Consider the following 57,671-nt stretch of genomic DNA (forward strand, 5'->3'; position numbering starts at 1 on the left):
GGGGCGAGGAAGCCGGTCGGGGCCCAGAGGGCTCAGGGGTTCGCGCCCTCCCGGATCGTCACCACCCGGCGGCCCACGACGTCCTGGAGCCGGTCGGTCTGACCGCTGGGCCAGCGCACCTCGATCGCGTCCGCCTTTGCGCTCGCGCCCAGGCCAAAATGGAGCCGCAGGTCGTTGTGGGAATAGTAGCTCGATTGACTGAGGACGGCCTGGGCCTGCTTCCGCCCCCCCGCGGTCACGATCACGGTCGCGCCCAGACCCGCGCGGTTGGACCTGGTCCCCACCAGCTTCACCTCCAGCCAGGCGTTGGGGCCCGAGTACTCGTTTCGCAGCAGAGAGGGAGGCTCGTTCATGTTCATGACCAGCACGTCCACGTTCCCGTCGTTGTCGAAGTCTCCGAAGGCGACGCCCCGGCTGGAATGGGGCGCGCTCGCCCCCGGCCCGCTGCGCGCGCTCACGTCCTCGAAGCTCGTCCCCTCCCGGTTGCGGAAGACCACTTTCGGCCCCCGGTGCGGGTACTCCTTGAAGCGGCGCTCGATCTCCGGGTACACGTTGCCGGTGGCGTAGAAGATGTCCGGCCGCCCGTCGTTGTCCAGGTCCGGCATGCCCGCCCCCCACTCCACGTAGCGGTTCTGCACCCCGAGACCGACCGAAGAGGCCACGTCCTCGAACTGGCCGCGACCCAGGTTGTGAAAGAGGGCGGGGATGTCGTCGGCGAAGTGGGTCTTTAGCAGGTCGAGCTGCCCGTCCCCGTCGTAGTCCCCCACCGCCAGGCCCATCCCCGCTTGCGGGTTTCCGTACTCGCTGTAGGCCGCGCCGCTGGCCACCGCGGTGTCGGTGAAGGTGCCGTCGTGGTTGTTGTGGTAGAGGATGGCGGCGGTGGAGTCGCAGGCGACGTAGATGTCAGGCCAACCGTCCCCGTCCAGATCGGCCGCGGCCGCCGTCATCGGGTACCGGCCCGTGACCGAGGCCACCCCCGAGCGCTCGGAGACGTCGGTGAAGGTGCCGTCCCCGTTGTTGTGATAGAGGAGGTTCGTGTCCGTGGGCAGGCCCTTGGGGCCGCAATTGACGGGGATGCCCTTCCACAGGCAGTTGGTTCCCTGGCCCGGCTGCAGGGCCTTCTCTAGGTCGAAGGCCAGGTAGTTGGCCACGAAGAGGTCGAGCTTTCCGTCCCGGTCGTAGTCGATGAACGTGCAGCCGGAGCCCCAGCGGGTGCCGGTGGTGGGGAAGCCGGCCTTGGCCGTCACGTCCTCGAAGGTGCCGTCCCCCCGGTTGTGATAGAGGACGTTCCGGCCAAAATAGGTCACGAACATGTCCAGCCAGCCGTCGTTGTCGTAGTCGCCCACGCAGACGGAGGAAGCCCAGCCGGTCTTGCCGAGCCCGGCCCGGGCGGTCACGTCCGTGAACGTCCCATCCCGGTTGTTGTGGTAAAGGTGGCTGACCGGGGCTTGGCCGGGAGGCCAGACCACGTCCTCCCGCGTGCCCTCGCGGAGTCTCGTTCCGTTCAGAACCAGGACATCCACCCACCCGTCGTTGTCGTAGTCCAGGAAGGCCACCCCCGCGCCGTTGGTCTCGATGATGAAGCGCTTCTCCTCCAGGCCGCCGTAGACCGAAGGATGGCGCAGGCCCGCGCGTTCGGCCACGTCCACGAGGGAGACCGGCCAAGGCGGGTCCGCGGCCTTGGCCGGGATCAGGAGGAGCGCCGCCCCCAGGGCATACAGAGGCAGCAGGAGCCTCACCGGGGCTCCTTATCGCCCTGGAGCCGCTCCGCGAGCTCCAGCTCCTTGCGGGCCTCGTCCGGGTGGCCCCCCTGTTGGAGCAGCTGGCCCAGGAGGTAGTGCGCGGACTTGTTGTTGGGGTCGTAGGCGATGGCCCGCCGCAGCATCCCCTCCGCGGTCGTAGGCTGGCCTTTCTTCATGTATGCGCGGCCCAGGAGTATGTAGGGGCCGCTGAAATAGGGGTTGAGCCAGATCGACTTCTGGAGGGCGGTGGTCGCCTCCTCCCACTTGTTCTGGCGGGTGTAGGCGTCGCCCAGACGGTAGAAGGCCATGGCGTTGCCGGGGTTGACCTCGAGCTCCTTCTCGAGCAGGGCCACCGCCTCGTCGAAGCGGGCCCGGAAAATGGCGGCCTGGGCCAGGAGGTAGCGGGCCTGGGGCAGGCGGGGATCCTTCTCCACCGCCTTGCGCAGCTCCGCGTCCGCCATCTCCTCGAACTCCAGGCGGACCATCATCTGGCCGGTGAGAAGGTGGGCCGCGGCCGAGTCCGGGCTGACGCGGTAGAGGCGGGCCAGGGCCTCGCGGGCCTGATCCGGGTGGCGGGTCTGGATGTAGGCGTTGCCGAGCACGAAGAGCAGCTCGCTGTTGTCGGCGGCCCAGGCCCGGGTCCGCTCCAGGTAGGGAATGGACTCGGGAAGGCGGCCGGCGAGGTAGAGCGACAGGCCGAGGACTTGGGCGGCCTCGCGGCCCGCGGTCGAGTCCGCGGGCAGCTTCTCGACGACGGGCCGCAGGCGCTCGATGGCGTGGAGGGGATCGTCGCCGTGGTAATAGGCGACACCCTGCAGGCAGGCCACGCGCGGGTCCCCCGCGTCCAGCCCCCTCAGCCGCTCCAGGGCGGCCGCGGGCTTGCCCTCGTCGACGAGGGCGCGAGCCTCGGCGAGCGCCACCGTCGTGGGGTCGAACGGCTCCTCCGGGGCGACCCCGCCGCCAACCAGCAGGACGGCCACGAGGAAGGGCCCCGGGCTCACCGGTCGTCTCCTTTGGCGCGGCCGGCGCCCTCCTGGAGGGTGAGGATGCGGTCGACGGGGAGACCCCGCCATAACTCCTCGCGGCCGTTCGGCCAGCGCACCTCCAGCCGGTCCACGGTGGTGGAAAGGGCGAGGCCGAAGTGAACGCGCAGGTCGTTCTGGGATGCGTAGCTGCCCCCTCCGATCACCTCCTGGGTCTGGACGAGGGGCCCCGTCTGGCAGCGCAGACGCGCCCCGATCGCGCTGCGATTCGATTGCCTCCCCACCAGCTTCACGGTGATCCAGTGATTGCGGTTCTGGGGGAGGGTGCGGAACAGGTCGGGCGTGTCGTGGACGTTGTTGATGACCACGTCCACGCTGCCGTCGTTGTCGAAATCGCCAAAGGCGCAGCCGCGGCCGGCCTTGGGGGTGGTGGCGGGGGGGCCGAGCGCCTCCGTTATGTCCTCGAACCGCCCGTTCCCGAGGTTGCGGTAGACGACCTTGCGCTGCTTGTACGGGGCCTCCGTCTTGAGCTGCTCCACCTCCGGGTAGACATGGCCGTTGACCAGGAACAGGTCGAGCCAGCCGCGATTCGCGAGGTCCACGAAGCCCGCCCCCCAGCCCAGCCAGCGGGTGTTGATTCCGAGCCCGGCCGCGAATGTCCGGTCCTCGCAGAGCCCGTCCCCGGTATTGGCGTAGAGGGTGGAGGTGTCGCCCGCGAAGTTGGTCTTGAAGATGTCCCGCGTCCCGTTGTGGTCGTAGTCCCCGATCCCCACCCCCATCCCGGCCTGGGGCTTGCCGTCCTGGCTGTAGGCGCAGCCCGCCGCGACCGCGATGTCGGTGAAGGTGCCGTCGTGGTTGTTGCGATAGAGGGCGGCGGGGTTGGAGTCGTTGGCCACGTAGAGGTCGGTCCAGCCGTCGTCGTCGAAATCCAGGGTGCTGACGCCCAGGCCGTAGGTGCCGCTGGCCTTCGTGATCCCCGCCTTCTCGGAGACATCCTCGAAGGTCCCGTCCCCCCGGTTGTGGTAGAGCACGTTCTTGCCCCCGGGCAGGCCGGGGGGCCCGCAAGCCACCGGCACCCCCTTGTAGCGGCAGAGGCCGGTGTCGGGGGTGGCGGTGGTCTTGAGGTCGATGTCGATGTAGTTGGCCACGAAAAGGTCGAGGCGTCCGTCCCGGTCGTAGTCCAGGAAGGCGCAGCCCGTGCCCCAGCGGAGGCGGGAGTTTCGGAGCCCGGCCTTTTCCGTGACGTCCTCGAAGGTGCCGTCGCCCCGGTTATGGTAGAGGTGGTTCTGGCCCCAGTAGGTCACGAAAATGTCCTCGTAGCCGTCGTTGTCGTAGTCGCCCACGCAGACACCCTGGCCCCATCCGCTCCCCCCCAGCCCCGCCTTGGCCGTCACGTCCTCGAAGGTGCTGTCGCCCCGGTTGTGGTAGAGGTGGCTGGTGGGCTCCTTCCCCTTGGGAAAGCCCTCGAGGGTGGTGCCGTTCACGAGGAAAACGTCGAGCCAGCCGTCGTTGTCATAGTCCAGGAAGGCCACGCCGCACCCCGTGGTCTCCAGAAGGTACTTGTTGGTCTTCTGGCCCCCGAAGACGGTCACGGCGTCGAGCCCCGCCTCCCGAGCCACGTTCTTGAACGCGAAGCCGAGCGGCTCGCCCGCCTGGGGAAAGGCCCGCCCGCGTCCGCCCAACCAGAGAGCCAGGAGACCCAGGCCCAGCCCGAGAGGGCGCGTCAGGCGCGCGCTCACGGACGCGCCGGCTCCGGGGCCTGGAGGTAGGGAGCCAGCCGGTGCGCAGTCTGGAAATGCGCGCGGGCCTCCTCCCGCGCCCCGGTGGCGGCGAGGGCGAGGGCCAGCTGGAAATGGGCCTGGGCGTTCTCAGGGTCGAGGCGCACGGCCTCGCGGAAGCGGTCCATCGCTCCCGCCGGATCGCGGCTCTTCAGTCTCTGCAGGCCCACCCCCACAGCCAGGGCGGCCGCCTGCGCGTCCGCCTTCTTGCGGCGCAGCCGGTCCGCTTCGTTGAAGGCGGCCGCGGCCCCCGTGGCGTCCTTCTTCTGCTGGAGGACCTGGCCGAGGCTCAAATGAGCCTCCGCCGAGCTCGGCTGGTACTTGATTGTCTCGCGGAACTCCTTGAGCGCGGCCTCGGCGTCGCCCTGCTGCTTGAGCACGGTGCCGAGCACGAAGTGGGCTTCCGCGTAGTCGGGTTTGAGATCGATCACCCTTTGCAGGAGGGGGAGGGCCTCCGCCGGGCGCCCGGTTTGCCAGAGCATCACGGCCAGGGTGTAGGGCGCCTCCGGCAGCTTGGGATCGAGGGCCATGGCCGTGCGGAGCTCGGCCTCCGCGGCCTTGAAGTCGTCTTTCTGCTTGAGGGCCAAGCCGAGGTTGTAAAAGGCCTCCGCGTTGTCGGGCGCGCGCTGGGCCAGGTCCCGGTAGACGGCTATGGCGCCGTCTAGGTCCGCTCTTTGCAGGAGGGCGCTGCCCAGATTGTGGCGGCCCACCAGGAAGTCGGGATGCCGAGCCACGAGCGCCTGGAGCGTCGTCACCGCTTCGTCCGCCTCCCCCTTCTGGATGAGGGCGAGGCCCAGGCTGTTGGCGGCCTCCGCCGAGAGGGGGTCGAGCTCTAGGGCCTTCCGGAGCTCGGCCACCGCATCCGGGAGGTCTCCCTGCTCTTGGAGGGCGAGGCCGAGCTGCAGGCGGGCGGGCCCGAGCCGAGGGCTCGTCTTGACCACGCGGCGGAGGTGCTCGACCGCCTTGGCCAGGTCCCCGTCCTGCTTCAGGACCAGGGCCAGGTAGAAGCGGGCTTCGGCGTGGTCCGGCCGCAGGGTCACCGCCCTTTCGAGCGGACCCCGGGCCTCCGGCTTCTTCGTCCACCAGAGGGTGGCCCCCAGGTGGTACTGGGCGTCGAAGAGATCGGGCTTGAGCGCCACCGCGCTCTTGAACTCCGCGATCGCCTCCTCCACGCGGTCGAGCTGCCCCAGCACGAACCCCCGGCGATCGTGGGCCTCGGCCATGCGGGGGTTGCCCCGGAGGGCCGCCTCGTAGGAGGCCCGCGCTGCCTCTAGCTCGCCCTTGCGTTCATGGATGAAGCCAAGCCCGTAGTGGGCCTCGGGCCGTTCCGGGTCCAGGACGAGGGCCTCCTCCAGCTTGGCCTGGGCGGGAACCAACTCGTCCGCCTCGAGCAGCTTCAGCCCCTCCCTCACCAGGGACTGCGCGCGCGTGGGGGCGGCGGCGGGGCGGCTCGGCGGGGGGGCTTCCGACGAGTTGGCGGGACTGGCCAGGGGGCCGAGGAGCAGGATCCACTGCAGGGGAAGCCAAGCATGGGCAGGAAGCATCGGGTACCCGCAGAGAGGCTACGCCGGCGCGCAAAGCCGGGTCAAGCGAGCGACTCTTCGAGCGACTCTCGGCGCGCCCGCGGCCGCGCCGGGATGCGAGGCCGAGGGTCGCTACTCCGGGTCCGCGGGGCCGGGCTCCAGGCCGTGCTTGCGCAGGTAGTAGGCGAGGTTACGGGGATCGACGCCCAGCCGTCGTGCGGCCTCCTTGCGAACGCCGCCCGCGCTTTTCAGCGCCTCGAGAAGCATTTCGCGCTCCAGCCGGCCGAGGGCGGCGCGCAGGTTGAGGTCGCCCTCCCGGCCGGGGGCGGGCGGGGCCAGGGCCCCCGCGGGGACGAGGTCCAGGGCCTCGAGCCCGCCCTCCGGGTCCAGGATGAGGGCGCGTTCGATCACGTTCCTGAGCTCGCGCACGTTGCCCGGCCAGGAGTAGGCCCGGAGGCGCGCGAGGGTCTCTGGCCCCAGCGGAGGGGCGGGGCGGCCCAAGCGGGCCGCGATCTCATCCGCGAACCTCCGGGCCAGCAGATCGATGTCCTCGGAACGCTCCCGGAGGGGCGGGACCGCGATCCGAACCACGTCCAGCCGGTGATAGAGGTCGGCCCGGAACCGCCCCCCGGCCACCTCCCCCTGGAGGTCGCTGTTGGTGGCGGCCACGACCCGGACATCCACCCGGCTGGGCTGCTCGTCACCCAGCCGGTCGAACTCGCCGTCCTGGATCACGCGCAGGAGCTTGGCCTGGCCGGCCGCGGGCATCGCCCCCACCTCGTCGAGGAGGAGGGTGCCACCGTCGGCGAGCTGGAAGCGCCCCTCGCGGTCCGTGGAAGCCCCCGTGAAAGAGCCCTTTCGGTGGCCAAAGAATTCGCTCTCCCACATCTCGAGCGGCACCGCCGCGCAGTTGACGCGCACGAAAGGCCCGGAGGAGCGCGGGCTCCGGCGGTGCAGGAGCCGGGCCAGCAGCTCCTTGCCCGTGCCCGATTCGCCCAGCAGGAGGACGGTGGCGTCGGCGGGGGCCGCCGCCTCCGCCATGGCCACCACCCGCCGCCAGGCCGGGCTCTCGCCCACCGCGGCCGTGGTCTCCCCCACCGCGCTTCGGAGGTAGCGAACCTCCCGGCGGAGGGCCCGGGCGGCCAGCGCCTTCTGCAGGGCCACGTCCAGGGCTTCCGGATCCACCGGCTTCAGGATGTACTCGCTGGCTCCCGCCTTCAGACACTCCACCGCGGAGGCTACGGTTCCATGCCCGGTCAAGACCACCACCGGCAAGTCGGCCGTCGAGGCCTGGACCCGTCGCACCAGCTCCAGGCCGTCGGCGTCCGGCATCCGCAAGTCCGTCAGGACCATGTCCACCGGCGCCCGGGCCAGCCGGGCGAGGGCGTCGGCCACGGACCCCGTCCCCTCCACGTCGTATCCCCGGGCCCGCAGGATCTCCACCAGCGAGTCCCGGACGTAGGCCTCGTCCTCGACGACGAGCACGCGGCCACGCGACGCTTTCCGGGCGGTCATGTCAAACCTCGAGGGCGGGGAGGGCCAAGCGGAAGACTGCCCCGCCCCCCTCCCGGGGCAGCACCGTGAGCTGACCCTGGTGCTGCCGGACGATGGAATGGCAGATCGAGAGCCCGAGGCCGGTCGAGTCCTTGGTGGAATAGAACGGCTCGAAGATGCGCTGGCGGTCGGCGGGAGGCACCCCGGGCCCCCGGTCCGCGATCTCGGCCAGCGCCTGCGCCCCTTCACGGCGGGAGCGCAGGCTCACCTCGCCCCCCCGGGGCTGGGCCTCGCAGGCATTGATCACGAGGTTGACCGCCACCTGGCCCAGCATGACCGGACTGGCGCGAACCAGAAGAGGACCCGGGAGGAGCTCGAGGCCAAAGCGGATCTGCCCGAACTCCGGCCGCGAGCTCACGAACTCCTCGCTCTCCTTGAGCACCTGGTTGAGGTCCACCGGTATCTGGGGAGCGGTGGCGGGATCGGCGTGGGCCAGGACCTGGCGGACGACGGCCGCGATCCGCTCCAGTCCCTCCCGCACCCGGCTCAGGTGCCGCTCCGCGCCCGCCCCGTCCCCCCGCGAGAGTTCCTCCCGGGCGAGGCTCAGGTAGTTGCCCATCCCCTCGAGGGGGTTGTTGATCTCATGGGCGATCCCCGCCGCCAGCCGGCCCACGGTCGTGAGCCGCTCGGCGTGGAAGAGCTGCCGCTCGAGCTCACGCACCCGTGCCTCCTCCCGGGCCGCCCCCTCCAGCCGCTCCCGCCGGCGGGCCTCCTGGACCGCGAAGCCCCCGAGCAGGAAGGCGAGGCCCATCACGACCAGGTTCAGGACCAAGGTGGTGCGGTAGCGCGCGGCCACGGGCTCCACCAGCGAAGCGGCCAGGCCCTGGGGCTGCGCGCAGGCGAGAGTCCAAGGCGAGGGCGCGGACCAGCCCTCCCCGGCCACCACGCCCTCCGCGATGAGGTCTCCGCTCCGGGCGGGGGCCGAGCCCAGTCCGGGGGAGCGGGCGAGGAGCGTGCCCGCCCCGTCGCGCAGGCGGCAGGCGGGGGCATCCGCGGGCCTGTCCTCCCCGCTGGGGAGGAGGGCGGAAGGAGCGATCTCGGCCTCGAGCCCGGAGAGCCGGGTGGTGAGCCGGGGCCGGCGCGGGTCGAGGGCCGCCCCCTCCTCGCCCGTGGGGCTCGCGGAGACCCAGAGCACCGGCACTCCCCCCCGCCGTCCCGTCTGCACGAGCGGCTCCCCGCGCGGGGAGCGAACGACGAGGCGGATGACCTCGGGATGACCGCGCAGGAAGAGGAGGAGGGCGCTTTCTGCCCCCGCCCGGCGCCAGGGTCCGTCGCCCGAGCCGGGCGCGCGGTCGAGGCTGGCGATGGGTTCGGAGCTGGCCAAGAAGCCCAGATCGGCCCGCGTGGCGGAGAGCCGCCCGTCCAGAGCCCGGGCCCGGGCCGCGGTCTCGGCCGAGAAGACCCGGCCCGCCTCCTCCGCCGCCACCCGGCGCGCGGCCGCGATCTGCCAGGCGCCGGCGAGGTTGACGGCGGCCACGGCGGCGAGAGAGAGGACGGTGAGCCATCCCGCCCGGGCCGGCAGGGTCGTCATGGAAAGAGGACGGGACGGGCGGCGCTCATGGTCGCAAGCCTACCCCATGGGAGATCAATAGGGGCAGCGGCCGTTCCGGTCCTCGCAGACTCCCGCGTTGCAGGAAAACCCGGATTGGCAGGGCAGCGCGTTGCCGTCGCAGACCCCCGCTAGGGGAACGCCCGAGGTGGTGGTCCCGCAGGGGTTCCCGGAGAGGACGTTGGCGTTGCAGAGACACTGCTGACCCGGCTCGCCGGGAAGGCAGGTCCGGGGCGAGCAGGTGATGGTCGCGGAGGTGCTGCTGGTCTTCGCCACCTTGTTGACGCCCACCAGCACGCCCAGGGCCACCACGTTCGCGCCCAGGACGATGCCCAGGTTGCGCACGAGGTTCCCGCCCTTCTTGGCCTTGCCCGCGGCCCCGGGGTGCGCCTCCGCGGGGGCGGGCTCGGCCACCCTCTCCAGCTTGACCTCGCCGGAGAGGCGGGTCAGGGGCCGCACCCCGCTCGGCAGCGCGAACCCCTCCGCCAGCGGCTCCCCCCCCGCCCCCTCCTTCCAGACCACGAGGCCCTTCAGGAACTGTTTGCGCAGGCCCAGGTTCCATTCGTGGCCGCCGGAGTCGGTGAAGGTCACCGCGTCCTGCGAGACCTGGGCCTCCGGGATCTGGTACCGCTTGCGCAGCGCGGGGCAGCCGGAACCGGGGGTGCTGGGCACGTCGATGGCGAGCGACCCGCTCACCTTGCCCGCGTCCCGCGAGAGCTCCAGCGTCACCGCGGTGCCCGCGGTCCCATCGTAGGCGCAGGCCGAGGACGGCCACTCGTTGGTGAAGGTGCCGGTGCCCGTCCAGTTGCCGGTCAGATCCGTGGGGGCCGGAGCGGGAGCGGGCTCCTGGGCGGCGGCGGCCGCCGCGGCCAGAAACGCGAACGCGGCCAGGGCGGGCCGCGGCGGCCGGCGCGAGTCAGGCAGGGTCTTTCCAGGGGCGGGATGCATGCCGGGCGTGGACGAGGCACGATGCTACCATGGGCCGGCCTTCTTGGCGGCATCGATCCTCTCGTTGTTTCCCTCGTAGGAGAGCGGTCCAGGCATACCTTCCGGCGGGTAGAGGTGCCGCCGGTAGACGGGATAGGCCTCCGTCCGCAGGTGGGCGAGCATGTGGTGGCCGCGCCGAGTGGCCCGCTCGTGCCGCAGCGCGGAGATGTCGATGGGCGCCACCACGATCCGCTCGCCGGGGCCGGGAGAGGCCTGGGCGAGCAGGCGGCCGTCGAAGTCGACGATCTGGCTCCCCCCCGGCCAGGAGTAAGGCGGGTAGCGCTTGAGGCTCGCCCCCTGGTTAGCGGCCACCACGTAGGCCATGTTCTCGAGGGCCCGGCAGCGGTTAACGATCGTCCACCAGTCCATGGGGTCGGTGGCCCCCCAGGGATCCATGTAGGCGGAGACGCGCAGGAGCACCTCCGCCCCGTTGGCGGCGAGCTGGCGGATCGCCTCCGGGAAGATCCAGTCGTAGCAGATGGCGCAGCCGATGCGGCCCAGCGGCGTCTCCGCCACCGGGAAGAGGGGCTCCGGAAAGTCGGGCACGTCGTGGGGGCTCGCGTGGACCTCGTAGGGGATCCAGGGGTTCACCTTGCGGTACTTGTAGAGGATCCCTTCCGGCCCGATGAGGCAGGTGGTGTTGAAGACCAGGTCCGGCCAGCGCGGGTCGGCTTCGATCATGGAGCCGCTCTGAACGTAGATCCCATACTCGCGCGCCTTCCCGTGGAGCCGCTCCGTGTGCTCGTTCGGCACCCGCACGGCCAGCTTCTCGATCAGCTCCCGGAGGGTGGGATAGACGGGGGCGGCGTGGGCGAACTCCGGGAACACCACCAGCCGCACGGGCAGGAAGGGCGCGCTCCCCGCCACCGCGGAGTCGATCATGGAGAGCATGCGGTCGGTGTTGGCCTTCATCTCGAGCCGGCCGATGGGATTCGGGAGGTCGGTCTGGCAGGCGGCGGCCGCGTAGCGAATGAGCTCCATGTTCACTTCTCCTGCGCGGCGGAGGCCAGCTCGAGGGGCACGAGGGGCCGCGCCACCACCCGCGTGTTGAAGGTCTCCGCGCGCTCCGCCTGCCGGCGCACACGGGCGGGGGCCTCGGACGGCGGGTAGGGGTAGCTCTTCATGCCGTGGAAGGGCAGGGGCAGGACCACGTCCGGGCTCGCGGAGTTGATGTCCATCTCCTTGCTGAAGCCGTCGCCGTGGAGGAGGAAGGTGCGGGTCCAGCCCGCGGGCAGGGGGGGCAGGGCCCGGGCGTCGAAGGAGAGCGCGATCTCGTCCCCCGGTCGCGCGACCACGAAGAGGTCGTCGGAGGCGGCCAGGAGCTCCCGCACGTCACCCTCCCGGGTGTAGCGGCCGGGCATGACCTTCCAGGGCGAGGAAGCAAAGACGCGCGTGTAGTCGTAGATGAAGGGCTGATGGCCGTCGGGCGAGACCTCCGCCGAGTAGCCGCGCGCGCGCAGCTCGGCCCGCACAGGCTCGAGGGGGGTGGGGGCCAGAGGCACGTCCGGCGCGGGGGTGCCCAGGAGCACTTGGTCCCAGTAGACGCGCATGTTGGTGAGGATGCGGAGCCGGCGCGACGGGCCCCTCCACTTTCCCTTGAGGTCCACCACCATCGTCTGCGGCCGGCCCACGGGGATCCCGAGGTCCTCGATCACGGTCTGCCATGCCCCCTCCGCGTCCTGGACCTGGAGGGAGGGCGGCCGCAGGCTCAGGCCCGCCTGGTGGGCGGCCAGGTTGTCGCTCGAAAAGGCGTAGTCCGTCCAGCCCGTGAGGAGCAGCGCGGTCGCGGAGGGGGGCAGGCCGGCGAGGTCCAGAACGAGGCCGTGCTCCTCGGCGTAGCCGCGGATGGGAAGGAGGGCGAACGCGTCGGGGTACGTGCGGTCCAGGCGGGCGATGCGCGCGCGCACGTCGTGCCCCTGGTCGTCGCTGGCCCCCGGGGGCGGCTCCGGACCGCGAACCGCGAAGAGCCGGAAGGGCTTCGGGGGGTCAGTCATGCCCTCGTTGGGGAAGACGGACACGTCCGGGGGATGGGCCAAAACCAGGAGCTGCACGTGATCCAGGTACAGCACCTCCTCCAGCTCGTTGGTGATGCGCAGCTCGTAGCGTCCGTCCTTGGGCCGGAGCTGGTCGCCCCGGATCCGAACGTACTCCTCGGGGTAAGGCCGGTTGCGCTGGCCGGGGGCCTCCCAGTAGCCCATCTCCCCCCCGCCCAGGAAGTCGGTGACGAACTCGAAGCGCTCGCCGTTCCAGGCGTAGAGGAACGGGCAAGACGAGGGTTTGCGGTCCAGCTCCTCGATGCTCAAGGCGGTCCGCGCCGCCGCCCCCGGCGGCAGCTCCGTCTGCACGATCCCCGAGGCCCAGATCACGCGCACGGCGTCGGGCCCCGCCCGCGGGCCCAGCCCGAAGAGGACGTCGGCGGGGGCCACGGCGGGCGTGGCCGCCGAGGTCTCGATCCTCTGCCGGAGGCTGCCCGCCCGCAGCTCGACCTTGGCCCCCACCCCCCCCCGGTTGCTCACCCGGCCCGCGAGCCGGACGGGAAGCGAGTGGTTCTTGTTCCCGCCCTCGTTCCGCCAGAGCCGTAGACCGCTCTCGGGGGTGGCCACCACCACATCCTCGTCGCCGTCGGCGTCCAGGTCGGCGAGGGCGAGCGCGGCCCCCTCCGTCAAGGCCCCCCCCTCCGGGAAGGCGCGCGCGCTGACGTCCGTGAAGGCCCCCCCCGTGTTGCGGAAGAGACGGAGCCCGCGGGGGGTGGCCACCAGCAGGTCCAGCAGGCCGTCGTTGTCGTAGTCCACGAATTGGGCGGCCATGGCCCCCGCCGTCTCCGGGGGCGCGGGCTTCAGGGTGAAGCCCGCGCGGCCGTCGCTCAGGGCGAGAAGGCCGGGGCCGGAAGCGGTCCCGAAGAAGAAATCGGTGAAGCCGTCCTTGTTGACATCGGCCGCGGCCACGCTCCGGAAGGGGCCGTCGCCGGTCTTGAGCCCCACCTCCGCGGCCACATCCTGGAAGGAGCCGTCGCGCAGGTTCTTGAACAGGCGGGGGGGGGCATCCTCGTAAAGGAACAGGAGATCGACGTCCCGATGGTTGTCGAAGTCGGTGGGTACGATGGCGATGGCGTGTCCCACCGCACCCACCCGGGCCGCGTCCGTGATGTCGGTGAAGGTGCCGTTCCCGTTGTTCCGGAAGAGGCGGTTGGGCGCGGGCGCGAAGTCCTTCGGGAAGACGAGCGCGCGCTCGCCTTGGCCCCGGGCGGTGGCGGCGAGGTCGGCCAGCCCGGCCACGACGATGTCCAGGTCGCCGTCGTGGTCCACGTCAACGAAGGCGGCGCTCACGCTCAGATAAGGATAGGCGGGGATCCCGGCCTTGACGGTCTGGTCGGAGAAGCGGCCCGCGCCGTCGTTGTGATAGAGGGCGAGGCGCCCGGGGCGCAGCACGAGGAGATCGACCCGGCCGTCGTTGTCGTAATCCCCCGCCACCGCTCCCAGAGCAGGTCCCGCCTCGAGGCCGGAGGCGGCGGTCACGTCCCGGAACCGTCCCCCCTCGTTATGCAACAGCCGCAATCCGGAGGGCCCGGCCACGACCAGATCCAGGGCCCCGTCGCCGTCGTAGTCGAAGAGGGTGATCGAGGCCCGCGTTCCCCCGCTCGCGGCGGCCAGCGCCTCTTGCCCGCGGACGCTCCGGCCCAGGGCCAGGGCGGGAGGGGCACCGGCGGGAAGGGCGGGCAGGCCCCCCGCGGTGGCGTCGACAAACGCGACCTCCGGCGGCCGCGCGTCCACGAGGTCGGCTTCGGCGCCCGTGGAAGCGATGGCCTCCGCATACCGCCCCTGCTCCAGATAGCTCTGTCCGAACGAGGTGTGGGCGGGATTCTCGCGCAGCTCCTGGAAGCGGGCGGTGGCGCGGGCCCCCTCCTCCCGGCGGCCCGCCCGGGTCAGGGCCACGCCCAGGTTGTACTGGGCGCTCGCGTTGTAGGGCTCCACCGCGGTGGCGGCCCGGAAGCAGGCGATGGCTTCGTCGTACCGCCGCTGCTGCAGGTAAACCTGGCCCAAGGTCAGGTTGGCGCCCACGTCCTGGGGATCCACGGCCAGGACCCGCAGGAGGCTGGACACCGCGTCCTCCGCACGGTTCTCCATGCGCGCGATGAGGCCCAGGATGTAGGGGGGCTGGAGGGCGGCCGGCTGGTCCGCCGCCGCTTCCTCCGCGGCCGCCCGCGCGCCCGGGAGATCGGGGACGTAGAAGAGGGCGATGGCCAGGTTGATTCGGGCGAGGCCGAGCTTGGGATCGAGGGCGAGCGATCGCCGGAAGGCCGCGGCCGCCTCCGCAGGGCGGAACTGCTCGAGGAGGGCCACGCCCAGGTTGCTCGCGCGGTAAGCGGCTTCCCGGTCCGGGGGGGGCGTGGGATCGGCCGCGCCCAGGGGGATAAGGGGCGCGGCCGAGGCAAGAAGCAGCAGCGTCCATCGCTTCAGGGTCATAGCCCGATTTTCGTGGAGAACGGCCGGGGGCTCAAGGCTTGGCGGCTGGACGCTTTCCGGCCAGGGGCGAGGCCGAGGCCAGCCCCTTGCCTTCTTGCACCGTCACCGTCTGGTTGGCGGCCACGGGCCCCAGTCGATCCACCTGGCCGCTCGGCCAGACCACCTCCACGTTGTCCGCTTTGGCCAGGTCGCCCAAGCCGAAGGTGAGGGTGAGCTCGCTCTGGGAGCAGTAGCTGGAGCCCGTGTGCACGAGCCGCCAGGGGTGGGCGCCGCCGGCCAGGGTGAGGGTCACCTTGGCCCCGATGCCGTCCCGGTTGGACTTGGTCCCCACCGTCCTCACCCGCAAGACGTTGTTCCGGTTGCCCCCGTCATTGCGCAGGAGGTAGGGAGGGCCGTTGTTGGTTGAGATCAGCACGTCCAGGTCGCCGTCGTGGTCGATGTCCGCGTAGGCGGCCCCGCGGCCCACGATGGGCCGGGACAGGGCCGGGCCCAGCTTCGGCGCCACCTCCTCGAAGCGTCGCTCGCCCAGGTTGCGGAAGAGGTGGGGGGCCTGGGCGTAGGTGACCTTGGGCTGGACCACGTTGATGTCGTCGGCCACGTGGCCGTTGGCGGCGAAGATGTCGAGCCGCCCGTCCAGGTCGTAATCGAAGAAGAAAGCGCCGAAGCTCAGGGTCAGGAGGGAGGCCCGGCCCACGGTGGAGGTGGGGGCCTCGTCGATGAAGAGCCCGTTCCCCTCGTTGTGGTAGAGACCCATCATCTCGTTGGAGAAGTTGCCGATCACGAGGCTGGGGCGGCCGCTGCCCGAATAGTCGGCGGCATCCACGCCCATCCCCGCGCGGGCCACGCCCGTCTCGCCGAAGGCCACTCCCGCCGCCACCGCCACGTCCGTGAAGGTGCCGTTGCCGTTGTTCCGATAGAGCTTGTTGGGCTGGGTGTCGTTGGCCACGAACACGTCGGGCCAGCCGTCGCCGTCTACGTCGAGCAGCGTCAGCCCCAACGACTTTGCCGACGGTTGCAGGAGCCCGGCCTTGGCGGTGACGTCCTCGAAGGTGCCGTCTCCCCGGTTGCGGTAGAGGGTCACGCTTTGTCCCTTGTACGACTCCGGCGTGCAGTAGGACTTGGTCTTGCCGTCGAGGGTGCAGAAGAGGTCTTTTTCGATCGACCAGTCGACATAGTTGGCGACGAGGAGGTCCAGCCAGCCGTCCCGGTCATAGTCGAAGAACATGGCGCTCGTGGAGAAGCCGCCGTTCGCCACCCCCGCCTTGGCCGTGACCTCGGTGAAGGTGCCGTTCCCGTTGTTCCGGAAGAGGCGGTTGCCGCCGAGGCCGGTCACGTAGAGGTCTGGCCAGCCGTCGTTGTCGTAGTCGGCGGCGGTCGCCCCCATGCCGTACATCTCGACCGCGAGGCCGGCCGCCTTCGTCACGTCGGTGAAGGTCCCGTCATGGTTGTTGCGGTATAGGGCGGGATAGGAGGCGGGCCCGGGGTGGCCGGGCCAGTTCTTGGAATTCACGAGGAAGATGTCTGGCCAGCCGTCGTTGTCGTAGTCGAAGAAGAGGCAGCCCGCGCCCATGGTCTCGGGCAGGTACTTCTTGCCGAAGGCGCCGCTGTTGTGCTTGAAGGTGATCTTGGCGGCCCCGGTAACGTCCGTGAACTGCAGGGGGGGAATCTGGGCCGAGGAGCGGCCGTCGCGGAGCGCGAGCGCGGCCGCGAGGACACCCAGGCCGAGGATGAGGCGCCGGGTGGCCCTCACTTCCCGCCCCTGGCCGCGTCCGCGGTGCGCGAAGGCGGGCGAAGGGGATAGGAGGACGGCGCGGGACGCGGAGCCGCCGAGCCGTGCTCGTGAATCTGCTGGCGCTCGTTGTTGTCCTCGGGATGGAGCTGTCGATAGGGTCCGGTGATGAACTGCGCCGACTCGTCCGCCTTGAAGCGCTGGTAGAGCGCCTCCTCCTTCTTGGCCATGGTCGCGTCTCCCAATCCTTGATAACACAGCATGAGGTTGTAGTGGGCCTGCAGATCCTCGGGGTCGATGGCGAGGACCTTCTGAAACTCGGCGATGGCCTCCCCATACCGCCGCTTGAGGAAGAGCACCCGCCCGGACTGGTTCCGCACCACCCGGTCGCGGGGGTACTGCGCGCCCGCCGCCTGCAGGTGCCCAAGGGCCTCGTCATAGCGCCCCAGAGCTTTCAGAACGGTGCCGAGGAAAAAATGGGTCTTGGCCAGACCGGGGTCCACGGCCAGGGCCTTTCGCAGGATCTCCTCCGCCCCTGCCATGTTCCCCTCCTGCACCCGCGCCCGCCCGACGTTCACCCAGCCGTCTGCGTACTCCGGCTCCATCTCCGTGACGCCGAGGAAGGCCGCTTCCGCGCCCTTGATGTCCCCCTGCAGGAGCAGGCCGATGCCGTAGTCGTTCCAGCGCTCGCGCACGGAGCGGTCGAGGAGGGGCTTCATCGCCGGGGGGGGCGCGTTCCGGGGCAGGATCCGAAGGGAGGCCTCGGCGGAGGCCATCACGGTGATGGGGATGTCGGGGATGGCCTTGATCTGCCCGGACACCTGGGCGGTGTCGCCAGTGAAGAGCCAGCGTCCGTCGTCGTGACTAGGGGTGAGGGAGAAGGCGGGCTGGGCCGGGTCGCGCACCCCCGCGAACGACCAGTGGGTGTTCCACCAGGAGAACTTGCGGTAGTTCACCCGGGCCTTCAGGGTGACGCGGTCCCCGCAATCGTCGGGAATCCGCAGCCGGTAGTGGACGGTGTCGGCCGCCCCCGGCGGGATGAGGCGCACGTAGGCCACCGACCGCGCCATCCAGGCATTGCGCTTGTTGATAGGGTGGCCGTGCTCGTCGAGGAGCAGGCTGCGGTAGAAGTGCGCCCCCGGCTCTACCGGGCCGCCCTCCTCCATCAGGCCGCTGTGGAAGATCGTCTTTCCGTTGCTGTCCACGGCCTCAAGCTCCACCCACACGTCGGGGGCATCCACCGTCCCGCCCGGGAAGAAGTGGCCCACCTTGCGCGTGCGCACCACCACTTCCACGCGGGCGGAGTCCCCGCGGCGAAGGGCGGGATCCACCTTGTCGAGGGGCGCGATGACGGGGGCGGGCGCGGCCAGAACCGCGCGGGGAGCGCCCGCGTTCAGGGACTCCTCCCCCACCGCGAAGGTGCTGGCCAGGCGCGGCTCCCCCCCGGCCACGCTCCGCTCCTCCCCCTTCTCCGGCCCCGTCCCCGCCACCAGACCGAAGACATCGACCGTGATCTGTTTGTCGCGCAGGAAGTCCTGGGTGACCTTGAGCTGGTCCTGGTCTCGGTTTACGAAGGGCAGGGCGGTGTTGGCGGCGGGGAAACGGTGGGAGTGTACCTGCCCCTCGCGGGCGGCGGGGTCGTGGCTGGCCACGAGGGGCATGTGGCAGTCCGCGCACTTCTGGGGCCGGGCCGGATAGTAGAACGACCGCGCCCCCTCCCCGGAGATCCCGGAAGCCTGCCAATTGTCGTACTCGTTGAAGCCCCGGAACCAGCGGTAGGCGTTCACGGGAACGTCCAGGTGCACCTTGTGGCAGGAGGAGCAGAACTCCGGCGTCTGGCGGGTGTGGAAGCTCTTCAAGAAGGTCTGCCGGTGCGGCCGGGGATCGAGCTTGAGCAGGTAGTCGTGGCCCCAGGCCAGAACCGGGTTCTCGCTCACCGCGAGGTCGTGCAGGGGCGGGTACTCGATCGTGAAGTCGCCCTGGCCCATCGTGCTCTTGACGTGCACGATGGAGTGGCAAGACGTGCAGCCAAGGCCGTTTTGCGCCTCAGCGGTGTCGATCTGGGACCGGATGGGCCGGTCGAAGCGGCCGTTGAAGAAGACGGCATGGTCATGGCAGCCCGCGCACCATTTCGAGGGCGTGGTGCCGGTTACGTCCTGCATGTACTCGATGGACTTCCGGTACCACTGGTTGTTGAAGGAAGAGAAATGGTGGGCGGAGGAGTTCCACTGGTCGTAGATGTCCTGGTGGCAGCGGCCGCAGGTCTTGCTGGTCATGAAGAAGTTGGCAGGGATGATGCCCTTGGTGTTGGTCTCCGCCGAAGAGGGGAAGAACGGGCTCCCCGTTCCCGCGCCCTCCCCCTCCATGGAAAGAGGCGGCAGGGCGGGGTTGATGATGGGGCGGAGGGGCTGAGGATCACGGTCGGAATGGAGGCGGGCGAAAGGAGCCGCCACCAGGGCCAGGCAGGCGCCGGCGACCATGGCCTGGTTCGCGTCGAGGGCCCGGGGGCTGCCCGCCGCCCGCCCCAGCACGTGCGCGAGCGTGAGAAGCGCGGCCAGACCCGCGCTGCCGATATGGGCATAGAGCGCCCAGCGGTACGGCCGGGTGGCTCCGAAGATCATCAAGAACACGCCGAGCGCGACGGCGGCTCCCAGGCAGAGGGCGGCCGCCTTCAGGAGCGGACCGAGGACCGAAAAGCGGCTCCGGAGGAGCGGCACGAGCGCGGCCGTGACCGCGAGGCCGAGGACCACGTGAAGCACGATGTTGCTGAAATAGAAGAGCGTGGGGTCGCTGCGCGCGGCCAGATAGGCACTGTTCAGGCCCAGGGCGAGGCAGCCCACGGCCAGCCACCGCTCGCGTCGCACGGCGTCCCAGGTGTCCGCCATCGCTCCTCCCCGCCTGATCCTAGTCCGGTCCCGGGTGCTTGGGTACGCCCGGGGACGCCAAGCGGGAAAGCAATTCCCCTTCCAGGCTCGGCGCGAGGTCCTCGGGGGTGGGCCGCCCCGGGGCAGGCGCTTCTGCGGGAGCAGGTTACGCCATCGGAGAGGCAGCGCCTGGGCTAGGCCCGGAGGGGCGGCCGCCGTATTCCTAAGCGCGGGTGACCATAGGTTCTACGGGCGTGCGCGGATGTCCCCCTGGCCAGGGGCGGTTATCATGGGGGCCGTGGAGATTGTCACGAAGGCCAAGGACGACCCTCCTGCCGGGGATGGCTGGATAAGGATGATCGGCGTGGCCGCGGCCGAGGGGGAGCTGAAGGACGTGTACGCCCGCTTGCGCGCGGGCGGGGGGGAGCGTCCCGCGGTTTACACGCCCCCCACGGGGGAGGTGGCGAACATCGTCAAGTCGCACAGCCTCGACCCGGAAGGGCTGGGGCTGGCCTTCGGAATGAGCGCGGCCATTCACTGGAGCCCGCGCTCGCTCCCCTGGGCTACGCGGGAGATGATCAACACCGTCACCTCCTCCGCCAACAACTGCTTCTATTGAGTGACGGCTCACGCAGAGTTTCTGCGTGCCGCCACGGACGACGAGCCGCTTGCCCGCCGGATGAAGGCGGACTTCCGCCAGGCCGGGCTGTCCGCCCGTGACCGCGCGATGCTGGAGTACGTGGACACGCTCAGCCACACCCCCTGGGCTCTCAACCCGGCGGGGGTGGACGGACTTCGGCGGGCGGACTTCCGGGAAGAGGAGATCCTGCACGTGGTCTTGGGCTGCGCCCACTTCAACTACCTCAACCGCATGGCGGACGGGCTCGGCATCCGGTTCGAGTACGAGAGCGCGCTGCCCCCCTTCCGGCCGCGAGAGAGGGGCCCCCGGCCCGCGCCGCCTCCGCCCCTGGCCGAGCCGAGCAGGGATTCTCCGGAGGACGAACCGGGCGCTTTCTACCGCATCCTTGGCGGTAACCCGGAAGCGTGCGCGCTGGCGTCGCAGTGGCGGGCTTTCCAGCTCCGGCCCACCCCGGGCCTGGAGGCGGTGACGCGGGTCCGAGTCGCCCTCTTCGTGTCCAGCCTGGACCGCTGCCCCACCGGCTACCGATCCTACCGGCGGAGCCTGGCCCGGCTGGGCGACGACGCCGCCGTCGCCGAGGCCCTGAACCGCGGCCAGGTCCCCCCTGGATTGCCCCCCCGGGAGCGCCTTCTCCTGGAACACGCCGCGCGCCTCACCGAGATGCCCTGGACAACCCGCGCGGAGCACCTCGACACGCTCCGCTCCGCGGGACTCGACGACCGGGGCATCCTAAAGCTCACGATGCTCGTCAGCTATTTGAGCTTCGAGAGCCGGGTGGCCCTGGGTCTCGGGGCGGGCCGGAGCGAGCTCTGAGCCCACCTCGTCGCAGGACGGCCTCCGGGCGCTTGGCCCCCCCGCCTCAGCCCGCGCGGTCCGTGGAGAACTTGTAGACGGTGGTGGTCTCGTACTTCTGACCGGGCTTGAGCCGCGTGCTCGGGAACTCCGGCTGGTTGGGAGAGTCCGGGAAGTGCTGGGTCTCGAGGCAGAATCCGGAGCGCCCGAGGTAGCGCTTCCCGGCCTTGCCGACCGGGGACCCCTTAAGGCCGTTCCCGGAGTAGAACTGCAGCCCCGGCTCGGAGGTGAGCACCTCCAGCACCCGGCCGCGGCGGGGCTCCCACACCGAAGCCGCGCGGCGGAGCGTGCCCGCTTGGCCGTTCAGGACGAAATTGTGATCGTAGCCTCGTCCGAGGGCCAGCTGCGGATCGTCGACCCCGATGCGGGCCCCGATCGCCATCGGCTTCCTGAAGTCCAGGGGGGTGCCGGCCACGGGGGCGAGGACGCCGGTAGGAATGAGGCCGGGCCCCACGGGAGTGTAGCGGTCGGCCTCGATCGTCAACTCGTGATCGAGGATGTCCCCCTCCCCCTCTCCGGCCAGGTTGAAGTAGGGGTGGCTGGTGAGGTTCAAGACGGTATCCTTATTGGTGACGGCCTCGTAGCGGATCCAGAGCTCGCTGGCCTCGCTCAGCGTGTAGAGCACAGTCACGGCGAGGTCCCCCGGATAGCCCTCCTCGCCGTCCCGGCTCGCGTAGGTCAGACGCACGCCAGGACCCTCAGCGGTCCGGACCGCTTGGGATGCCCAGCGGACCCGCCCAAAGCCCCGGAGCCCGCCGTGCAGATGGTTCTCTCCGTCGTTGACGGAGAGACGGTGCTCCACGCCCTCGAGCGTGAAGCGTCCCTTGGCGATGCGGTTCGCGTAGCGGCCCACGATGCCTCCGAAGGCGGGGCCCGCTAGCGCATAGTCGCCCTCGGAGTCGAAGCCGAGCACGACGTCGGCCACGTGGCCGCGGCGATCAGGAACGCGCAGGGAGCGGATGACCCCGCCCAGTTCGCCGATCGTGACCTCGGCTCCAGCCGCGTTTGTCAGGGTGTGCGGAGGTCCGGGCGGCCCGCTCGGCATCTTGGCCAACACCTCCTCCCCCCCGGGCCCTACGCTCCCTGTTCGGGGCCAGGCGTCCCGCCCGACTCCCCCTCCGCGGCTAGTTCTTTTCGAGCTTGGCCCACTCGGCGACGTACGCCTCCAGGTTCTCGGGCGTCACCACGTCCACTCCCGAGTCCATGACGCTCTTGGCGGGCGGCTTGCCCGCCTTGATCCCGGCCAGAAGCCGGACCGGCTCGCTGCCCCATCCGAAGTACTTCTGGCCAATCAGGACCTGGACCTTGCCCGCCCGCATGATCTCGGGCGCGGGGGGGATGGTGTCGAAGCTGACGAACTTGGTGCGCGCGGGATTCACGGGGGCGAGGGCGTTGCGGGTGAACACCGGCCAGCCGCCCACCGAGATCCAGGCCCCCAGGTCGCTGTACTTGTTGGTCGCGGTGGCGATGATCTCGACGCAGCGAACCGCGTCTTCCTTGATGTCGAAGACCTCCACCACCTTGATCCCGGGATGGCCCTGGAGCGACTCCTGCACGCCCTCTAGGCGGCGGCGGAGATTCTCCGCCCCCAGGCTCGTGATGATGGCCACCGTCCCCTTGTCGCCCAGCAGCTTGGCCGTCTGCTCCCCCATGATCTTGCCGGAGGCGAAGTCGTCGACCCCGTAGAAGGCGATGCGCTTGGACTTGGGCGCGTCGGCGTCCCAGGTCACCACGGGGATCCCGGACTCCACCGCCTTGTTGATGGTGTCGGTCAGGAAGTCGCCGTTCGTGCAGGAGATCGCGATGCCGTCCACGCGCTGGGTGATGAATGACTCCAGGATCTCCTTCTGGCGGAGCTGGTCGGCGGTCTCCGAGGCGCGCCAGATGATCTCCACGTTGCCCAGGGCGGCCGCGGCCCGCTCCGCGCCGACCTTGGCGTAGTTGAAGACGGGCAGGTCCAGCGACTTCGGGATCACCGCGAAGCGGTACTTGGCCGTCGCCGGGGCCGACGCCGGCCCGGCCCCACCGCAGGCCACGAGCAGCAACCCCGACAGGCCCCAGAAAATCGGAAAGCGCAGGTTCATGTGGACTCAGGCTCCTTTCTTGGCGATCAACTGGTCCATGACCACGATGCCCACCACGGCCAGGCCCACGATGAGCCGGTCATAGAAGGTCGCGCCCGGGATCTGGGGCAGCGCGTTGCGGAGCACGCCGAAGATCAGCGTGCCCAGCACCGCCCCCAGGACGGACCCCCGCCCACCGGAGAGGCTGGCTCCGCCCACCACGGCGGAGGCGATGATGTCCAGCTCGTAGCCGGTGGCGAGATCGGCCTTCCCCTGCCCCAGGACCAGGGTCAGGATCACGCCCGAGACGGAGGCCAGCACTCCCGCGGCAACGTAGACCACGGTCTTGACGCGCCCCACGCGGATTCCGGAGAAATGGGCGGCCGTCTCGTTGCCGCCCAGGGCGAACACGGCGCGGCCCCCCTGGTAGCTCTTCATGAAGACGTGGAAGAGGAGGGCCAGGGCCACCATCACGATCGGCGCCAACCAGTCGGGGGGAAGCCCCAGGGGGCGGAAGCCCGCGGGGAGCCGGCTGGAGACGTCGAAATAGCGCCCCTCGGTGATGATGAAGGCCAGGCCGCGGCTGATTCCCATCACGCCCAGGGTGGCGATGAAGGGGGGCAGCCGGACCAGGACCACCAGCGCGGAAGTGATCCCGCCCGCCACCACTCCCACCAGGAGCCCGGCCAGGGTCGAGGAGAGCAGCGGCCAACCCGACACCACGTAGAGCTGGCCGGTCACCACCCCCGAGAGCGCGATCACCGCGCCCGGGGCGAGGTCGATGCCCCCGGAAATGATCACCATGGCCGCGCCAATGGCGGAGATGCCGTAGATCGACGAGTACTTCAGGATCAAGACCGTGTTGGCGGCGTTCAGGAAGGGATGGGGCCGACCGCCCGCGGGCCAGAGGTACCAGCCGAAGAACGCCATCTCCAGGAGGAGGATGAGCAGGGTGCCCAGCTCGCGGACCCTCAGCAGCCTCCCCATTTCGATCCTCAGTGGCGGACGGCGGTGGCGAGGCGCATGACGCCCTCCTCCGTCGCCTCCGCCGCCTTTAGCTCGCCCTGGATCCGCCCCTCCCGCATGACCACGATGCGGTGGGCGAGGGCCAGCACCTCGGGCAGGTCGCTGGACACCAGGAGGCAGGCCACCCCCGCCGCCGCCTGCGCGCGCACGGTCTCGTGGATCTCGTACTTGGCGCCCACGTCCACTCCCTTGGTCGGCTCGTCCAGCATCAGCAGCCGTGGACGCGTGAGCAGCCAGCGCGCCAGCATCAGCTTCTGCTGGTTGCCGCCGCTCAGGCGGTCGGGGGTGGCCTCCAGGCTAGGGGCCTTGATCTCTAGGTCCTCCTGCATCCTGGAGCTGGCCTCCGCCTCCCCCTGGGCGTCGATGCGCCAGCGCCCGCTCGCCAGCTCGCGCGCCATCACCATGTTGTCGCGGGCGCTGAGATTGAAGAACAGCCCCTGGCGCTGGCGATCCTCGGGGGCGAGGGCGATCCCCGCGCGCACGGCGGCGACCGGGCTCCGGACGTGGAGGGGCGCGCCCTGAAAGCGGACCCCCCCCGCCGCGGAGGGGCGCACGCCGAACAGCGTCTCCAGAAGCTCGCTCCGACCGGAGCCGACCAGCCCGAAGAGCCCCACGATCTCACCCCGCCGCACTACGAGCGAGACCCCCTCGAACCAGGGACGTCGCGTCAGCCCGTCGACCTCCAGCACGGGCGGAGCGGCGTGGTCGACCTCGCGGAGGCCGGACGCGGACTCTAGGTCGCGCCCCACCATGGCGCGCACGATGTCGGGCGCGGTCACCGCGGAGCGGGCGAAGCTGCCCACGTGGCCGCCGTCGCGCAGGACCGTGATCCGATCGCACAGGCGGAATATCTCGGGGAGCTTGTGGGAGACGTAAAGGAGGGTGACGCCGCGGGTGCGCAGACGCTCCAGGATCCTGAAGAGGTCGGCGGTCTCGGCGTCCGTGAGGCACGTCGTCGGCTCGTCCAGGATCAGGATCCGGCAGTCAAAGGCCAGCGCGCGGGCGATCTGCAGGAGCTGGCGCTGGGCGGTGCTCAGAGAGCCCGCCTCCTCGTCCGGCCGGACCGTGAGGTGGAGCTCCTCGATCAGCTCGCCCGTGCGCGCCCGCATCTCGGCGTTGCGCAGCCGGCCCCGGCCGTCCGTGAGCTCGCGCCCCGCGAAGATGTTCTCGCTGACGCTCAAGTTGGGAAAGAGGACCTGCTCCTGGTACACCATGCCGATGCCATGGTCCAGGGCGTGGCGAGGGGTGGCCAGGTCGAGCCGCTCGCCTTCCCAGAGCAGCTCGCCCGAATCGGGACGCAGGATGCCGGCCAGCACCTTCATCAGGGTGGACTTGCCGGCCCCGTTCTCGCCCACCAGGGCGTGGGCCTCCGCCCGTTCCACCGCGAAGCTGACTCCGCGCAGGGCCCTCACCGCCCCGAAGGACTTCGCGACCTCGCGGAACTCGAGGCCGCCCATCAGGCAAGCTCCCCCACCAACGAGGCATGAGCGGGGAGGGTCAGCTCGCCCGTCACCAGGCGGCCGTCGGAGAGGTCGCGGAGGCGAGCCGTGGCCAGGGACAAGGATTGCGGAGCGTTCTTGAAGTTGTGCAGGAACAGGAAGGTCCGCCCTCCCCCCACGCGTTTCTGCACCGTGACCCCCTCGGGAAGGAGCACGTCAAGACAGCGAGAGACCTTGAGGTCCCGCAGGAGGGCCTCGGCCAAGGCGTCGTGGAAGGCCTCCTCCGCCGGCCGCGCGGCCAGGTAGTACACGCGTCCGGATCCCACCCGGTTCACGGTCAGGCAGGGCTCCCCCGCGTAGAAGTCGGTCTTGTAAGTGGCCAGCACCCGTGCCCCTTCGGGATGGATGCGCTCGCAGTACTCCCGCACCGGGTGCTCGCCGGCGAGGCCGAGCGGGTTCCCGCCCGCGGGCACGATCCGTTGCGGGGGATTGGGGTAGAGCGCGTCGATCTCCTCCGCCCAGACGCCGGCCAGCTCCCTGAGACCCCCTCCCGGCCCGCCGCCCCGCCACACCAGGTTGTTCTCGTTCACCACCCCGGAGAGATAAGTCAGGAGCAGCGTCCCCCCCCCGCTCACGAAAGCCTTGAGCCGCTCCCCCACCCCGGGCTTCAGCAGGAACAGCATGGGCGCCACCAGCAGCCGATAGCGATCGAAGGGGGCCAGGCTCTCCACCACGTCGACCGGCACTCCGAGCTTCCAGAATGGCCGGTAGTGGTCGATGGCGGTGGTCACGTACTCCTTGTCGAAGCGACCGGCTCCGTCGCGGCTCCGTCGCGGGCCTTGCGAATGGGAGAGGGCCCAGCGCGCCTCCCAGTCGTGGATCACCGCCACCTCCGGACGCACGGTGGTGCCGACGACAGCGTCCAGCTTGCGGAGCAACGCCCCCACCCCGGCCACATCCTGGAACACGCGCGTCCGGTCCGACCCTTCGTGGTCCACGACGGCGCCGTGGAACTTCTCGTAGCCGCCCCGCCCCTTCCGCCACTGGAAATACATAGCGGTGTCGGCGCCGTGGCCGATGGCGAGGAGCATCTCCTGGCGATGCTGGCCGGGCGGCTTTAGGGCCGGGGTCTGGAACCAGTTCGTGCTGCTCGGCGTGGACTCCATAAGGATGAAGGGCAGCCCGCCCTTCAGGCTGCGGTAGAGATCGTGGATGAAGGAAAGCCCGGGCACCTGGCGCCAGGACTCGTCCCCGTGCAGCGTCGGGTAGGCATCCCAGGCCATCCGGTCGCAGATCCCGGTGAAGCGGGCGTAGTCGAGCCCCATGAACGTCCCCATCATGTTGGTGGTCACGGGCACATGAGGAGCGGCCGCTTTCAGGGGTAAGACCTCGTGGCGCATGAAGTCGACGGTCTGGTGCGTGACGAAGCGGTCCCAGTCCAGGAGCATGCCGTCCAGAGGGGTGGCGCGGGGGTCGATCTGTGCCCAGGATTGGAAGGTCTGGCTCCAGAAGGAGCTCCACCAGGCGCGGTTGAGCGCATCTAGGCTCGGGTAGCGCGCCTTTAGCCAAGTGCGGAACGCGTCCAGGCAGTAGTCGCAGTAGCAGGCGCCGTTGTACTCGTTCGATATATGCCAGAGGGCGAGGGCCCGGTGGGAGGCGTACCGCTGAGCCAGCTTGGCATTGATGATCCCCACCTTTTCTCGGTACACGGGCGAGGTGAAGCAGTGGTTGTGGCGGTGACCATGGGGTTCGCGCCGGCCTTCGGCGTCGACGCGGCGCACCTCCGGATACTTCTCGGACATCCAACGGGGCTTGGCTCCGGAGGGGGTGGCGAGGAACGCGTTGAAGCCGCGCGCGGCGAGCCCGTCCATGACGCGATCAAGCCATCCGAACTCGAAGCGCCCCTCCTCGGGCTCGAGATGGCTCCAGGCGAAGATGCCGACCGAGAACGTGTTGCAACCGGCCTCCTCCATCAGGCGGAAGTCCTCCTCGAGGACGGCCGGCTCATCGAGCCACTGGTCGGGATTCCAATCGCCGCCGTGCAGGATGTGCGGATAGCGGGGGATGATCGGCGGGTAAAGATCCGTCGACGGGGCCGCCGCGCCCGTCGCCCCGGGGGACGGGGCAGCGACTAAGCGGCGGGGAAACGCCAGCCAGGAGGCGGCGCCCAGCGCTCCTTGGAGGAAGAAACGACGCGAGAGGTCGGCGGAGGGAGACGCCCCCGCCCTCCCGGGCCCGCGGCTCCGCTTCGACGCCGCTGGGCTCAAGGTCTGACCTCCACCCTGGCGGTTGGTTGGTGTCCACGAACGAGCCGCCGACGCGGGCGCCAGCCACTGCGCGGCCGGGCGACGGTTGGAGTCTTCCGGAGCCTTCTCTGCGCGGGAACCCCTTAGCCCCCCGCCTGGCCTCCGAACGCGGGGGCTACTCTACCACCTCTCCCCCCGGCGCTCATCGGGTCAAGGACGACCGGGTTCGACACTTCAAAGGCCGAAACCGGAAACGGCCCCCTGCATCTGGTCGTTTGGGCGGTACGAATGGGGAGGAGGACGACGGATCCCGCCGCGCCATAGGAGGGCCGCCCAAGGGGAGCGTGGCCTTGAGACATCGGCGCCCGCGGGTGCCATTTCAAGATCAGGAATGCACAGCCCGACACCCGCAGGATGAGATCGAAGCCTTCCGAGCGCTCGGCTCGGGAGGCACTTCCGGGCTAGTGCCCGGGGCTAGCGTTCCCAGCGACCGCCAACCCAGTAATAGCCGCGATCGTTGTGGTCCCAACGACCATCGGTCCAGTGACGGCCGCGTTTGTCGCGCGCGAAATGTCCGGCCGTCCACTCATGGTGCTGCCGGTGCCAGCGCCAATAGCCCGACTGCCAAACGTACCCGTTCCGATCGTCGTGGTTTTCGATCCGCACGTCTGGCGGTTGAATGCGGACGTAGACCGTCGCCCACGCGCTTGGGGCTGCCGCCAGAATGAAACCCGCCAATAGCGGAATCTTTAGCCATCCCTTGTTTGGGTTGTTCATTTGCTTCCTCCTCATCTCTACTCGATTGAGGAAGCAAGGCGCGTGCCGGTTCACGGAGAGCGCGCTGGTTGCCCTTTTCGCTGATCCGGCAGTTACTTGAGGGACGCATCGACGGCGGGCAAGGGCGAGCCTTAGAGGTGGGGGCTCTGGACGGCGAGCGATTTCTACAAGGTGCTAGCGTTGCGGCTTCCCTCACTCCAGTGGGTCATCCCCCCTCCGGGTGCGATGCTACCGCAGAGCCTGCGAAATCTTCCTTCCCTGGTGGTGCGGCGAAGACGCTCGGGGCTGGTATACTCGGCGGCGCCTTCCTGATCACAAGACCATGGTCCGATCGCTGCGCCGCTCCGCCGTCGTCATCGGGATCTCGGTCACGTCTCTTGCCGCCGTGGCCCCCGAACAGCCCGTCTACAAGGATCCCCGGATGCCCGTGGATCGCCGCGTCTCCGACCTCCTGGCGCGGATGACGCTCGAGGAGAAGGCCGCTCAGACGCTCGCCCTCTGGAGAGGGAAAGACCGGATCTCGAGCGATGATGGGCGCTTCGACCCTGAGCGCGGCGGGCCCACGCTCGCCCACGGGATCGGCCAGCTGGCCCGGCCGAGCGAGCTCCGCGAGAAGCCCCAGAGAGTCACCCTGGGGCCCCGGGAGAGCGCGGTCTTCGTCAACGCCGTCCAAAAGTGGCTCCTCGAGAACACCCGGCTCGGCATCCCCGCCCTCACCCACGAGGAGGCGCTCCACGGCCTCGCCGCCCCCCGCGCCACGCATTTCCCGGTGCCCCTGGCCCTGGCCAGCGCCTGGGACCCCGCCCTAATGCAGCGGGTGATGGGCGTGGCGGCCCGGGAGGCCCGGGCCCGAGGAGTCCACGAGGTTCTCTCCCCCGTGCTCGACCTCGCCCGGGACCCGCGCTGGGGCCGCACCGAAGAGACCTACGGGGAGGACCCTTATCTGGTGGCCCGACTCGGGGTGGCCGCGATCCGCGGCTATCAGGGCCTGGGTCAAACGTTGGCCCCGGACAAGGTCTTCGCGACCGCCAAGCATTTCGCCGTCCACGGGCCGAACGAGGGCGGCATCAACACCGCCCCCTCCAACTTCTCGGAGCGGGTTGTGCGCGAGCAGTACCTGCTCCCCTTCCAGGCCGCGGTCACGGAGGCGGACGTGATGGCGGTCATGCCCTCCTATAACGAGCTCGATGGTCTCCCCTCCCACAAGAACTCGTGGCTCCTCGGCCGCGTTCTTCGCCAGGAGTGGGGCTTCCGCGGCATCGTGGTCTCCGACTACTACGCGATCCCCCAGCTGGCGAGCCGCCACGGCGTCGCCGCCGATCTGGGAGACGCTGCCCGACAGGCCTTGCAGGCGGGGGTGGACGTGGAGCTTCCCGACGTCGAGGCCTACGGGACGCTGGTCGCGCTCGTCAAGGAGGGGCGCATCCCCGAGGCCGCCCTCGACCGGGCCGTGGCCCGCATCCTGCGGGCGAAGTTCCTAGCCGGCCTCTTCGAGGACCCCTACGTCGATCCCGACCGAGCCGCCGCTCTGAGCAACGCTCCCGAGCACCAGGCCCAGGCGCTCGAGGCCGCCCGCCGGGCGATCGTCCTGCTCAAGAACCAGGACGGCCTGCTCCCCCTCGACCGCAAGCGCCTGCGGACGATTGCCGTCATCGGTCCCAACGCCAAGGGCGTGCACCTCGGCGGCTATTCGAACGATCCCGGCCGGGGGGTGGATGTGCTGTCCGGGATCCAGGCCAAGGCCGGCTCCACCATCCGCGTGCTCTATGCCGAAGGCACCCGCATCACGGAGTCGCCTCCCGACTGGAACAAGGACCAGGTAGTGCTGGGCGATCCCGCGGCAAACCGTCAGCGCATCGCGCAGGCGGTCCGCACGGCCCGGGAAGCGGACGCCGTCGTCCTCGTGCTCGGCACCAACGAGTCCACCTCCCGCGAGGCCTGGAGCGACACCCACCTCGGGGACGTGGCGGATCTCGGGTTCATGGGCCAGCAGGAGGAGCTCCTGGAAGCCGTGCGCGGCACGGGACGGCCGATCGTGGCCGTGCTCGTGAACGGGCGGCCGGTGGCCAGTCCCCGCCTCGCGGGGGCCGTCCCCGCCATCCTAGAGTGCTTCTACCTCGGCCAGGAAGGGGGCACGGCGGTGGGGGAGGTGCTCTTCGGCGACGTCAACCCGGGGGGCAAGCTCCCCATCTCGATCCCGCGCCACGTGGGGCAGCTTCCTGTGTACTACGACCGCAAGCCCACCTCGTTCCGCCCCTACCTCGACCTGCCCCGCGAACCCCTCTTCCCCTTCGGCCACGGCCTCAGCTACACGACCTTCGTTCTGGGGAACCCCACCGTGGCCCCCGCCAAGATCGGACCCGCCGGCCGGGCCACGGTCACGGTGGAGGTGACCAACACGGGGTCGCGCGCCGGCGACGAGGTCGTGCAGCTCTACATCCATCAACGCGTGGCCTCGGTCACCCGGCCGGTGAAGGAGCTACGGGGCTTCGAGCGCGTCGGCCTGGCGCCGGGGGAGCGGAAGAGCGTGGTCTTCACCCTGGGCCCGGAGGCCTTGAGCCTGCTGGACGAGAACATGACCCGGGTGGTCGAGCCGGGAGTGTTCGACGTGATGGTGGGGACGAGCTCGGCGAGCGTGACCACCACCCCCCTCGAGGTGCTGGATCCGCGGGCCCTCCCCCCCCACCCGTAAGCCCCGATCAAGCCAGACGCGGGGCGGGGAGGCGATTGACCGCTTACCTGAAGGATTGGGGCGGAGGCGTCGCGCGACGAGCCGGGGTCACGGTGAGAGCGCGTCCCGGATCTCTTTGATCTCGACCTCGGGCGGGACGTCCTCCCGGTAAGGCCGCTGGCAGCGGCCGTACCAGTAGCGGGCGTTGTCGAGGTCGCCTTCAAAGCGGTGGACCACGGCGTGGATCCAATTCGCGAAGGCGTTCGTCTCGTGGTCCTGGACGATCCCGTGCGCCCCTTGCCAGTCCCCCCGGAGCGCGCGGTCGACGGCCTCCAGAAGCTCGGAGTTCAGCGGCGGCTTCGAGGGTGAGCCCGTAGCGATCCTCCCCAGGTTCGGCTCGAGTCGCAACGACCCCGCTCCGCCCTGTGCCCCAAGAGTACCACCCAGCTTGCCTGGGTCCCCCGGGCCGAGCCCCAGGGTTCCCCGTGGGCGTCGGGGGAGGGACGATCTCCCCCGAGCCCAGCGAGCCGTCGTCCATGCTGATGGCAGGAGACCTTATTAAGCCCCCTTTGGCTTCCAGAGACCCAGGGCCGCGCCGGTCGGGTCGACGATGACGCTGAACCAACCCATACCCGGCACCTCGGTCACATCCTGCATGACGGTGGCGCCCAGGGATTTTGCCTTCTTGGTGGCGGCTTCGACGTCGCCGACCTCGACGTAGGCGAGCCAGGCCGACGGGCGCCCGGGAACCGGATTCTTCATGATTCCACCCCCCGTTCCCTGGCCCACATTGATCATGGTGTAGCTGCCGCCGCTTCCCATCGGGACGTCCTCGAGCTTCCAGTCAAACAGCTTCCCGTAGAAAGTCTTAGCCTTGCCGACATCGGTGCAGCTCAGCTCCACGTGTACAAAAGGATTCGCCATGGCTTCTCCTCCAACCGGTTGGACAAGTGCCCCCCATATCTTCTCTTACACTTTTACACAGACTCTGCAGACCGAATGTGACGCTTGGACGACGGTTTGGCGACTGGGCTCGGGTGCCCTAACCCGGCCCTCAGGGGTGGTCCCGCGGTTTACAATCTCGGTCGTGGAATCGTGCCTGGCCGGTCTCCGCCGCCCCCTCGCCCCGCTGGTTGTCCTGCTCGCGCTCATGGGACCCCTCTACGGCCAGGAGGGCCCAACCCCCTCGCGCTTCGCCCGCGCCCAAGGCCGAGAGCTCGTGGCCGCGGACGGCACCCCGCTCCGCCTCAAGGGGATCAACCTCGGCAACTGGCTGCTCCCCGAGGGCTACATGTGGCGGCTCCAGAAGGGCCCCCAGTCTCCGCGGCAGATCCAGGAGTTGGTGGCCGAGCTCATCGGACCCGACGCCGCCCGGTCCTTCTGGCGGGACTTTCAAGACGCCTACGTGACGCGGAGCGACATCCATTATCTGAAGAAGATCGGCATCGACTCCGTGCGCGTCCCCTTCGACTACCGGGTCCTCACCCCGGAGGAGGATTCCCGAGTCTGGCTGGAGGCCGGCTTCGCTCGGCTCGACCAGCTCATCGAATGGTGTCGCGACGAGGGGCTGCTGGTGGTGCTGGACATGCACGCCGCGCCCGGAGGCCAGACCGGCCGCAACATCGACAACAGCTGGGGCCACCCCTTCCTATTCGAGAGCGAGGAGAGCGAGGCCCGGGCGATCGCGGTGTGGCGAAGGCTGGCCGAGCGCTATCGTGACGAGGCCGCCGTCTTGGGCTATGACCTCCTGAACGAGCCGATCCCCAACGTGCCGGCCTACGCTCCCTACAAGGCGCGGCTCGAGGCGTTCTATCGCAAGGCGGTGGCCGGGATCCGGGAGGTGGACGCCCACCACGTGATCTTTCTGGGGGGCGCCAATTGGGACACCGACTTCTCGGTCTTCGGGCCTCCCTTCGCGCCGAATCTCGTTTACACCTTCCACAAGTATTGGAGCCCGACGGATGACGCATCCCTGCGCCCCTTCCTCGACTTCCGGGAACGCTACCGGGTGCCGCTCTGGCTCGGGGAAACGGGGGAGAACACCGACGAGTGGATCGATGCCTGCCGCCGGCTCGCCGAACGGCACGGCATCGGATGGTGCTTCTGGCCCTACAAGAAGCTCGTCGCCCCGAGCTGCCTGGCCTCCATCGCGGCCCCCGAGGGTTGGGACGAGATCGTGGCCTACGCGACCCACCGCACCGCCGATTTCGAGGCGAATGCCAAGATCCGCCCCCCCTTGGTCAGGTCACGGGCCGTCCTGGGCGCCTTCCTCGCCAACATCCGTTTCGAAAACTGCCGCCTCAACGACGGCTACCGAAAGGCGTTGGGCCTCCGGGGGGACGAAGCCGCCCCCTCGCCCCGGCCCTGATCTCGGGCGGTCGACCGCGAAGGCCAATGTGCGGTACAAGACCCCTGTACCCCGAAGGGCGGCCCCGAACCCGGACCGAGCCCGTGGCCCTCAGAGGTCGGACATCCCCGGTGCCGAGGTCGGTCGGTGCCTCGGCCGACGAAGATGAGGACAAGGAGGCAACGTGAGTGACCCTTACCAGCCGCGGCCCGAGCACAAGTTCACCTTCGGCCTCTGGACGGTCGGCAATACGGGCCGTGACCCGTTCGGGGAGCCCGTACGGCCCCTGCTCACCCCCGTTGAGCTCGTCCACCTGCTGGCGGAGGTCGGGGCTTACGGCGTGAACTTCCATGACAACGACCTCGTGCCCATCGAGGCCTCCGCCCGGGAGCGCGACACGATCGTCCGCGAGTTCCGGAAGGCGCTGGAGGCGACCGGCATCAAGGTCCCGATGGCCACCACGAACCTGTTCTCGGACCCCGCGTTCAAGGACGGCGCCTTCACCGCCAACGACGCCCGGGTCCGGGCCTACGGCCTGCAGAAGACGATGCGCTCCATCGACCTCGGGGTGGAGCTGGGAGCCAAGGTCTACGTGTTCTGGGGCGGCCGGGAGGGCGTGGAGACGGATGCCAGCAAGAACCCGCTCGAGGCCTTGAAACGCTACCGCGAGGGGTTGAACTTCTTGACCCACTACGTGAAAGACCAGAAGTACGACCTCGTGTTCGCCCTCGAGGCCAAGCCCAACGAGCCCCGGCACGACATCTACCTTCCCACCACCGGCTCCATCCTGGCCTTCATCGAGACCCTCGACCACCCGGAGATGGTGGGCGTGAACCCCGAGCTCGCCCACGAGCACATGTCGGGCCTCAACTTCACCCACGCCATCGCCCAGGCCTGGGACGCGGGGAAGCTCTTTCACATCGACCTCAACGACCAGGCCTTCGGCCGCTACGACCAGGATCTGCGCTTCGGCTCCCACTCCTTGAAGTCCTGCTTCTTCCTCGTGAAGTTCCTGGAGGATGTCGGCTACCAGGGCAGCCGGCACTTCGACTCCCATGCCTACCGCACCGAAGACGTGGATGGGGTGAAGGACTTCGCGCGCGCGAGCATGCGCAGCTATCTCATCTACAAGGACAAGGGCCGGCGCTGGAACGAGGACAAGGAGATCCAGGCCCTGCTCCGCGAGCACTCCGGCCTGCCCAGCGACGGACTGCCCGCGCTCGATGGCTACAGCCGGGCCGCGGCGGAGGCGCTCAAGGCCGCGAGCTTCGACCGCCGGGGGCTCGGGGCCCGCGGGCTCGCCTACGAAAGGCTCGATCAGCTCACCATCGAGGTCATCCTCGGCGTCCGGTGAAGCGCCTCTTCCTCGGCGTCGACGTCTCCACCACGGGCGTCAAGGCCCTGCTCGTGGACGGGGCGGGGAAGGTGGCCGCGAGCGCCACCACGCCCCTCACCCTGGAGACCCCGAGGCCGCTCTGGTCGGAGCAGGACCCCCAGGCGTGGTGGGCGGGAGCGACGGCCAGCATTCGCGCCGCCCTGGCCGCCGCCCCGGCGGCGGGCAAGGATGTCGCCGCGGTGGGGCTCACCGGCCAGATGCACGGCCTCGTCCTCCTCGACGAGGCGGAGCGGGTGCTGCGGCCGGCGATTCTCTGGAACGATCAGCGCACGCAAGCCGAGTGCGAGGAGATCCGCTCGCGGATGGGCGGGAGGGCGGCCCTCGTCGAGGTCACGGGAAACGACGCCCTCACCGGCTTCACCGCGCCCAAGATCCTCTGGGTCCGGAAGCACGAGCCCGCCGTCTATGCGCGGGTGCGGCTGGTGCTCCTGCCCAAGGACTACGTCCGCCTGCGCCTGAGCGGGGAAGCGGCCATGGACAAGGCCGACGGCTCGGGAACGCTGCTCTTCGACCTGGCGGCGCGGGCCTGGTCTCCCCGGGTGCTGGACCGCCTCGAGATCCCCGCCGCTTGGCTGCCCAGAACCTTCGAGGGACCGGAGGTCACGGGGAGGGTGACAAGGAAGGCGGCGGGCGAGACCGGTCTTCTCGAGGGAACGCCGGTGATGGCGGGGGGGGGAGATCAGTCGGCGGGAGCGGTGGGTGCGGGAGCGGTCAAACCGGGAGTGGTGGCCCTGACCCTCGGCACCTCGGGGGTGGTCTTTGCCACCACTCCGCGCGCTCTGGTCGAGCCCGAGGGCCGACTCCACGCACTCTGCCACGCCGTGCCCGGGCGCTGGCACTTCATGGGAGTCACGCTCTCCGCCGCGGGCAGCCTCCAGTGGTACCGCGACACGCTCGCGCCGGGAACCGCCTTTGAGACCCTGGTCCAGGAAGCAGAGGCGGCTCCAGCCGGCAGCGACGGCCTCGTCTTCCTTCCTTATCTCTCAGGCGAGCGCACGCCCTATCCCGACCCCCTCGCCCGCGGCTCTTTTGTGGGCCTCACCCTGAGGCACCGACGCTCCCACCTCACCCGTTGCATCCTGGAGGGCGTCGCCTTCTCGATGCGCGATTGCTTCGAATTGCTCAAGGGCGCGGGACTGGCCGAGGTACGGCAGGTGCGGGTCGCCGGGGGCGGGGCCCGAAGCTCGCTGTGGCGACGCATCATGGCCAGCGTCCTGGGCGTCGAGCTCGTGACCGTCAACAGCAGCGAGGGCGCCGCCTACGGGGCGGCCCTTCTGGCCGGGGTGGGAGCGGAGAACTGGCCGAGCGTCGACGCCGCCTGCGAGGCGGTCATCGCGATCAGCGGCCGCGACGAGCCCGAGCCCGCGTGGGCCGGCGCCTATGAGGAGCTTTACCCCCGCTTCCGCGAGCTCTATCCCGCCCTGAGCCCCACCTTCGCCAGGCTCGGCGCCTGAGCCCACCCCTGGCCTTCCACCCGGGCCCTCTACTTCGGGGGAGACGACGTCGAGCCCCCCTTGGTCCGGCAACTGGCCGTCGCCGGCCCCCCGGCGGCAGCCTTGTCCGTTGGCAGGGAGGTGCCGCCTGCTCTGAGCGCCCCCCAAACCCTTGAACGAGCCCCATAACTCATTACAGCCAAAAGCGATCCTCAACTCTGATTTGGTTCGGGAGAGCGACCCGGCGGCGATCCGCCCGGCTCTCCTGGGACGCCGGGGGCGTGAGCGCACTGGTATGATTCCTGCGTAGGTTAGGGGCCGGGATGGCTTGCACCGCGGAATCCGGGAGGCGATGGGACGAGAGGCGGCTCCTTGTCTGGGCCCTCTCCCTCGTCCTCCTGAGCCCGGTGCTGGCTTGGGCCGAGCCTTCGATCCACCTGCCCGATGTCGCGGCCGCCACTGGCCCGGAGTCCCCCGACGAGACCGCGGTCCGCAAGCTCCTCGGCGACTATGCCCGGGCCATCGAGCACAAGGACCTGGGCCTGTTCCGAACCGTCAAGCCCAACCTGACCAAGGAGGAGGAGTCGCGGCTCCAGAAGGCCTTCAGTAGCGTCCAGTCCCAGGTCGTGAAGATCACCATCCAGTCCATCCAGGTCCAGGTCCGGCAGGCCACGGTGCGGCTCATGAGGCGGGACACCATCGACAGCTCCATGATCGCGAGCTTCCCGCAGACTCTCCTCCTGGACCGGGTGCAGGACGGCTGGACGATCCGCGAGATCAACCGCTAGGGGCAACCCGCCTCGGGCGAGGCGGTGAGCCAGCCCTCGAAGAGCGCGCGGGCCTTGCCCCCCTCGAAGCGACGCCGCACCGCGTCCAGGACGCGGAGGCGTCGGACTCCCGTCGTCCCGTAGAGGCCGATCCAATAGGGGACGTGCAAGTCCAGAGGGACCCGCTCCAGGCGGAACTCCAGGCCCCGGACGCGGAAGAACCCGCTCTGGAACACGAGGCGCCGCAGCATGTCCTCCAGCCGCCGGCGCCCCGCCGCCTCGTCGAGCGCGGGCTCCGGCCGGTTGCGCGTCTCCAGGGAGAGGAGCTCCTTCGGCGCCGGCGGCCCCTCAAACTGGTAGGGATCGAGGAGCCCGGCGACCGCGTCCAAGGCGAACCAGGAACGCTGGCGGCGGGAGCCGTTTTGGACCACGACCTCGTATAGACGGAAGGGCACGAAGGCCTCCGCCACCGAGCGCAGTTCCCCCCCGCCCAGCCGCCCCCCCCACCCCTCCCGGAACGCCTCGATCGCTTCCGCGCGGGAGAGGTTGGGTCTCAGGCTTGTTATGACCGCCATGCGTTCACCGGAAGTAGATCCAGAGGCCGACCACGGTGGCTAGGAGCAGGCCCGTGAAGAACACGTTCAATTTGTGCTCCCGCGCGGTTTCCCTATCCAACTTCGGTCCTTTGACCGGGGTGGTGTCGAGCTTCTCGTCCACGGTCGCGAAGGTGAGCCCGGCCAGCTTCTTGCGCTCGGGCGCGGGGCCCAGGTAGCTCACCCCCACGAGCACGGCCGCACAGAGCCAGAACATGAGGATCGCGTAGTGGAGGAAGTTCATGTCCACCAGCCAGCGGATGGCCGGGGAGTCGAAGTGGCGGCTCCGATCCAGGACCTCGAAGACGAAACGGACCGACCCCAGGACGAAGCCCACGAGCAGGGAGCTGATGGCCCCCGTGCCGTTGAGGCGGGGCCATAGGATGCCGAAGATGAAGCAGACCGCGATGGGCGGGCTGATATAGGCCTGCACGCTCTGCAGGTAGATGTACAGCTGCGAGCTCAAGAGATGGATGAAGGGCACCCAGAGGATCCCCAGCACGACCATGACTCCGGTGGCCAGGCGGCCGAAGCCCACCAGCTGGCGGTCCGAGGCGTCGGGCTTGAGGCGCTTGTAGAAGTCGAGGGTGACCATGGTTGAGGCGGAATTGAAGACCGAGCTCATGGCCCCCATAAGGGCGGCCAGCAGGGCCGCGATCATCAGGCCGACGAGGCCGGTGGGAAGAAGGCTGACCACCAGGGTGGGGTAGGCAATGTCTCCGTTGGTGACATGGCCGTTCACCATCTTGAAGAGCTGGGGATAGAGGGCGACCGCGATGAGACCGGGAAGGACCAGGATGAAGACGGGCAGCACCTTCAGAAAGCCCGCGAAGATGGTGCCCGCCTTGGCGTGCCCCTCGTCCTTGGCGGAGAGCACCCGCTGCACGATCACCTGGTCCGTGCACCAATACCAGATGCCCAGGATGGGGGCGCCCAGGAAGATCCCCGTCCAGGGGAACTCCGGGTGGTCCATGGGCTTGATCATGCTGAAGTAGTCGGCGGGCAGCGCCGCCCGGAGGGCGGAGAACCCGCCTACCTGGTCGAGGCCAATCCAGGTGAGAGCGATGGCCCCGGCGAGGAGGATCAGGGTCTGGACCAGATCGGTGTAGATGACGGCGGCCAGGCCCCCGGCCACGGTGTAGATGCCGGTGGCGACCACCAGCAGCACCGCCGCCGTCATGGGGTTCCAGCCGACCACCCGCTCCAGCACGATCGCGGCCGCGTAGAGGTGTACGGAGATCTTGGTGAAGATGTAGGCCAGGATGGATATGCTGGCCAGATAGATGCTGCACTGGCGGCTGAACCGGCGCTCCAGGAACTCGGGCATGGTGAAGACGTTGGAGCGCAGATAGAAGGGGACGAAGACCCAGCCCAGGATGAGGAGGATCACGCAGGCCAGCCACTCGAAATGGCCCACGGCCAGGCCCGAGGTGGCCCCCGAGCCGGCCAGCCCGATGAAGTGCTCGGTTGAGATGTTGGAGACGAAGAGGGAGGCCCCGATCGCGAACCAGCCCACGTGGCGGCTGGCCAGGAAGTAGTCCTCCGAGGTCCGCTCCTTGCGCGAGAAGTAGAAGCCGATCCCGAAGATGATCAGGAAGTAGACCCCGATGATGACGATGTCCAGGGTCTCCAGGCTCCGGTGGCTCACGGCGGCGGCGGCGACGAGCATGGCTGCCTCCTGCGCGACGAGGGTCGGGATCCCTATCCTCCGCCCCGGACGGTCGTGCGGCCATCCACTTGCGGGATGGCGAACTCTATATCAGCGGGCCCCGGAATCTCAACGAGTGGTTCGACCGAGTTCGGGAGGGGGCGTAGTCAGAAATGTAGGGGAAAGGCGAGGGTCAAGATGAGGCTCTCCTCCCCGGGGTTGTGGCGGGCCAGGCTCGCGTTGGAGAGGTGGTAGAGCTCCACCCCCACCCGCCAGTCGTGGAAGCGCCACCCCAGCTCTATTCCGGAGCGGAACTCGAGGGGATAGCCGAGGTCCTTGCCGCCTCCCGCGCGGTAGTAGCCGGGGGCGAAGCTGAGGCGCACCACGGGGGCCCGGCCCAGGGGCAGATCGAAGCTGAATCCTCCATAGGCGTTCAAGGCCCCGTTCGTCGTGACCATGGCCCCCGCCATCGCGTGCAGGATGAAGAGCGTTCCCCCGGACCGGTACTGAAGGCCGAACTCGGCCGCCGGAGCCCGCCTCTTGTTGGCGTCGTAGGCCCCCCCCGAGATGTCGAGGACGGAGGGCTCTCCGGCCATCGCTCCTCCGGCCAGGCCGGCCGCGGCCAGAGTGAGCCCCGCCGCGCGGAGGGAAGCCCGCATCAAGGCGTGGGCGCGGGCTTGCGGGAGTAGATCGCACCCGACCAGCCGGGCAGGGAGACCCGGAGGCGCCCGCCCACAACCCGCAGCGAGGGGGCGGCCCCCAGCCGATCCTCAAGGAGGGCGCCCTCGACGAGGCCGGCGGGTGCAGCGGGGGCGTCGATCTCCGCCGCGTCTTCTCCGTTGTTGAGGAAGACGAGGACCCCCTGGCCGTTGGCCACGCGGGCATAGGCCCAGCTGTGCTCGCCCAAGGCCAGGTTGGCCATGGAGCCGCGGCGCAGAGCGGGGAGCTCCGCGCGCAGGTGGAGGAGCCTCCGCAGGTGAGAGAAGACCGCCTGCTCGTCGGGGCTTCGGCCCGCGTCCAGGAACGCGCTCCGCGGGTCGTCCCTCCAGCCGCCCGGGAAATCGCGGCGGTTGTCGGGGTCGTCGCCGCCGGCCATGCCGATCTCGTCCCCGTAGTAGACCAGGGGGGTCCCGCGGGCGGTCATCAGGAAGGTGTAGGCCAGGCAAAGCCCGCGAACGCTCGCCCCCGGCTCGTTCATGAACCGGGACACGTCGTGCAGGCCCAGGAAGGTCATGAGGAGGGCGGGATCGCGGTACAGATGGTCGTGGGCCAGCATCGCGGCCACTGCGGGGAGGGGCTTCCCGCGGGCGAACGCCTCCCGAACCTTGTAGTAGAGGGGGTAGTCGAACAGGGTGTCCACTCCGGTGTCGATCCCGTCCAGGCGGGCCGCGCCTCCTTGGAAGAACGAGACCAGGGCGGGGTCGCCGTCGGAGACCTCCCCCACCACCGTGAGCTTGGGGTACTCGCGTTTGAGCGCGGCCGTCCACTCGCGCCAGAAGCGACGGGGCACGTAGGGCAGGGTGTCCTGGCGGATGGCGTCCAGGCCCGTCATGCCCACCCACCAGAGCGCGTTCTGAATCAGGTAGCGGGCCGCCTCGGGGTCGTCCTGATTGAGGTCGGGCAGGATGTCGATGAACCAGCCCTGGAGCGTGGCCTTTTGCAGCTCCGGGGTGGCGTGGGGGTCGGGCAGGGTCCAGGTCTGCCAGGTGTTGGCGAGGTGCCGCGCCTCGGTGCCGTTGTACCAGGTGGGGGTGGGAGGGTCCCTCACCCAAGGATGATAGGGGCCGGTGTGGTTGGCGACCTGGTCCTGGATGACCTTGATCCCCCGTCCGTGGGCGGCCTCCACCAGCTCCTTGAGCTTGGCCAGGGTCCCAAAGTGCTCCTCCACCCCGTAGAAATCGGTGGCGCCATAGCCGTGATAGTCGGTGATGGCTTCGTTCTGGTAGCGCTCGCGCTGGTTCAGCTGGTTGGCGTTGTCGTACCAGGGCGTGAGCCAGAGCGCGGTGACGCCCAGGTCCTTGAGGTAAGGCAGGTGGTCGATGATCCCCTGCAGGTCGCCCCCGTGGTAGTAGCGCGCCTTGCGGCGGTCGAAGAGCCCCTTCGAGGCGGGGGGGTCGTCGTTGGTCGGATCCCCGTTGGCGAACCGGTCGGGCATGGCCAGGTAGACCACGTCGTCCGGCGAGAAGCCCTGGAAGCGGCCCCCCTTCGGCAGCGGAGCAAGGAGGTCGAAGGGCACGTCGGCCGCCCCGCCCGCGGTGCGGATCCGGATCGGGTGGGGCCCGGGGGCAGCCCCCGCCTCGACGTGCACGTCCAGGAAGAGGTAGGTCCCCGCCTCGTTGACCCCCGTCGCCCTCGCCCGGAGCCCGGAGGCCGCGGCCTCCACGCGCGCTCCCCCCAGGTTCCGCCCCCGCACCAGCAGCCTCACGGGGTCGATGGAATGGCGGGGCCACCAGCCGGGCGGCTCCACCTTCGCCACCTCCGGGGCGAGCGTCGCTCCCTCCGCGGCGAAGCCGGCCAGGACGAGCACGAGGGGAAGGCCCCGGCCCGGCCGGGCCTTCACTTCGCGGCCCCCTCCAGGGCGGGCCGCCCGGCGGGCGCCCGCTCCGGGGTGTCCTCGCGGACGCGCTGCATGAGGAGGGCAGCCAGCCCCATGGAGCCGCCCCCCACCGTCACCGCGGCCAGGCGGTTGTTGGCGAGGAGGTGGAGCATGACCCAGCCGAAGCCGAACGAGGCCACGATCTCGGGAATGACGATGAAGAAGTTGAAGATGCCCATGTAGGTACCGGTGCGCGCGGGGGGTATGGAGCCGGCCAGGATGGCGTAGGGCATGGAGAGGGTGCTGGCCCAGGCGACGCCCACCCCGGCCATGCAGAGAAGGAGGGGGAGCTTGCTGTGGATCACGCCCACCGAGAGCAGACCCGCCGCCCCCGCCAGCAGGCACAGGGTGTGGGTGGCGCGGCGGCCCAAGACGCGCGCGATCGCGGGCAAGGCAAAGGAGAAGGCGAAGCAGACCACCGAGTAGGCGGCGAAGCACACCCCCGCCCACTCCACCCCCTCGTGGTAGAGGGGCGAGGCCTGGTCGGGGGCCCCAAAGATGTTGTGGGCCACCGCCACCGGGAAGTAGAGCCACATGCAGTACAAGCCGAACCAGGTGCAGACCTGCACCCAGCCCAGCCGTCTCATGGTCAAGGGCATCTGGGCGATCGCGGAGAGGATCTCCCGCGTGCCCGCGAGGAGGCCCGCCTTCTCCCTCTGCCCGCGCCGAAAGGCCTCGAGGTCCTCGGGCGGGTACTCCTTCGTGCTCCCGATGGTCCAGAGGACCGCTCCCAGGAAGGCGACCGCGCCCAGGTAGAACGAGAGCGTCACGTTCAGGGGGATGCCCGGCATTGGCCCGCCCGCGCCCCCGACGCCGAAGAGATGGGTCATGAGCCAGGGGAGGGCGGAGGCCACCGCAGCCCCCAGGCCGATGAAGAGGCTCTGCATGGCGAAGCCGCGGGTGCGCTGGTCCTCGGGCAGGAGGTCGGCCACGAAGGCGCGGAAGGGCTCCATGCTCACGTTGATGGAGGCGTCCAGGATCCAGAGCAGGCCGGCCGCCATCCACAAGGCCCCGGAGTTGGGCATGAGCAGGAGGGCGGCGGAGCTGAGCAAAGCCCCGGTCAGGAAGTAGGGGCGCCGCCGTCCCAGCCGACCCCAGGTTCGGTCGCTCATGCTGCCGATGACGGGCTGGACGAGCAGGCCGGTGAGGGGCGCGGCCAGCCAGAGCATGGGGATCTGGTCCGGGGAGGCGCCCAGGTACTCGTAGATGGCGCTCATGTTCGCCATTTGCAGGCCCCACCCGAACTGGATGCCCAGGAAGCCGAAGCTCATGTTCCAGATCTGCCAGAAGCTCAGTTGCGGCCTCTCCATACGAGCTCCTCCTGCGGAGGGGTGGGGGCGCCCTCCAAGGCGGGGGCCCCGATTCAGGCGGGGTTATCGGCGGTCGGCCGGGGGGCCCGCCCGTAGATCTTGGTCATTTCCCGGAGACGCTCCCGGATGGGATCCGTGATCTGCCCGGGAGTGTACCGCCAACGCCAGTTGCCGGCGGGCCGCCCGGGAAGGTTCATGCGGGCCTCGCTGCCCAGACCGAGCACGTCCTGGAGGGGGACGATCGCGGTGTCCGCCACCGACATGAGCAGGGTACGGATGAAGGTCCAGTGGATCTCCTTCCCATCCGTGCCCAAGTATTTCATGCAGAACGTGCGCTCGCGCTCGGCCTCCTCCGGCTTGCGCGTGCTGTCCCCCACCCCTGCCGTCCACCAGCCCACGATGGTGTCGTTGTCGTGGGTGCCGGTGTAGACCACGAGGTCCCGCGGATAGTTGTGGGGCTTGAAGGTGTCCGCGGAGTCGTCGCTGCCGAAAGCGAACTCCAGGATGGCCATCCCCGGCCACCCGAAGCGCTCGCGCAGGGCCTCCACCTCGGGGGTGATCACGCCCAGGTTCTCGGCCACCACCGGCAGCTTCCCGCACGTGGCCTCCAGGGCCTCGAAGAGTTTGGCCCCCGGCCCCTTCACCCAGCGTCCGTTGACGGCCGTGGTCTCCCGCCCCGGCACCTCCCAGTAGGCCTCGAAGCCGCGGAAGTGATCGAGGCGCACGGAGTCCACCTGGGAGAGGGTGGAGCGGAAACGCTCGATCCACCAGGCGTACCCGCTCCTGGCCAGCACGTCCCAGCGATAGAGCGGGTTCCCCCAGAGCTGGCCGGTCGCGCTGAAGTAGTCGGGGGGCACCCCCGCCACGTAGGCAGGCGTGCCGTCCGCGGTCAGGTAGAACAGCTCCGGGTGGGCCCAGACGTCGGCGCTGTCGTGGGCCACGAAGATGGGGATGTCGCCCAGGATGCGGATCCCCCGCTCGTGGACGTACCCGCGCAGGTCCGCCCATTGGCCGAAGAAGAAGAACTGAGCGAGCTCCTGCGCCCGCACCTCCCGGGCGTGCTCGCGGGCGGCCTTGGCCAGGGCTTCCGGCTCACGCGTGGCGAGGTGACGGTCCCAGGCCGGCCAGCGCGCACCGCCCTGGGACTCCTTCAAGGCCATGAAGAGCGCGAAATCCGGCAGCCAGGCGGCCTCCTTCCGGCAAAAGGCGTCGAACGCCTCGCGCTGGGCGGCGGAGGCCTTCTTCTCGAAGGTCTCGCCGGCGTTGCGCAAGAGCGGCCGCTTGAAATCGATGACGGCCCCGAAGTCCACCTCGTGCTCCGCGAAAGACGGCGCCCTCTTGAGGTCCGCGGCCTGTAGCAGCCCTTCCTCCACGAGGCGCTCCAAACTGACGAGAAGGGGGTTGCCGGCGAAGGCGGAGAAGCACTGATAGGGGGAGTCGCCGTAGCCGGTCGGGCCCAAGGGCAGGACCTGCCACAGGGATTGGCCGGTGTCGGCCAGGAAGTCTACGAAGCCGCGGGCCTCGGGGCCCAGCTCGCCGATGCCATGGGGGCCGGGAAGCGAGGTCGGATGCAGAAGGATCCCGCTCACCCGGGATCGGGGCACCTCAGATCACCTGGACGAGCTGCGACTGGGTCAGGACGTTGCCATGGTCGTCCTTGAACTGGATGAAGACGGTAAGGTTGGCGGCTTTGGTGAGGTTGTTGGAGGCGACCGTGTAGTTGAGGATCTGGGTCACCTTCAGGGTGCCCTTGGGGTCGATGCGGTTGGTACCAGAGAAGACGATGAGGTCCTTGTCGTCGTAAGTGTTGAGGGCCACCGTCTGGCCGGTGACGGGATCGAAGAGGGTGGACCTCACGAGCTGCATCAGACCGCCCACCCCCGACGTCTCCTGGATGATGACCGTGAACTGGACGGAGAAGGAGAAGCCCGGGCTCGCGGAGGGCGTGGCGATGATGGGGTTGGGGTCTATGCTGAGGGCGATGACGGCCAGGTCCACGCCCGGAGTGGGGGCGGTGGGGGTGGTGTTCGAGCAGGCCGCGGACAGGACGGCCAGGATTAGGGTCAGGACGGCGAGGGCACGGGGGAACGGGAACATCGGGGAGGGCCTCATTACGCCTTGGGGACCGGGGGCGGGAGCTCGACGGCGGGACAGACGGAGCTGAAACCCACCCGATTGTGGCTGCCGTCGCAGAACGGCTTGTTGCTGGACTGACCGCAGCGGCAGAGCGAGACCACGGTGCGGCCGCTCAGGCCGAAGGGCTTGCCGTCCTGGTCGCAGATCGTGATGTTCCCCTCCAGGCGGAGGGGCCCGTTGTTCCTGACGATGACCGTGAAGTCTGACATGGATGCTCCTTGATTCGACCGACGAGGTTCCATTCTACAGGGTCGCCGCGCGCGCTGCACGGAGGCCTCGCGGACGCGCCCGGGAAGACAGGCGCCGGACGACCTCACGGGCGGCAGCTGGCGGCGCGGCAGGCGAGGAGCTCCTGGAGCCGGCGTGAGAACGGCTCCAGGACCGAAGGATCGACGTGGCGCTGGAGGTTGTGCAGCTGATAGGGATCCGTGCGCATGTCATAGAACTCGACCTCGTACGACTCCAGGTAGTTGTAGAGGTAGTCCTCCGAGCGCACGCCCGCCGATACGTCGGCGTCGTAGTACTCGACGAGAAAGTCCTTGCGCCAAGTCTCGGGGCCGGGGGGGGTTCCCCTCAACAGGGGGGCGAAGGAGCGTCCGTCCACGGTGTCGGGGACCCTTGCCCCCGCGAGCTCCGCGAACGTGGGGGCGAGGTCGATGTTGAGCACGGGGTGGGGACGCGACTGACCGGCGGGGACCCCCGGCCCGCGGACGACGAGGGGCACCTTTATGGCCTCCTCGTAATTGACGTTCTTTCGCCCCGCCAGGCGATGCTCACCCATCTCCAGCCCGTTGTCGGAGGTGAAGAAGATGTAGGTGTTCTCCAGCCGGCCGCTCGCGATCAGGGCCTGCAGAACCTGATCCACCATTTCCTCGACCGCCAGCATGCTGCGCAGCCGCGAGACCTGGAGCTCGTCGAGGAGTTGGATTTCGTGGGCGTTCATGTGCGCAACGTTCTGGACGAAAGAGGGCTTCTCCCGGACGTCGTCCTCGTTGAAGGAGGGAACGCGGAAGGCGCCCCCTCCCTTGAACTCGTGGGAGTGCCGGTCGGCATAGACGGCCGGCTTGTGGGGGGCCTGGGGGGCCAGATAGAGGAAGAAGGGGGTCGTCGCGTCGGCGGCGGCCCTCCGGATGAAGGCCACGGCCTGGCCCGCGAAGACGTCGGTGCTGTAGTCCTGCGGGGCCTGGCCGTAAGTGACCACGGTGCCGTTCTCGTTCAGGGAGTAGTTGTAGTAGCGGAGGTCCAAGTCCGCGGTCAGGTCCCCCCGCCACTCGTCCCACCCGGGGGGCACGTAGGTCTCTGACGCTCCCGTCGCGTAGTCGTTCAGGTACTTGCCTATGAGGGCGGTCCGGTAACCGGCGGCCTTCAGCCAAGTGGCCACCGTGGAGGCCTCGAGCCCGCGGCTGTGAAAGCCGGGGAAGCCCCCATCCGGGCCGAGGTTGTAGAGCACCCGGTGGTTGTGGGTGTACTGGCCGGTCAGGATAGAGGCGCGGGAGGGCGCGCAGAGCGAATGCGTGACGTAGTAGCGCGGGAAGGACAGGCCGGCCTGGGTCATGAGCGCGGGCAGGCGGGGCAAGATATCCATCGACCGCGAGTCGAGGTCATCGGTCAGGATGAAGACGATGTTGGGTTTGGGCGGAGGCGGCGAGGGCGCGGGTGCCGAGACGGGGGAGGCGCCCCCCCCGCAAGCCACGGCCGCAACGGCGGGCGCCAGCACCCGCCATGCCTTGCCCGTCATCCCTCGCGCTCCCCCCGGGCGCGCTCGCGGTCTGCGCTTCCCCGGGCCACCTTGAAACGCGCCGAGGCTAGCACACTTCTCCGCCTCCACCCCGGGACGATCTGGACTAGAATTCCCCGCCGTCCGCCCCTCCGGAGGTCCAAATGCCGAGAACGAGCCGCTTGCGGGCCGCCTCTACGTTCCTCCTTGCCGTTGCCGTTGCCCTTGCGCTCGCCCCCGCCGCCCCCGCGCGGGCCGGCTGGGCCTCGTTGGGCCGGATGCCGGGCCCCGAGCGGCAGAGCAACACCCTCATCTTCCGGAACGCCCAGGGGGTTCTGGCGGTCTCCGTCCTCGCCCGCGATATCGTCCGCGTGCGCTTCTCCCCCACCCCCGCCTTCGGTCGTGACCACTCCTACGCGGTGGGGGATCGCGATTTCGGCGACCCGGGTGCCTCCTTCCAGGTCGCGGCCGATCGCTCGACCATCACCACCGCTACCCTGCGCGTGACCGTGCTCCACGATCCCCTCCGGATCGCCTTCGCGACCGCGGCCGGGGAGTCCCTGGACGAGGACGATGCGGAGCGGGGGATGGCCTTCACCGGGCGCGAGGTCAGGGCCTTCAAGCGGCTCCGGGACGACGAGCACGTGTACGGCCTGGGTGAGAAGACGGGCCGGCTCGATAAGCGGGGGGCCAAGCTCGGCGGCTACAGCTACGTGATGTGGAACAGCGACACCCCCGGCTACGATTCCAGCATCGATCCCATCTACGTCTCGGTGCCGTTCTTCATGGTCCTGCGGGAGGGCCGGGCCCACGGCATCTTCCTCGACAACACCTTCCGGAGCAGCTTCGACGTGGGGAAGGCCTCGACCAGCCGCCTCTCTTTCGGGGCCGAGGGAGGGGAGCTGAACTACTACTTCATCTACGGCCCCGCCCCCCGGCAGGTGGTGGAGCGCTACACCGCTCTCACCGGCCGCCTGCCCCTGCCCCCCCGCTGGGCCCTCGGCTACCACCAGTGCCGCTACAGCTACTACCCGGAGTCGAAGGTTCGATCCATAGCCAGCAACTTCCGGGAGCGCAAGATCCCCGCGGACGCGATCTGGCTCGACATCCACTACCTCGACTCCTACAAGCCGTTCACTTGGGACAAGGCCCGCTTCCCCGACCCCGCGAAAATGATTGCGGACCTCCGCGCCCAGGGGCTCCGTACGGTGACCATCCTCGACGCCCATCCCAAGAAGGAGGCGGGCTACGAGCCCTGGGAGACCGGCCTCGCCGGTGACTACTTCATCAAGAACCCGGACGGCTCGGTCTATCTGGGGCCCGTCTGGCCAGCCCAGGCGGAGAAGAATCCAGGCCCCAACGCCTTCCCCGATTTCAGCAAGCCGGGAGCCCGCGATTGGTGGGGGGGGCTTCACAAGACGCTCCTTGACGTGGGGGTGGCGGGGATCTGGAACGACATGAACGAGCCCGCGGTCTTCGTTCCCCCCACCTGGACGATGGCCCTTGAAGTCCGGCACGACAACGAGGGCCAGCCCACCGACCACCGCGAGATCCACAACGTCTACGGGCAGCTGATGACGCGCTCGACCTTCGAGGGGCTCTCCCGCCTGCGGCCGAACGAACGGCCCTTCGTTCTGACCCGAGCTACCTACGCGGGCGGACAGCGCTACGCCGCCCAGTGGCCGGGCGACAACACCAGCACGTGGTCGGACCTCGCCCAGTCGATCCCCATGCTCCTGGGCATGGGCCTCTCCGGCCTGTCTTTTGTGGGCAGCGACATCGGCGGCTTCCAGAGGGGCCCTTCCCCCGAGCTCTACACCCGCTGGCTGCAGACCGGCGTCTTCTACCCCTTCATGCGGACCCACGCCGAGCTGGGCACCCCGGACCGGGAGCCCTGGTCCTTCGGCGCCTCCTACGAGGCCATCAACCGGCGAGCCATCGAGCTCCGCTACGAGCTGCTGCCCTACCTCTACAACGTGATGGAAGAGGCGAGCCGGACGGGGGTGCCCGCCCTGCGCCCGCTCTTCCTCGAGTACCCCGAAGACGACCGCACCTACCAAGTGGACGACGAGTTCCTCCTCGGCCGCGACATCTTGGCCGCACCCGTCATCCGCGAGGGCGTGACCGAGCGGGAGCTGTTCCTGCCCAAGGGAGACTGGTTCGATTTCTGGACCGGTCGCCACGCGGCCGGGGGGGCCACGATCAAGATGCCCGTGAGCCTGGGCACGATCCCGATCTTCGTGCGCGGGGGCTCGTTCCTCTTCCGGCAACCCGTCGTCCAGCATACCGGGCAGATGCCGGGCCAGCCCCTCGTGGTGGGGGTCTACCCTGCGGCGCAGTCGGAGGGGTCGCTCTACGAGGACGACGGCCTGAGCCTCCAGTACCGCCAGGGCGCCTTCGTCCGCCGGCGCTTCCTCCAGACCCGCGCCGAGGGACGCGTGGTCCTCGAGGTCGGGGCCCCGGAGGGTGCCTACCGCCCGGCCCCCCGCGACCTCCTGCTCTCCGTCATCTCGGATCAGGAGCCGAAGCGGGTGCTCCTGGGAACCGAGCCCCTCCTCCGGCTGAGCCCGGCCGAGCTGGCGGCGGCACCCCGCGGCTTCGCGGTTGCGGAGGGGGCCGTCACCGTCAAGATGCCCGACCGGTTCGAAGCGACGAGGGTGACCCTCGAGCGCTGAGGACGCGCTAGACTCTGATCATGGGTCGACCGGCGGCTCGCGGACCGCGCGCCCTACCCTCCCGCCCCCTTCCCGCGGCGCCCCGGGTGGGCGGGGCCCTGATCCGCCTGGCCCAAGAGCGGGCCCTCCAGACGCTGGTGCGGGGGGCCCTGCCCAGCCCGCTGCTCCGACGACTCTTCAAGGACGCCATGCCCCGGCGGGTGGCGGCCAACCTGCCGGACGAGGTGTGGGCGGCCCTGGCCGCGGGAAGGGGGGTGGACGACCCCCCCTTCGGGATGGCCCTCGCCCAGGCCCTGCACGATCGCTTGGCCTGGGACCGGGAGCCCGCGGACCCTGAGGAGTGGGAGCGTCTGGGAAAGGAGAAGCCGCTGGAGGCGCTCTGGATGGCCGCGCTCTCCGAGACCCGGACCGTTCGCAAGACGTTCCCCCGCTTCGCCTCCGAGTGTGTGCGTGCCCACCGGGCTTCTCCAGGATGCATCCCCCCCTCCTGGGATTTCGTGGAGGGAATCCTGGAGATTCAGTCCAGCGCCCTGGCCCATCTGCGGGAGGCGGAGCGGAAGCTCGAAGATGCGGAGCGCCGCTTCGAGGCGGAGCGTCAGCGCTCCGACGATGTGCGGGAGGAGCTGAAGCGCCTGCGGCGGGAGACCAGCGACCTCCGAGCGGACAAGGCCCAGGCGGAGCGGAAGGCCGCGGCCCTCGAGGAACAGGCCCAGGCCGAGCCGCCCGCGGACGCCGAGCGACTCGAGGGCCTGGAGCGGCGATTGCGCAAGGCGGAAAAGGAGAACGAACACCTGCGCCGCGAGCTGGAGCGGGCCCAGCCCGCCGCCCCCCCCGTGAGCGTGATGTTCGAAGACGCGCCTCCACCCGCTATCGCGCAGGACCCGGGCGCGCCCCGATCGCCCCTTATCGGGGACCCCAACCCCCACCGCCGCGTCCTCCGGCAGATCTTGAGGAAGCTCTTCAAGAAGGGAAAGATCGGGGCTTCGCATACCCACGAGGACAACGTCTATCGGGGCCTGCCCGACCACGACAAGGGGATTGCCAAGCAGGCCATGGACCTCCTCTACCGGGAGGGCCTGCTCATGCCCAAGCCCACCGCCACCGACCCCCACGTCTCCCTGGCCCCGGATAAGACCACCGAGACCCGCGCCATCATCGCGGGCGAGATCGAGAACGCGCGCCTGCAGCGCTGGATCGAGGAGGCACCCTGAGAATGGTCGACGCACCCCCGGACACGGCGGAGGGGTACCGGGCGGCGAGGGAGGCGGCGGCCTGGGTGGACCTGGCCGAGCGCGGCGTGCTCGAGGTCACGGGTCCCCAGCGCCAGAAGTTCCTGCAGGGGATGCTGAGCAACGACGTGCTGGGCCGCGCTCCCGGAACCGGCTGCCTGGCCGCGCTGCTCACCGTGAAAGGTCACATCCAAGCCCTCATGCGGGTGCTGGTGACCCCGGAGGCCGTCCTCCTGGAGATGCCCCAAGATCGCCTTTCCCTCGTGGAGCGAACCCTTGAGCACTACCGCGTGGCCGCCCCCGTGCGCTTCAGGGCCCGGCCGACGGCGGTGCTGGGTCTCCTGGGCCCGCGGGCCCGGGAAGCCCTGCGGGACGCCGGCATCGAGGTCCCCGACCTCCCCCCCGAATCACACGTGTCCGGGCAACTCGGGGGCCTGGGCGTGCTCGTGGCCCGCGCCAGCGACTTGCCCTCGGGGTTCGTGGTCCACGTGGCCCCCGATGGAGCCGCTCTGGTGCGGGAGGCCCTCGCCCATCGCGCCCACCGCCTGGAGCGCGAGGCCCTGGACGCCTTGAGGGTCGAGGGGGGGTGCGCCTGGTACGGCCCCGACGTGACCGAGGAGAACCTCCTGCACGAGGCCGGGCTCGTGGACAGCCACCATTCGTTCACGAAGGGCTGCTACATCGGACAGGAGGTCATCGCCCGCCTGGATGCCCGCGGCGGGAACGTCAACAAGAAGCTGCGCGGCCTCCGGCTGAGCGCGGCCGTGAGGGCGGGGACCCCGATCCTGGCCGCGGGCAAGGACGTCGGCCGCGTGACCACGGCCGCCGTCTCCCCGCGCTTCGGCCCCATCGCTCTCGCCTACCTCCATCGCGACCAGGCGACACCGGGGACGACCCTGGACGCCGCGGGGGCCACCGCCACCGTGGTCGCGCTCCCCATGGAGTAAGCACTCTGAAGATCTACACCCGAAAGGGTGACGGGGGCGAGACCGGGCTCCTGGGCGGGCCCCGGGTCCCCAAGGACCACCTGCGGGTGGCCTCCTCCGGCGACCTGGACGAGCTGAGCGCCGTCCTCGGCCTGGTCAAAGCCCACGCCCGCGACGCCGACCTCTCCACCGTCTTGCGGGAGGTCCAGCGCGATCTCTTCGCGATGGGGGCCCAGCTCGCCGACCCCTCGGCCCGGGTCGCGCGCCGGAAGGCTAAAGCGGCCGTCCCCGCGGCCCGCATCCGCCGCTTAGAGCGGGCCATCGACGCCCGCGAGCGCCAGATGCCGGAGCTCAAGGCCTTCATCCTTCCCGGCGGCTCGCGGCTGGGCTCGTTCCTGCATCTGGCCCGCACGGTCTGCCGGCGCGCGGAGCGCTCGATCGTGACCCTGGCCCGCGCGGAGACGGTGGACAAGCGGATCCTGGCCTACGTGAACCGCCTCTCCGACCTCCTCTTCGTCCTCGCCCGCTACGAGAACCACCGGAGCGGGGAGTCGGAGGATCGATGGTGAGGGCCCACGGCCGGCGGGCCGGGCGCAGCGCCCCCCGACTTGATCCACAAGATCCGCGGATCTAGCCCCGCCGCCTTTCCGGAGGTTGAAGCCATGGCCACCACCGCCCGCTACGATGCCATCGTGATCGGTGCCGGACAGGCGGGGGTGCCCCTGGCGCGGGCCCTCAGCGGCGCGGGCCGAAGGACCGCCCTCGTGGAGCAGGATCAGGTGGGTGGCACCTGCATCAACGTCGGCTGCACGCCCACCAAGACCATGGTGGCCAGCGCGCGCGTGGCCTACCTGGCCCGCCGGGGCTCCAACTATGGCGTGCGCACGGGAAACGTGGAGGTGGACCTTCTGCGTGTGCGTCAGCGGAAGCGGGACCTCGTGGCCACCTTCCGGAGCGGGACCCGCCACCGCCTGGAGAGCACCTCCGGCCTCGACCTCCTCGAGGGCCGCGCCCGCTTCCTGGATCCCCGCCGGCTGGAGGTCCACCTCGCCGAGGGGTCCGTCCGCACGCTGACTGCGGATCTCATCTTCATCAACAGCGGTGCCCGGCCCGCGGTGCCCGCTTTGCCCGGGCTTCGCGGGCTCCCCTTCTTGGACTCGACCTCCATCATGGAGCTGGAGGCCGTCCCCGATCACCTGCTGGTGCTGGGTGGAGGCTATGTCGGCCTCGAGTTCGGACAGATGTTCCGGCGATTCGGGAGCCGGGTTACGGTGATCCATCGCGGCCCCAGTCTGCTGTGCCGTGAGGACCCCGACGTGGCGGAGGAAGTGGCCCGGATCCTTCGGGAGGACGGCCTCGAGGTGATCCTGGAAGCCGAGGCGCGCGAGGTCCAGGCCGCCCCCGGGGGGTGCCAGCTGCGCCTGGGCACGCCTCAGGGGGAGCGGACGGTCACTGGATCGCACCTGCTGGTGGCCACGGGGCGCGTGCCCAACACGGAGGAACTGAACCTGGCCGCGGCCGGGATCGAGACGGAACCGGGCGGCTTCATCCGGGTCGACGAGCGCCTGGAGACGACAGCTAAGGGCGTCTACGCGCTGGGCGACGTGAAGGGCGGGCCCGCCTTCACCCACATCGCCTACGACGACTTCCGCATTGCGCGCACCAACCTCCTGGAGGAGGGGCATGCGACCACGGCGGGTCGCCTCGTCCCCTACACCGTCTTCCTCGACCCCCAGCTTGGGCGCGTGGGCCTCTCGGAGACCGAGGCGCGCGCTCGAGGTCACCGCGTCCGGGTGGCCCGGCTGCCCATGAGCAAGGTCGCCCGTGCCCTCGAGGTCGACGAGACGCGGGGCTTCATGAAGGCGGTGGTGGAGGCGGACAGCGGACGGATCCTGGGCGCGGCCATCCTGGGCGTGGAAGGGGGCGAGGTGATGTCGGTCGTGCAGATGGCGATGATGGGCGGGCTGCCCTATACCGTCCTGCGGGAGGCGGTCTTCGCCCATCCCACGCTCGCGGAGTCGCTCAACAATCTCTTCATGGCCATGGACGCGGCTTGAGCCGCTCGTTCGAGGACGGCCGGGTTAGCCCGTGAAGAACGGTGGCCGGTGGATCCCCTCGACGCAGGATGCGTCGAGCGATTCTGCCCAGCCCGCCTTCAAGAACGGCTGGACAACTATCGATGCACGTCCCGCCGTCGACGTGGCTTCCGTCGGGCATGACGACGTGCCGCCCTCGGCCAAGACGCCGCGCGACCTCGTCCCCAAGACGGGGGGGCGTCGCGGGGCATAGGGCTCCCGAGATCAACTGGGTCGGAGTCATGGACTGCACGGGGGCCCGGAGACCCTTGGGCAGCCTCTGCTCGGTCGCGACCGGCTGACGGGGGTGGCGTTCAATCAAGCGCTCCAAGGAGCACTCTGCTGTCACGGCGCAGCGCTGCGGATGGCGGCAAAGGCGCGCCCCGCGATCTCGCGGCTCACCCCCTCGCGGAGCGTGCCGCAGGCGATGCGGGCCCTCCCCCCGGAGCGGCGGTAGACCACCACCTCCCAGAGCTCCCCGCCTTCGAACTCCCGAGGGGGGTCGAGGGGGGGCAGGCGCGCCGGCCCGCTCTCGAACTCCTGAAGGACGCCCCCGTTCAGGAGCAGACGCGCCCCCGCGATGTCCGCCTTGTCCAGCGTCTCCGAACCCCAGCAAAAGCGGGGGCCGTCCTCCAGCAGGAACAGCGTCTCCGAACCGCTGGGCGGGAGCTCCGCCACCACCTGCCGGCCCCGGGCCTCCTCCGCGACCCGCGCCCCCTCCCGGTCCAGCTTGGCTTGGCGCAGGCCCAGGGCCAGGCGGAGGAGCCACCAGAGCAGCACCAGGAAGAGCAGGGAGGCGAGAACGCGAACCAGCATGGCCCGGAGACCTTAGCACAGGCCTCGGAGTGGCCCGCGAGGCCGCCTGCTACAATCTACGCCTGTCCGGGCGCTCCGTCCCGGGAGGAGAGCACATGAGGGTGGGACGCGCTTCCGTGCTGCTGCCTTTGGGCGCCACCGTCCTGCTCGCCGCGCCCCTGACCGCCTCCCCCAGAATAGGCACCGCCTCCGGGATCCGCTGGACCATCCCCTCGCGCTGGGCCGATCAGCCCCCCCGCTCGATGCGCGTGGCCACCTACACCGTGCCCGCCCCCCCGGGGAGCGAAGCCGGCGAGTGCGCGGTCTTCGCCTTCGGGCCCGGCCAAGGGGGGACCGTCGACGCCAACGTCCAGCGTTGGTCGGCTCAGTTCGAGGGCGGCCCTGCCCCCCAGCGCTCCACCAGGCAGGTCGGAGGGCTCACCGTCCACTTCGCGCAAGTCTCCGGGACCTACCTGGCCCCGGGAGGCCCCGAGATGCAGTCCCAGGGGAAGAAAACCGGCTACAAGCTCCTAGGCGCCATTGTGGAGGGGCCCGGAGGCCTCATCTTCTTTAAGCTCACCGGCCCCGCCCCGACCCTGGCCGCGGCCCAAGCCGAGTTTGACGCCCTCCTGGCCTCGATCGCCCGGGGCTAAGCGACCCACGCGGGCATGGCCATGCGGGCGGCGATCTTCGACTTCGACGGCGTGATCGTGGACAGCGAACCCCTCCATTTCCAGGCCCTGCGCTCGAGCCTCCTTCCGGAGGGGATCCAGATCGACGAGAAGGAGTACTACTCCGGCTACCTGGCCTATAACGATCGGACCGCGATCCGCCTCGCCCTGGAGGCACACGGCGTCTCCCCGCCTCTCGCCCGCCTCGACGCGATCGCCCGCCGCAAGGCGGACCTCTTCTCGGAGCTGGCCTCCAAGATCCCCCTCTTCCCGGGGGCCGCGGAGCTGGTGCGGTCGCTGGCCGCGCGGTTTCCCCTCGCCATCGCCTCCGGGGCCCTGCACGGCGAAATCGACGCCATCCTGAGAGGGGCGGGGCTGCGCGATGCTTTCGCCGCCATCGTGGGGGCGGACGACGTCTCGCGGGGCAAGCCGGACCCCGAGCCCTACGTGAGCGCCATGGGCCTCCTGGCCGAGCGCACGCCCGGGCTCGCACCCGCGGAGTGCCTGGTCTTCGAGGACTCGATGGCGGGGATCGCCTCCGCCCGGGCCGCGGGCATGACGGTCGTAGCGGTGGCCCACTCCTACCCACCGGAGAAGTTGGGAGCCGCGCACCACGTCGTGGACTCGCTCGTCGGCCTCGACAACGACGGCCTGCGCGCGCTCTTCGGTCCCTGAGCCGTGCGCTCCCGCTATCTGGATCCTGAGCAGGCCCGGCGCCACGCCGAGCACCGCTACGAGTTCAACCGCCGGGGCCTGGCCGGCCGCGTCGTGCTCGTGGCGGGGGGGACGGGCGGCCTGGGTAGCGCCGTGACCGCCCTGCTCCTGCAGGAGGGGGCGTTGCCCGTGGTCGGCTACCGTGCGAACCGCGGGCACGCGCTGGCTCTGCAGCAGAAGCTCCAGGACCTCTACGGCGGCCCCGTGCAGCTGGTAGAGGGGGACGTGGCGGATCCCGCGGTGCGGCGGCGCTACCTGGAGGCGGCGCTGAACGTGAAGGGAGAGCTCTACGGCCTGGTGGCCTTGACGGGGGACCCCGCTCGCGTCAAACCGGAGGACCTGGACGGAGCCGCCCTCCACGCCTCCTTCGCCGCCAACTTCGAGGCCCCCATCCTCCTCGCCCGGGCCGGCGCGGCGGAGATGATGCGCCACGGGACGCACGGGGCGATCGTCCTCTTCTCCAGCATGCAGGGCGTGCATCCCTTCGAGGGGAGCCTGGCCTACGCCGCCCCCAAGGCCGCCCTGATCCACGCCGCCAAGATCCTGGCCAAGGAGTTCGGCGGCCCCGCCGACATCCGCGTGAACGTGGTCGCCCCGGGGGCCACCGCCGCGGGCATGGCTCGGGTCTCCATCGATGCCGGCAAGTACGACCCCTACGTGGAGCGGGGAGCCATCCCCCGCTTTGGACGGCCGGAGGACGTGGCCCGGGTGGTCCGTTTCCTGCTCGAGCCCGACTCCTACGTGACCGGCCAGGTCCTGACCGTGGACGGTGGGCTGATACTGAGGCGCGACCGACTCGCGTGAGGTATGCCATGAAGACAGGCACGATTCTGATCCTCTGCTCCCTAGGGGCCGCCCCCCTCCACGCCCAGAGCGAGGAGAGCCTGCGGCAGTTCTTCGAGGGCCGGTCGGTGGTGGTGCGGATCGACATGCCGGCCAGCTCCAGCGGAGTGGACGTGTACCCGGAACGGGAGCGGCCGCTGGACATGGGCAAGCACGCGTCCCGGATCCGGGAGAGCGGGGTTGCCGTGCGGGAGGGAGAGCGCATCACCGTGACCAAGGTCAAGGTGAAGGACGACCTCATCGAGTTCCAGCTCGGGGAGGGCGGCTTCAACACGTTCCGCAACGGGTCGGGGAGCGTCTCCGTCCCCTCCGTCGCGAAGTCCAACCGCGAGAAGGACTTGGAGCGCGAGATCAAGAGGGAGGACGACCCCGACCGAAAGCGGCGGATGCAGCGTGAGTTGGACGACCTGCGCGAGGACCGCGAGCGCGAGGAGGCGCGCAACCGCGCGGTGGCGGAAGCCGCCAACGAGGTCCGGCGGGAAAAGGACCGCGAGCGCGCGCTGGCCATGGGCTCGCGCTTCAACGTCCGCTTCGAGAAGCGCGTGCCTCCACAGGCGCTCACCCCCGACGGCCTCATGCGCGCCCTCGCCAACTATGTTGATTTCCCCGGGGGCCCCCGGCCCCCGGAACGGGCGGAGGACCTGCGCTACGAGCGGACCGACCGCCCGGCTGACCTGCCCGAGCTGCGCAAGGGCATGAGCCGGGAGGAGGTAGAGAGCCTGCTCGGAAATCCCGAACGGGAGGATGTCCACCGGGAGGCCGGCCTGCGGTCAGTGGTAGCGGTCTATCGGCGTGGCCCCGACGTCATCGACGTCACGTTCGTCGAGGACGTTTTGGTGAGGTCCGAGGTGCGGCCCCGCTGACCCTTCAGCGGGGCAGGACGAGCTCGGGACCGCCGTCGTCGAGGCCCTCCA

General features: G+C 69.9%; 46 protein-coding genes (1 of these 46 running past the window's edge). 16 read left to right on the plus strand and 30 right to left on the minus strand.

Annotation, left to right across the window (positions count from 1 at the left end):
• Positions 1-32: 32 nt before the first annotated feature.
• The 11 genes from VN461_21905 to VN461_21955 form a co-directional block, all read right to left on the minus strand.
• On the minus strand, positions 33-1,739 hold the full coding sequence (locus VN461_21905) for a CRTAC1 family protein (protein ID HXB57431.1): 1,707 nt from the start codon (positions 1,737-1,739) through the stop codon (positions 33-35).
• Entirely contained in the window at positions 1,736-2,743 is a 1,008-nt protein-coding gene (locus tag VN461_21910) for a tetratricopeptide repeat protein (protein ID HXB57432.1), read from the minus strand. Before VN461_21910 ends, VN461_21905 begins: the two co-directional genes overlap by 4 nt.
• A complete protein-coding gene (locus VN461_21915; GenBank protein ID HXB57433.1) occupies positions 2,740-4,464 on the minus strand; it encodes a CRTAC1 family protein in 1,725 nt (574 codons plus the stop codon). The genes VN461_21910 and VN461_21915 overlap by 4 nt, the downstream gene beginning before the upstream one ends.
• Positions 4,461-6,047: a tetratricopeptide repeat protein gene (locus VN461_21920; protein ID HXB57434.1), complete on the minus strand. Its 1,587-nt coding sequence runs from the start codon at positions 6,045-6,047 to the stop codon at positions 4,461-4,463. Before VN461_21920 ends, VN461_21915 begins: the two co-directional genes overlap by 4 nt.
• Positions 6,048-6,158: 111 nt before the next feature.
• Positions 6,159-7,541, minus strand: a complete 1,383-nt coding sequence (locus VN461_21925; protein HXB57435.1) for a sigma-54 dependent transcriptional regulator — start codon at positions 7,539-7,541, stop codon at positions 6,159-6,161.
• Between the two features lies 1 nt (position 7,542).
• Positions 7,543-9,111 (minus strand): ATP-binding protein, encoded by a 1,569-nt coding sequence (locus VN461_21930; protein HXB57436.1) that lies wholly within the window; start codon positions 9,109-9,111, stop codon positions 7,543-7,545.
• Between the two features lie 54 nt (positions 9,112-9,165).
• Positions 9,166-10,077 carry a hypothetical protein gene (locus VN461_21935; GenBank protein ID HXB57437.1) on the minus strand — a complete coding sequence of 304 codons (912 nt, stop codon included), beginning with the start codon at positions 10,075-10,077 and terminating at the stop codon, positions 9,166-9,168.
• Between the two features lie 24 nt (positions 10,078-10,101).
• Positions 10,102-11,097, minus strand: coding sequence for a nitrilase-related carbon-nitrogen hydrolase (locus tag VN461_21940; protein ID HXB57438.1), 996 nt, complete (start codon positions 11,095-11,097; stop codon positions 10,102-10,104).
• Positions 11,098-11,099: 2 nt separating this feature from the next.
• Positions 11,100-14,579: an FG-GAP-like repeat-containing protein gene (locus VN461_21945; GenBank protein HXB57439.1), complete on the minus strand. Its 3,480-nt coding sequence runs from the start codon at positions 14,577-14,579 to the stop codon at positions 11,100-11,102.
• Positions 14,580-14,610: 31 nt separating this feature from the next.
• Positions 14,611-16,329, minus strand: coding sequence for a CRTAC1 family protein (locus VN461_21950; GenBank protein HXB57440.1), 1,719 nt, complete (start codon positions 16,327-16,329; stop codon positions 14,611-14,613).
• Positions 16,326-19,193, minus strand: coding sequence for a tetratricopeptide repeat protein (locus tag VN461_21955; GenBank protein ID HXB57441.1), 2,868 nt, complete (start codon positions 19,191-19,193; stop codon positions 16,326-16,328). Before VN461_21955 ends, VN461_21950 begins: the two co-directional genes overlap by 4 nt.
• Positions 19,194-19,461: 268 nt before the next feature.
• Between VN461_21955 and VN461_21960 the strand changes: the two genes are divergently transcribed.
• Both VN461_21960 and VN461_21965 read left to right on the plus strand, forming a co-directional pair.
• On the plus strand, positions 19,462-19,791 hold the full coding sequence (locus VN461_21960; GenBank protein HXB57442.1) for a hypothetical protein: 330 nt from the start codon (positions 19,462-19,464) through the stop codon (positions 19,789-19,791).
• Between the two features lie 60 nt (positions 19,792-19,851).
• A complete protein-coding gene (locus VN461_21965; protein ID HXB57443.1) occupies positions 19,852-20,625 on the plus strand; it encodes a hypothetical protein in 774 nt (257 codons plus the stop codon).
• Between the two features lie 46 nt (positions 20,626-20,671).
• On the opposite strand, the gene VN461_21970 is transcribed toward VN461_21965, so the two are convergent.
• The 6 genes from VN461_21970 to VN461_21995 all read right to left on the minus strand — a co-directional run bounded on the left by VN461_21970 (position 20,672) and on the right by VN461_21995 (position 28,215).
• The gene (locus VN461_21970) at positions 20,672-21,709 is read right to left on the minus strand and encodes an aldose epimerase family protein (protein HXB57444.1); all 1,038 of its coding nucleotides are present in this window, start codon (positions 21,707-21,709) and stop codon (positions 20,672-20,674) included.
• A gap of 79 nt (positions 21,710-21,788) precedes the next feature.
• Positions 21,789-22,748 carry a substrate-binding domain-containing protein gene (locus VN461_21975; protein HXB57445.1) on the minus strand — a complete coding sequence of 320 codons (960 nt, stop codon included), beginning with the start codon at positions 22,746-22,748 and terminating at the stop codon, positions 21,789-21,791.
• A 6-nt stretch (positions 22,749-22,754) separates the two neighbouring features.
• A complete protein-coding gene (locus VN461_21980; protein HXB57446.1) occupies positions 22,755-23,714 on the minus strand; it encodes an ABC transporter permease in 960 nt (319 codons plus the stop codon).
• An 8-nt stretch (positions 23,715-23,722) separates the two neighbouring features.
• Positions 23,723-25,210 carry a sugar ABC transporter ATP-binding protein gene (locus VN461_21985; GenBank protein HXB57447.1) on the minus strand — a complete coding sequence of 496 codons (1,488 nt, stop codon included), beginning with the start codon at positions 25,208-25,210 and terminating at the stop codon, positions 23,723-23,725.
• Positions 25,210-27,459 (minus strand): beta-galactosidase, encoded by a 2,250-nt coding sequence (locus VN461_21990; GenBank protein HXB57448.1) that lies wholly within the window; start codon positions 27,457-27,459, stop codon positions 25,210-25,212. Before VN461_21990 ends, VN461_21985 begins: the two co-directional genes overlap by 1 nt.
• A gap of 453 nt (positions 27,460-27,912) precedes the next feature.
• Positions 27,913-28,215, minus strand: coding sequence for a hypothetical protein (locus VN461_21995; protein HXB57449.1), 303 nt, complete (start codon positions 28,213-28,215; stop codon positions 27,913-27,915).
• A 322-nt stretch (positions 28,216-28,537) separates the two neighbouring features.
• On the opposite strand from VN461_21995, the gene VN461_22000 reads away from it, so the two are divergent.
• Positions 28,538-30,907 carry a glycoside hydrolase family 3 N-terminal domain-containing protein gene (locus VN461_22000; protein HXB57450.1) on the plus strand — a complete coding sequence of 790 codons (2,370 nt, stop codon included), beginning with the start codon at positions 28,538-28,540 and terminating at the stop codon, positions 30,905-30,907.
• An 87-nt stretch (positions 30,908-30,994) separates the two neighbouring features.
• Here VN461_22000 and VN461_22005 read toward each other — a convergent pair whose 3' ends face one another.
• Together VN461_22005 and VN461_22010 are read right to left on the minus strand one after the other, a co-directional pair.
• The gene (locus VN461_22005) at positions 30,995-31,294 is read right to left on the minus strand and encodes a hypothetical protein (GenBank protein HXB57451.1); all 300 of its coding nucleotides are present in this window, start codon (positions 31,292-31,294) and stop codon (positions 30,995-30,997) included.
• Between the two features lie 150 nt (positions 31,295-31,444).
• Positions 31,445-31,810, minus strand: coding sequence for a VOC family protein (locus tag VN461_22010; GenBank protein HXB57452.1), 366 nt, complete (start codon positions 31,808-31,810; stop codon positions 31,445-31,447).
• A 163-nt stretch (positions 31,811-31,973) separates the two neighbouring features.
• Here VN461_22010 and VN461_22015 point away from each other — a divergent pair, with 163 nt between their 5' ends.
• The 4 genes from VN461_22015 to VN461_22030 all read left to right on the plus strand — a co-directional run bounded on the left by VN461_22015 (position 31,974) and on the right by VN461_22030 (position 36,850).
• The gene (locus VN461_22015) at positions 31,974-33,254 is read left to right on the plus strand and encodes a glycoside hydrolase family 5 protein (protein ID HXB57453.1); all 1,281 of its coding nucleotides are present in this window, start codon (positions 31,974-31,976) and stop codon (positions 33,252-33,254) included.
• 163 nt (positions 33,255-33,417) lie between these two features.
• Positions 33,418-34,587 carry a xylose isomerase gene (gene xylA / locus VN461_22020; GenBank protein HXB57454.1) on the plus strand — a complete coding sequence of 390 codons (1,170 nt, stop codon included), beginning with the start codon at positions 33,418-33,420 and terminating at the stop codon, positions 34,585-34,587.
• Entirely contained in the window at positions 34,584-36,083 is a 1,500-nt protein-coding gene (gene xylB / locus VN461_22025) for a xylulokinase (protein HXB57455.1), read from the plus strand. The genes xylA and xylB overlap by 4 nt, the downstream gene beginning before the upstream one ends.
• A 302-nt stretch (positions 36,084-36,385) precedes the next feature.
• Positions 36,386-36,850: a hypothetical protein gene (locus tag VN461_22030; protein ID HXB57456.1), complete on the plus strand. Its 465-nt coding sequence runs from the start codon at positions 36,386-36,388 to the stop codon at positions 36,848-36,850.
• On the opposite strand, the gene VN461_22035 is transcribed toward VN461_22030, so the two are convergent.
• From VN461_22035 to VN461_22075, 9 genes are all read right to left on the minus strand, one after another.
• Complete coding sequence (locus VN461_22035; protein HXB57457.1) at positions 36,847-37,404, minus strand: hypothetical protein; 558 nt, start codon at positions 37,402-37,404, stop codon at positions 36,847-36,849. The two genes, VN461_22030 and VN461_22035, sit on opposite strands and share 4 nt — an antisense overlap.
• Positions 37,405-37,408: 4 nt before the next feature.
• Complete coding sequence (locus tag VN461_22040; protein ID HXB57458.1) at positions 37,409-39,091, minus strand: sodium:solute symporter; 1,683 nt, start codon at positions 39,089-39,091, stop codon at positions 37,409-37,411.
• 146 nt (positions 39,092-39,237) lie between these two features.
• Entirely contained in the window at positions 39,238-39,729 is a 492-nt protein-coding gene (locus VN461_22045; protein HXB57459.1) for an acyloxyacyl hydrolase, read from the minus strand.
• Positions 39,729-41,630: an alpha-amylase family glycosyl hydrolase gene (locus VN461_22050; GenBank protein ID HXB57460.1), complete on the minus strand. Its 1,902-nt coding sequence runs from the start codon at positions 41,628-41,630 to the stop codon at positions 39,729-39,731. The genes VN461_22045 and VN461_22050 overlap by 1 nt, the downstream gene beginning before the upstream one ends.
• Complete coding sequence (locus VN461_22055) at positions 41,627-42,976, minus strand: MFS transporter (protein HXB57461.1); 1,350 nt, start codon at positions 42,974-42,976, stop codon at positions 41,627-41,629. Before VN461_22055 ends, VN461_22050 begins: the two co-directional genes overlap by 4 nt.
• Before the next feature lie 53 nt (positions 42,977-43,029).
• Complete coding sequence (gene malQ, locus VN461_22060; GenBank protein HXB57462.1) at positions 43,030-44,580, minus strand: 4-alpha-glucanotransferase; 1,551 nt, start codon at positions 44,578-44,580, stop codon at positions 43,030-43,032.
• Position 44,581: 1 nt separating this feature from the next.
• Entirely contained in the window at positions 44,582-45,073 is a 492-nt protein-coding gene (locus VN461_22065; GenBank protein HXB57463.1) for a hypothetical protein, read from the minus strand.
• Positions 45,074-45,087: 14 nt separating this feature from the next.
• Positions 45,088-45,321, minus strand: coding sequence for a CDGSH iron-sulfur domain-containing protein (locus tag VN461_22070; GenBank protein ID HXB57464.1), 234 nt, complete (start codon positions 45,319-45,321; stop codon positions 45,088-45,090).
• A gap of 104 nt (positions 45,322-45,425) precedes the next feature.
• Complete coding sequence (locus tag VN461_22075; protein ID HXB57465.1) at positions 45,426-46,850, minus strand: sulfatase; 1,425 nt, start codon at positions 46,848-46,850, stop codon at positions 45,426-45,428.
• Between the two features lie 143 nt (positions 46,851-46,993).
• Between VN461_22075 and VN461_22080 the strand changes: the two genes are divergently transcribed.
• From VN461_22080 to VN461_22100, 5 genes are all read left to right on the plus strand, one after another.
• Positions 46,994-49,504, plus strand: coding sequence for a TIM-barrel domain-containing protein (locus tag VN461_22080; protein HXB57466.1), 2,511 nt, complete (start codon positions 46,994-46,996; stop codon positions 49,502-49,504).
• 20 nt (positions 49,505-49,524) lie between these two features.
• Positions 49,525-50,715, plus strand: a complete 1,191-nt coding sequence (locus VN461_22085) for a hypothetical protein (protein ID HXB57467.1) — start codon at positions 49,525-49,527, stop codon at positions 50,713-50,715.
• A 2-nt stretch (positions 50,716-50,717) separates the two neighbouring features.
• Positions 50,718-51,680, plus strand: a complete 963-nt coding sequence (locus VN461_22090) for a glycine cleavage T C-terminal barrel domain-containing protein (protein ID HXB57468.1) — start codon at positions 50,718-50,720, stop codon at positions 51,678-51,680.
• Between the two features lie 11 nt (positions 51,681-51,691).
• Positions 51,692-52,228, plus strand: coding sequence for a cob(I)yrinic acid a,c-diamide adenosyltransferase (locus VN461_22095; GenBank protein HXB57469.1), 537 nt, complete (start codon positions 51,692-51,694; stop codon positions 52,226-52,228).
• 93 nt (positions 52,229-52,321) lie between these two features.
• Entirely contained in the window at positions 52,322-53,716 is a 1,395-nt protein-coding gene (locus VN461_22100; GenBank protein HXB57470.1) for a mercuric reductase, read from the plus strand.
• A 363-nt stretch (positions 53,717-54,079) separates the two neighbouring features.
• On the opposite strand, the gene VN461_22105 is transcribed toward VN461_22100, so the two are convergent.
• Positions 54,080-54,550, minus strand: coding sequence for a hypothetical protein (locus VN461_22105; protein HXB57471.1), 471 nt, complete (start codon positions 54,548-54,550; stop codon positions 54,080-54,082).
• A 95-nt stretch (positions 54,551-54,645) separates the two neighbouring features.
• Here VN461_22105 and VN461_22110 point away from each other — a divergent pair, with 95 nt between their 5' ends.
• The 4 genes from VN461_22110 to VN461_22125 are packed head-to-tail and all read left to right on the plus strand — an operon-like array spanning position 54,646 to position 57,620.
• Entirely contained in the window at positions 54,646-55,182 is a 537-nt protein-coding gene (locus VN461_22110; GenBank protein ID HXB57472.1) for a hypothetical protein, read from the plus strand.
• Positions 55,183-55,197: 15 nt separating this feature from the next.
• Entirely contained in the window at positions 55,198-55,875 is a 678-nt protein-coding gene (locus VN461_22115; protein HXB57473.1) for an HAD family phosphatase, read from the plus strand.
• 3 nt (positions 55,876-55,878) lie between these two features.
• Positions 55,879-56,718: an SDR family oxidoreductase gene (locus tag VN461_22120; GenBank protein HXB57474.1), complete on the plus strand. Its 840-nt coding sequence runs from the start codon at positions 55,879-55,881 to the stop codon at positions 56,716-56,718.
• Positions 56,719-56,726: 8 nt separating this feature from the next.
• Positions 56,727-57,620, plus strand: coding sequence for a hypothetical protein (locus VN461_22125; protein ID HXB57475.1), 894 nt, complete (start codon positions 56,727-56,729; stop codon positions 57,618-57,620).
• A gap of 4 nt (positions 57,621-57,624) precedes the next feature.
• On the opposite strand, the gene VN461_22130 is transcribed toward VN461_22125, so the two are convergent.
• Positions 57,625-57,671: the 3' end of a hypothetical protein gene (locus VN461_22130; protein HXB57476.1), read on the minus strand. Its footprint extends 2,119 nt past the window's final position; 47 of the gene's 2,166 nt are visible here — the last part of the coding sequence; the start codon falls outside the window, past its right edge — the gene reads right to left on this strand; the stop codon is at positions 57,625-57,627.

This window comes from Vicinamibacteria bacterium (assembly GCA_035570235.1).
Lineage (GTDB): Bacteria > Acidobacteriota > Vicinamibacteria > Fen-336 > Fen-336 > DATMML01.

Excerpts from the sequence above, each read along its gene's own strand:
- VN461_21920 (HXB57434.1), bottom strand. The coding sequence starts at position 6,047 with ATGCTTCCTGCCCATGCTTGGCTTCCCCTGCAGTGGATCCTGCTCCTC.
- VN461_21925 (HXB57435.1), bottom strand. The coding sequence starts at position 7,541 with ATGACCGCCCGGAAAGCGTCGCGTGGCCGCGTGCTCGTCGTCGAGGAC.
- VN461_21930 (HXB57436.1), bottom strand. The coding sequence starts at position 9,111 with ATGACGACCCTGCCGGCCCGGGCGGGATGGCTCACCGTCCTCTCTCTC.
- VN461_21935 (HXB57437.1), bottom strand. The coding sequence starts at position 10,077 with ATGCATCCCGCCCCTGGAAAGACCCTGCCTGACTCGCGCCGGCCGCCG.
- VN461_21940 (HXB57438.1), bottom strand. The coding sequence starts at position 11,097 with ATGGAGCTCATTCGCTACGCGGCCGCCGCCTGCCAGACCGACCTCCCG.
- VN461_21945 (HXB57439.1), bottom strand. The coding sequence starts at position 14,579 with ATGACCCTGAAGCGATGGACGCTGCTGCTTCTTGCCTCGGCCGCGCCC.
- VN461_21955 (HXB57441.1), bottom strand. The coding sequence starts at position 19,193 with ATGGCGGACACCTGGGACGCCGTGCGACGCGAGCGGTGGCTGGCCGTG.
- VN461_21960 (HXB57442.1), top strand. The coding sequence starts at position 19,462 with ATGGGGGCCGTGGAGATTGTCACGAAGGCCAAGGACGACCCTCCTGCC.
- VN461_21965 (HXB57443.1), top strand. The coding sequence starts at position 19,852 with ATGAAGGCGGACTTCCGCCAGGCCGGGCTGTCCGCCCGTGACCGCGCG.
- VN461_21970 (HXB57444.1), bottom strand. The coding sequence starts at position 21,709 with ATGCCGAGCGGGCCGCCCGGACCTCCGCACACCCTGACAAACGCGGCT.
- VN461_21975 (HXB57445.1), bottom strand. The coding sequence starts at position 22,748 with ATGAACCTGCGCTTTCCGATTTTCTGGGGCCTGTCGGGGTTGCTGCTC.
- VN461_21980 (HXB57446.1), bottom strand. The coding sequence starts at position 23,714 with ATGGGGAGGCTGCTGAGGGTCCGCGAGCTGGGCACCCTGCTCATCCTC.
- VN461_21985 (HXB57447.1), bottom strand. The coding sequence starts at position 25,210 with ATGGGCGGCCTCGAGTTCCGCGAGGTCGCGAAGTCCTTCGGGGCGGTG.
- VN461_21995 (HXB57449.1), bottom strand. The coding sequence starts at position 28,215 with ATGAACAACCCAAACAAGGGATGGCTAAAGATTCCGCTATTGGCGGGT.
- VN461_22000 (HXB57450.1), top strand. The coding sequence starts at position 28,538 with ATGGTCCGATCGCTGCGCCGCTCCGCCGTCGTCATCGGGATCTCGGTC.
- VN461_22010 (HXB57452.1), bottom strand. The coding sequence starts at position 31,810 with ATGGCGAATCCTTTTGTACACGTGGAGCTGAGCTGCACCGATGTCGGC.
- VN461_22030 (HXB57456.1), top strand. The coding sequence starts at position 36,386 with ATGGCTTGCACCGCGGAATCCGGGAGGCGATGGGACGAGAGGCGGCTC.
- VN461_22035 (HXB57457.1), bottom strand. The coding sequence starts at position 37,404 with ATGGCGGTCATAACAAGCCTGAGACCCAACCTCTCCCGCGCGGAAGCG.
- VN461_22040 (HXB57458.1), bottom strand. The coding sequence starts at position 39,091 with ATGCTCGTCGCCGCCGCCGCCGTGAGCCACCGGAGCCTGGAGACCCTG.
- VN461_22045 (HXB57459.1), bottom strand. The coding sequence starts at position 39,729 with ATGCGGGCTTCCCTCCGCGCGGCGGGGCTCACTCTGGCCGCGGCCGGC.
- VN461_22055 (HXB57461.1), bottom strand. The coding sequence starts at position 42,976 with ATGGAGAGGCCGCAACTGAGCTTCTGGCAGATCTGGAACATGAGCTTC.
- VN461_22065 (HXB57463.1), bottom strand. The coding sequence starts at position 45,073 with ATGTTCCCGTTCCCCCGTGCCCTCGCCGTCCTGACCCTAATCCTGGCC.
- VN461_22070 (HXB57464.1), bottom strand. The coding sequence starts at position 45,321 with ATGTCAGACTTCACGGTCATCGTCAGGAACAACGGGCCCCTCCGCCTG.
- VN461_22075 (HXB57465.1), bottom strand. The coding sequence starts at position 46,850 with ATGACGGGCAAGGCATGGCGGGTGCTGGCGCCCGCCGTTGCGGCCGTG.
- VN461_22080 (HXB57466.1), top strand. The coding sequence starts at position 46,994 with ATGCCGAGAACGAGCCGCTTGCGGGCCGCCTCTACGTTCCTCCTTGCC.
- VN461_22085 (HXB57467.1), top strand. The coding sequence starts at position 49,525 with ATGGGTCGACCGGCGGCTCGCGGACCGCGCGCCCTACCCTCCCGCCCC.
- VN461_22090 (HXB57468.1), top strand. The coding sequence starts at position 50,718 with ATGGTCGACGCACCCCCGGACACGGCGGAGGGGTACCGGGCGGCGAGG.
- VN461_22100 (HXB57470.1), top strand. The coding sequence starts at position 52,322 with ATGGCCACCACCGCCCGCTACGATGCCATCGTGATCGGTGCCGGACAG.
- VN461_22105 (HXB57471.1), bottom strand. The coding sequence starts at position 54,550 with ATGCTGGTTCGCGTTCTCGCCTCCCTGCTCTTCCTGGTGCTGCTCTGG.
- VN461_22110 (HXB57472.1), top strand. The coding sequence starts at position 54,646 with ATGAGGGTGGGACGCGCTTCCGTGCTGCTGCCTTTGGGCGCCACCGTC.
- VN461_22115 (HXB57473.1), top strand. The coding sequence starts at position 55,198 with ATGGCCATGCGGGCGGCGATCTTCGACTTCGACGGCGTGATCGTGGAC.
- VN461_22125 (HXB57475.1), top strand. The coding sequence starts at position 56,727 with ATGAAGACAGGCACGATTCTGATCCTCTGCTCCCTAGGGGCCGCCCCC.